The organism is Streptomyces sp. NPDC002104 (assembly GCF_053593795.1).
Genome location: NZ_JBSFDF010000003.1, coordinates 1 through 56,341, shown reverse-complemented (window position 1 = coordinate 56,341; position 56,341 = coordinate 1). Strand labels below are relative to the sequence as shown.

General features: G+C 72.3%; 48 protein-coding genes and 2 pseudogenes (1 of these 50 cut by a window edge). 21 read left to right on the top strand and 29 right to left on the bottom strand.

The window, feature by feature from the left end:
• From ACWCP2_RS03885 to ACWCP2_RS03865, 5 genes are all read right to left on the bottom strand, one after another.
• Positions 1-1,125, bottom strand: partial view of an MAB_1171c family putative transporter gene (locus tag ACWCP2_RS03885; protein ID WP_450906985.1) — the 5' portion only. Its footprint begins 57 nt before the window's first position; only the first 1,125 of its 1,182 coding nucleotides appear in the window; its start codon is at positions 1,123-1,125; the stop codon falls past the left edge of the window.
• Entirely contained in the window at positions 1,115-1,660 is a 546-nt protein-coding gene (locus ACWCP2_RS03880; RefSeq protein ID WP_450906984.1) for a hypothetical protein, read from the bottom strand. The genes ACWCP2_RS03885 and ACWCP2_RS03880 overlap by 11 nt, the downstream gene beginning before the upstream one ends.
• A 268-nt stretch (positions 1,661-1,928) precedes the next feature.
• A complete protein-coding gene (locus ACWCP2_RS03875; RefSeq protein WP_450906983.1) occupies positions 1,929-4,418 on the bottom strand; it encodes a Tex family protein in 2,490 nt (829 codons plus the stop codon).
• A gap of 135 nt (positions 4,419-4,553) precedes the next feature.
• On the bottom strand, positions 4,554-5,417 hold the full coding sequence (locus ACWCP2_RS03870) for an SCO6745 family protein (RefSeq protein WP_450906982.1): 864 nt from the start codon (positions 5,415-5,417) through the stop codon (positions 4,554-4,556).
• A gap of 190 nt (positions 5,418-5,607) precedes the next feature.
• The gene (locus ACWCP2_RS03865) at positions 5,608-6,180 is read right to left on the bottom strand and encodes an isochorismatase family protein (RefSeq protein WP_450906981.1); all 573 of its coding nucleotides are present in this window, start codon (positions 6,178-6,180) and stop codon (positions 5,608-5,610) included.
• A gap of 320 nt (positions 6,181-6,500) precedes the next feature.
• On the opposite strand from ACWCP2_RS03865, the gene ACWCP2_RS03860 reads away from it, so the two are divergent.
• The gene (locus tag ACWCP2_RS03860) at positions 6,501-8,027 is read left to right on the top strand and encodes a M1 family metallopeptidase (protein WP_450906980.1); all 1,527 of its coding nucleotides are present in this window, start codon (positions 6,501-6,503) and stop codon (positions 8,025-8,027) included.
• Between the two features lie 49 nt (positions 8,028-8,076).
• On the opposite strand, the gene ACWCP2_RS03855 is transcribed toward ACWCP2_RS03860, so the two are convergent.
• Positions 8,077-8,940, bottom strand: coding sequence for an oxygenase MpaB family protein (locus ACWCP2_RS03855; RefSeq protein ID WP_450906979.1), 864 nt, complete (start codon positions 8,938-8,940; stop codon positions 8,077-8,079).
• A 191-nt stretch (positions 8,941-9,131) separates the two neighbouring features.
• On the opposite strand from ACWCP2_RS03855, the gene sph reads away from it, so the two are divergent.
• Positions 9,132-10,124 carry a sphingomyelin phosphodiesterase gene (gene sph / locus ACWCP2_RS03850; protein ID WP_450906978.1) on the top strand — a complete coding sequence of 331 codons (993 nt, stop codon included), beginning with the start codon at positions 9,132-9,134 and terminating at the stop codon, positions 10,122-10,124.
• A gap of 100 nt (positions 10,125-10,224) precedes the next feature.
• On the opposite strand, the gene ACWCP2_RS03845 is transcribed toward sph, so the two are convergent.
• The 4 genes from ACWCP2_RS03845 to ACWCP2_RS03830 all read right to left on the bottom strand — a co-directional run bounded on the left by ACWCP2_RS03845 (position 10,225) and on the right by ACWCP2_RS03830 (position 17,385).
• The gene (locus ACWCP2_RS03845) at positions 10,225-11,883 is read right to left on the bottom strand and encodes a bifunctional aspartate transaminase/aspartate 4-decarboxylase (protein ID WP_450906977.1); all 1,659 of its coding nucleotides are present in this window, start codon (positions 11,881-11,883) and stop codon (positions 10,225-10,227) included.
• Positions 11,884-11,990: 107 nt separating this feature from the next.
• Complete coding sequence (aspT, locus tag ACWCP2_RS03840) at positions 11,991-13,694, bottom strand: aspartate-alanine antiporter (RefSeq protein ID WP_450906976.1); 1,704 nt, start codon at positions 13,692-13,694, stop codon at positions 11,991-11,993.
• A 24-nt stretch (positions 13,695-13,718) separates the two neighbouring features.
• Entirely contained in the window at positions 13,719-15,401 is a 1,683-nt protein-coding gene (gene aspT / locus ACWCP2_RS03835; RefSeq protein WP_450906975.1) for an aspartate-alanine antiporter, read from the bottom strand.
• Between the two features lie 121 nt (positions 15,402-15,522).
• Positions 15,523-17,385 carry an AMP-dependent synthetase/ligase gene (locus tag ACWCP2_RS03830; RefSeq protein ID WP_450906974.1) on the bottom strand — a complete coding sequence of 621 codons (1,863 nt, stop codon included), beginning with the start codon at positions 17,383-17,385 and terminating at the stop codon, positions 15,523-15,525.
• A 97-nt stretch (positions 17,386-17,482) separates the two neighbouring features.
• On the opposite strand from ACWCP2_RS03830, the gene ACWCP2_RS03825 reads away from it, so the two are divergent.
• Both ACWCP2_RS03825 and ACWCP2_RS03820 read left to right on the top strand, forming a co-directional pair.
• Entirely contained in the window at positions 17,483-18,259 is a 777-nt protein-coding gene (locus ACWCP2_RS03825) for a MerR family transcriptional regulator (RefSeq protein WP_450906973.1), read from the top strand.
• A complete protein-coding gene (locus tag ACWCP2_RS03820; RefSeq protein ID WP_450906972.1) occupies positions 18,222-18,953 on the top strand; it encodes a maltokinase N-terminal cap-like domain-containing protein in 732 nt (243 codons plus the stop codon). Before ACWCP2_RS03825 ends, ACWCP2_RS03820 begins: the two co-directional genes overlap by 38 nt.
• Positions 18,954-19,033: 80 nt before the next feature.
• Here ACWCP2_RS03820 and ACWCP2_RS03815 read toward each other — a convergent pair whose 3' ends face one another.
• The 6 genes and pseudogenes from ACWCP2_RS03815 to ACWCP2_RS03790 form a co-directional block, all read right to left on the bottom strand.
• On the bottom strand, positions 19,034-21,205 hold the full coding sequence (locus ACWCP2_RS03815) for a 3-hydroxyacyl-CoA dehydrogenase NAD-binding domain-containing protein (RefSeq protein WP_450906971.1): 2,172 nt from the start codon (positions 21,203-21,205) through the stop codon (positions 19,034-19,036).
• A gap of 54 nt (positions 21,206-21,259) precedes the next feature.
• Positions 21,260-22,474 (bottom strand): acetyl-CoA C-acetyltransferase, encoded by a 1,215-nt coding sequence (locus ACWCP2_RS03810; RefSeq protein WP_450906970.1) that lies wholly within the window; start codon positions 22,472-22,474, stop codon positions 21,260-21,262.
• Positions 22,475-22,521: 47 nt separating this feature from the next.
• Positions 22,522-23,664, bottom strand: a complete 1,143-nt coding sequence (locus tag ACWCP2_RS03805; protein ID WP_450906969.1) for an acyl-CoA dehydrogenase family protein — start codon at positions 23,662-23,664, stop codon at positions 22,522-22,524.
• 175 nt (positions 23,665-23,839) lie between these two features.
• Positions 23,840-24,862: pseudogene (locus ACWCP2_RS03800) on the bottom strand (LLM class F420-dependent oxidoreductase); the annotation flags it as partial.
• Positions 24,862-26,028: a CaiB/BaiF CoA transferase family protein gene (locus ACWCP2_RS03795; protein WP_450906968.1), complete on the bottom strand. Its 1,167-nt coding sequence runs from the start codon at positions 26,026-26,028 to the stop codon at positions 24,862-24,864. The gene ACWCP2_RS03795 and the pseudogene ACWCP2_RS03800, both read right to left, overlap by 1 nt.
• 182 nt (positions 26,029-26,210) lie before the next feature.
• Positions 26,211-26,588: pseudogene (locus ACWCP2_RS03790) on the bottom strand (MmcQ/YjbR family DNA-binding protein); the annotation flags it as partial.
• A gap of 240 nt (positions 26,589-26,828) precedes the next feature.
• On the opposite strand from ACWCP2_RS03790, the gene ACWCP2_RS03785 reads away from it, so the two are divergent.
• A complete protein-coding gene (locus ACWCP2_RS03785; RefSeq protein WP_450906967.1) occupies positions 26,829-28,034 on the top strand; it encodes a saccharopine dehydrogenase family protein in 1,206 nt (401 codons plus the stop codon).
• Between the two features lie 22 nt (positions 28,035-28,056).
• Here the strand turns inward: ACWCP2_RS03785 and ACWCP2_RS03780 are convergent, their stop codons facing one another.
• Entirely contained in the window at positions 28,057-28,737 is a 681-nt protein-coding gene (locus ACWCP2_RS03780) for an endonuclease V (RefSeq protein ID WP_450906966.1), read from the bottom strand.
• A 26-nt stretch (positions 28,738-28,763) separates the two neighbouring features.
• On the opposite strand from ACWCP2_RS03780, the gene ACWCP2_RS03775 reads away from it, so the two are divergent.
• The 3 genes from ACWCP2_RS03775 (at position 28,764) to ACWCP2_RS03765 (ending at position 31,705) form a co-directional block, all read left to right on the top strand.
• Positions 28,764-29,063 carry a YciI family protein gene (locus tag ACWCP2_RS03775; protein WP_450906965.1) on the top strand — a complete coding sequence of 100 codons (300 nt, stop codon included), beginning with the start codon at positions 28,764-28,766 and terminating at the stop codon, positions 29,061-29,063.
• 262 nt (positions 29,064-29,325) lie between these two features.
• Positions 29,326-29,742, top strand: a complete 417-nt coding sequence (locus ACWCP2_RS03770) for an SsgA family sporulation/cell division regulator (RefSeq protein ID WP_450906964.1) — start codon at positions 29,326-29,328, stop codon at positions 29,740-29,742.
• Between the two features lie 322 nt (positions 29,743-30,064).
• Entirely contained in the window at positions 30,065-31,705 is a 1,641-nt protein-coding gene (locus tag ACWCP2_RS03765) for an ABC-F family ATP-binding cassette domain-containing protein (protein WP_450906963.1), read from the top strand.
• A 23-nt stretch (positions 31,706-31,728) separates the two neighbouring features.
• Here ACWCP2_RS03765 and ACWCP2_RS03760 read toward each other — a convergent pair whose 3' ends face one another.
• Positions 31,729-32,196: an ATP-binding protein gene (locus ACWCP2_RS03760; RefSeq protein WP_450906962.1), complete on the bottom strand. Its 468-nt coding sequence runs from the start codon at positions 32,194-32,196 to the stop codon at positions 31,729-31,731.
• A gap of 212 nt (positions 32,197-32,408) precedes the next feature.
• Here ACWCP2_RS03760 and ACWCP2_RS03755 point away from each other — a divergent pair, with 212 nt between their 5' ends.
• The 6 genes from ACWCP2_RS03755 (at position 32,409) to ACWCP2_RS03730 (ending at position 37,077) form a co-directional block, all read left to right on the top strand.
• Positions 32,409-33,260 (top strand): helix-turn-helix domain-containing protein, encoded by an 852-nt coding sequence (locus ACWCP2_RS03755; RefSeq protein ID WP_450906961.1) that lies wholly within the window; start codon positions 32,409-32,411, stop codon positions 33,258-33,260.
• 67 nt (positions 33,261-33,327) lie between these two features.
• Positions 33,328-33,588 carry a hypothetical protein gene (locus tag ACWCP2_RS03750; protein ID WP_450906960.1) on the top strand — a complete coding sequence of 87 codons (261 nt, stop codon included), beginning with the start codon at positions 33,328-33,330 and terminating at the stop codon, positions 33,586-33,588.
• 166 nt (positions 33,589-33,754) lie between these two features.
• Positions 33,755-34,726, top strand: a complete 972-nt coding sequence (locus ACWCP2_RS03745) for an acyl-ACP desaturase (RefSeq protein WP_450906959.1) — start codon at positions 33,755-33,757, stop codon at positions 34,724-34,726.
• A 194-nt stretch (positions 34,727-34,920) separates the two neighbouring features.
• Positions 34,921-35,232 carry a hypothetical protein gene (locus ACWCP2_RS03740; protein ID WP_450906958.1) on the top strand — a complete coding sequence of 104 codons (312 nt, stop codon included), beginning with the start codon at positions 34,921-34,923 and terminating at the stop codon, positions 35,230-35,232.
• Entirely contained in the window at positions 35,225-36,394 is a 1,170-nt protein-coding gene (locus ACWCP2_RS03735; protein ID WP_450906957.1) for a hypothetical protein, read from the top strand. The genes ACWCP2_RS03740 and ACWCP2_RS03735 overlap by 8 nt, the downstream gene beginning before the upstream one ends.
• The gene (locus tag ACWCP2_RS03730) at positions 36,391-37,077 is read left to right on the top strand and encodes a hypothetical protein (RefSeq protein ID WP_450906956.1); all 687 of its coding nucleotides are present in this window, start codon (positions 36,391-36,393) and stop codon (positions 37,075-37,077) included. The genes ACWCP2_RS03735 and ACWCP2_RS03730 overlap by 4 nt, the downstream gene beginning before the upstream one ends.
• A gap of 115 nt (positions 37,078-37,192) precedes the next feature.
• Here the strand turns inward: ACWCP2_RS03730 and ACWCP2_RS03725 are convergent, their stop codons facing one another.
• Complete coding sequence (locus ACWCP2_RS03725; RefSeq protein WP_450906955.1) at positions 37,193-37,447, bottom strand: WhiB family transcriptional regulator; 255 nt, start codon at positions 37,445-37,447, stop codon at positions 37,193-37,195.
• A gap of 100 nt (positions 37,448-37,547) precedes the next feature.
• Between ACWCP2_RS03725 and ACWCP2_RS03720 the strand changes: the two genes are divergently transcribed.
• Positions 37,548-38,288 (top strand): TetR/AcrR family transcriptional regulator, encoded by a 741-nt coding sequence (locus ACWCP2_RS03720; protein WP_450906954.1) that lies wholly within the window; start codon positions 37,548-37,550, stop codon positions 38,286-38,288.
• Here the strand turns inward: ACWCP2_RS03720 and ACWCP2_RS03715 are convergent.
• The gene (locus tag ACWCP2_RS03715; protein ID WP_450906953.1) at positions 38,245-39,720 is read right to left on the bottom strand and encodes a DHA2 family efflux MFS transporter permease subunit; all 1,476 of its coding nucleotides are present in this window, start codon (positions 39,718-39,720) and stop codon (positions 38,245-38,247) included. The two genes, ACWCP2_RS03720 and ACWCP2_RS03715, sit on opposite strands and share 44 nt — an antisense overlap.
• Positions 39,717-40,607: an alpha/beta hydrolase gene (locus ACWCP2_RS03710; protein WP_450906952.1), complete on the bottom strand. Its 891-nt coding sequence runs from the start codon at positions 40,605-40,607 to the stop codon at positions 39,717-39,719. Before ACWCP2_RS03710 ends, ACWCP2_RS03715 begins: the two co-directional genes overlap by 4 nt.
• A gap of 424 nt (positions 40,608-41,031) precedes the next feature.
• Between ACWCP2_RS03710 and ACWCP2_RS03705 the strand changes: the two genes are divergently transcribed.
• The gene (locus ACWCP2_RS03705; protein ID WP_450906951.1) at positions 41,032-42,456 is read left to right on the top strand and encodes a S41 family peptidase; all 1,425 of its coding nucleotides are present in this window, start codon (positions 41,032-41,034) and stop codon (positions 42,454-42,456) included.
• A gap of 17 nt (positions 42,457-42,473) precedes the next feature.
• Here the strand turns inward: ACWCP2_RS03705 and ligD are convergent, their stop codons facing one another.
• Positions 42,474-43,493 carry a non-homologous end-joining DNA ligase gene (gene ligD / locus ACWCP2_RS03700; RefSeq protein ID WP_450906950.1) on the bottom strand — a complete coding sequence of 340 codons (1,020 nt, stop codon included), beginning with the start codon at positions 43,491-43,493 and terminating at the stop codon, positions 42,474-42,476.
• Between the two features lie 75 nt (positions 43,494-43,568).
• Here ligD and ACWCP2_RS03695 point away from each other — a divergent pair, with 75 nt between their 5' ends.
• Entirely contained in the window at positions 43,569-44,639 is a 1,071-nt protein-coding gene (locus tag ACWCP2_RS03695; RefSeq protein WP_450906949.1) for an ATP-dependent DNA ligase, read from the top strand.
• Positions 44,640-44,668: 29 nt separating this feature from the next.
• Here ACWCP2_RS03695 and ACWCP2_RS03690 read toward each other — a convergent pair whose 3' ends face one another.
• On the bottom strand, positions 44,669-46,066 hold the full coding sequence (locus tag ACWCP2_RS03690) for an NAD(P)/FAD-dependent oxidoreductase (RefSeq protein ID WP_450906948.1): 1,398 nt from the start codon (positions 46,064-46,066) through the stop codon (positions 44,669-44,671).
• A 207-nt stretch (positions 46,067-46,273) separates the two neighbouring features.
• On the opposite strand from ACWCP2_RS03690, the gene ACWCP2_RS03685 reads away from it, so the two are divergent.
• Positions 46,274-46,894 (top strand): NUDIX domain-containing protein, encoded by a 621-nt coding sequence (locus tag ACWCP2_RS03685; RefSeq protein ID WP_450906947.1) that lies wholly within the window; start codon positions 46,274-46,276, stop codon positions 46,892-46,894.
• 43 nt (positions 46,895-46,937) lie between these two features.
• Here ACWCP2_RS03685 and ACWCP2_RS03680 read toward each other — a convergent pair whose 3' ends face one another.
• The 4 genes from ACWCP2_RS03680 to ACWCP2_RS03665 form a co-directional block, all read right to left on the bottom strand.
• Positions 46,938-47,606 (bottom strand): GOLPH3/VPS74 family protein, encoded by a 669-nt coding sequence (locus tag ACWCP2_RS03680; RefSeq protein ID WP_450906946.1) that lies wholly within the window; start codon positions 47,604-47,606, stop codon positions 46,938-46,940.
• A gap of 95 nt (positions 47,607-47,701) precedes the next feature.
• Positions 47,702-49,834 (bottom strand): MDR family MFS transporter, encoded by a 2,133-nt coding sequence (locus ACWCP2_RS03675; RefSeq protein WP_450906945.1) that lies wholly within the window; start codon positions 49,832-49,834, stop codon positions 47,702-47,704.
• Between the two features lie 36 nt (positions 49,835-49,870).
• Positions 49,871-51,220: a 6-phospho-beta-glucosidase gene (locus ACWCP2_RS03670; protein ID WP_450906944.1), complete on the bottom strand. Its 1,350-nt coding sequence runs from the start codon at positions 51,218-51,220 to the stop codon at positions 49,871-49,873.
• Positions 51,221-51,292: 72 nt separating this feature from the next.
• A complete protein-coding gene (locus ACWCP2_RS03665) occupies positions 51,293-52,282 on the bottom strand; it encodes an MmyB family transcriptional regulator (RefSeq protein WP_450906943.1) in 990 nt (329 codons plus the stop codon).
• A gap of 224 nt (positions 52,283-52,506) precedes the next feature.
• Here ACWCP2_RS03665 and ACWCP2_RS03660 point away from each other — a divergent pair, with 224 nt between their 5' ends.
• From ACWCP2_RS03660 to ACWCP2_RS03650, 3 genes are all read left to right on the top strand, one after another.
• Positions 52,507-53,175 (top strand): helix-turn-helix domain-containing protein, encoded by a 669-nt coding sequence (locus ACWCP2_RS03660; protein ID WP_356514608.1) that lies wholly within the window; start codon positions 52,507-52,509, stop codon positions 53,173-53,175.
• A gap of 64 nt (positions 53,176-53,239) precedes the next feature.
• On the top strand, positions 53,240-53,797 hold the full coding sequence (locus ACWCP2_RS03655; RefSeq protein WP_450906942.1) for a toxin-antitoxin system, toxin component: 558 nt from the start codon (positions 53,240-53,242) through the stop codon (positions 53,795-53,797).
• A complete protein-coding gene (locus tag ACWCP2_RS03650) occupies positions 53,794-54,975 on the top strand; it encodes an MAB_1171c family putative transporter (RefSeq protein WP_450906941.1) in 1,182 nt (393 codons plus the stop codon). The genes ACWCP2_RS03655 and ACWCP2_RS03650 overlap by 4 nt, the downstream gene beginning before the upstream one ends.
• Positions 54,976-55,075: 100 nt before the next feature.
• On the opposite strand, the gene ACWCP2_RS03645 is transcribed toward ACWCP2_RS03650, so the two are convergent.
• Together ACWCP2_RS03645 and ACWCP2_RS03640 are read right to left on the bottom strand one after the other, a co-directional pair.
• Positions 55,076-55,852, bottom strand: coding sequence for a bestrophin-like domain (locus ACWCP2_RS03645; protein WP_450906940.1), 777 nt, complete (start codon positions 55,850-55,852; stop codon positions 55,076-55,078).
• A 54-nt stretch (positions 55,853-55,906) separates the two neighbouring features.
• On the bottom strand, positions 55,907-56,119 hold the full coding sequence (locus tag ACWCP2_RS03640; protein WP_450906939.1) for a hypothetical protein: 213 nt from the start codon (positions 56,117-56,119) through the stop codon (positions 55,907-55,909).
• Positions 56,120-56,341 lie beyond the last annotated feature (222 nt).

Here is a 56,341-nt window from a genome sequence, read left to right as displayed (position 1 = left end):
GAAGCGGGTCTCGCCCTCCAGGTCGCCTCCCTCGGCCGAGGTCTGGAGGGCCGCGGGCAGCTCCAAGGCGTTCCCGTCGGACCGCTGTTGCGGGATCCCGGCGAGCTTGGCCTGCCGCGCCTCCTTCAGTACGCAGGCCAGCGCGGCCGCGGAGAGCCGCTGTTCGGGGACTCCGCTGCCGGCCACGTGGCTGCGCGCGAGTTCCGGCACGCCCGGGGCCACGTACTCGCCGAGGATCAGGATGGCGTCGCGGGTCTCGATGACCTTGCGGTAGACGAGCAGATTGCGCGGGACCGGCGGCCACAGCAGTTCCAGCAGCCGGCCGGCGCGCGGCTCGTTGAGGGCGACGTGCGGGACGGCGTGGACCAGGTCGCGCCAGAGCGGCCACAGCCGCCAGGCGGTGGCCGTGTCGGCGGCCGTGCGGCGGAAGGTGAACAGCGTCGGGACGAGGATCGCGGCGGCGCGCAGCAGCCCGTGCACGTTCATGAGCAGCGGGTTCGCGGGCATCGCCCAGGTGAAGCCGAACAGGGCCTTGAGCAGGTACACGAACCAGAACACCCCGGCGAGCGCGGTGCCGAGGCCGAACAGCAGCAGTCCCGCGGCGAGGCCGCGGCTCTCGGCGCGGCGGCTGTAGCGCCAGCAGACCAGCACGCACACGGTGTTGGCGATCAGGTGGGCGGAGATCAGCACCAGCCAGTACGCGAGGGAGGGCACCGGGTCGCCGGCGGGCGGGATGGTGTGCGTGCCGTGTCCGGGCGCGGCCGCGTCCAGGGCGACGAGGACGGTCAGCCAGAGGACCGTGCCGGCGCCGGAGGCGAGCTGGAGCCGGCGGCCCCGCGTGGCGGCGGCCACGAAGTAGAGCACGGCGCCGGCCGAGAGGACGCCGATGAGGTTGCGCACCAGCCCGATGGTGTGGGCGTAGCCGGGGTCGCGGCCCATGGCGTAGGCGACGACGTCGGGGAGGTTCAGCGTCATCGCGGCCGCGGCGGTGGCGACGGCGAGCCACAGGCCCCGCTGGTGCGGGGCGCGCAGGGCGCCGGGTGCGCGGAGCAGGACGGCGATCCAGAGGCATACGACGCTGGGGACGGCGAGCGCGTCGCCGAAGGCGGTCAGATCAGATGCCACGGTGGACCGGCCCCCGCCCGCGCCGTTCGTAGCCCATCGCGGACTCCAGCCGGGCGAGCGTGTCCCGGCCCGCGGCGCCGTGGCCGAGGTGCGGGCCGCGGGTCCCGGTGCGGATGCGGATCATGCTGGCGAGCATCTCCGCCTCCCGCTCCTGGCGGGTGGTGTAGTTGGTGCGTCCGAGGACGGTGGGGACGGCTCCGTCCGCCAGGGCGGCGCCCGGGGGGTCCTCGGCGGGGGCTTCCAGCGAGTGGTGCCCGAAGAGGATGTGCCCGATCTCGTGGAGCACGATGTGCTCGCGGTGCAGCGGGGTGGTCTGGGCCTCGTAGAAGACGTAGTCCACGTCGGCGGTACCGACCCACAGTCCGCACACCCCGGACTCCGCGGCCTCCTTGGGCAGCGGGTGGAGCCGGATGGGGCGGCCCCGCTGCTCGGCTATCCGCTCGCACAGTCCGTCGAGCGAGAAGGGGTGCGTCAGTTCAAGACGGCCGAGAATCGCCTCGCACCGTTTGCGCAGACTGGGCTGAGGGTGGCGCATGTGTTCCCTCTTCGGACCCTTTCTCGGGCAACGATGGTATGCGTGCGTGGGCTGGGGCATGGCGTCCTTGGTCTTCAAGGCGACCTCGGGAGTGCGGTCCTGAGGGGGGAAAAACGGAAGCCCGCTCGCCGGAAGACGAACGGGCGTTCCGTCATGCCTACAGATCATGCGGAGGAGTTGGCAAGGTATGTCCCCATGTCGGGTGCCTATTCAGCCAACCCGGCACGCACTGCCACGAACGGCCAGCGCTCGCGGCTAGCGCTTGCGGCTAGCGCTTGCGGCCACCGCGCTCGTCGCCGCCGCTGAGCCCGGCGCGGCGCAGGGCGTCGGCCATCGCGCTGTTGGCGGGGGCCGGAGCGCCGCCGCCCTGCCGCTGGCCGCCGCCTCCCTGACCACCCTGACCGCCCTGGCGGCGGCCCTTGCCGCCGTCGCGGGAGCCGCCCTGACCGCCCTGACCTCCCTGGCCGCGCTCGCCGCCGCCCTGGCCGCCCGGGCCGCGCTGCTGCGGGGGCCGGCCGCCGCCGCGCCGCTCGCCCCGCTCCTCGCGCTGCCTCGGCGCACCCCCGTCGGCGCCGCCGCGCTCCGCCTCGTCCTCCAGCCGCAGGGTCAGGGAGATCCGCTTGCGCGGGATGTCGACGTCCATGACCTTGACCCGGACGATGTCGCCCGGCTTGACCACGTCCCGCGGGTCCTTGACGAAGGTCTTCGACAGCGCGGAGACGTGCGCGAGCCCGTCCTGGTGGACGCCGATGTCGATGAAGGCGCCGAAGGCGGCCACATTGGTGACCACGCCCTCCAGGATCATCCCGGGGGCCAGGTCGCCGATCTTCTCGACGCCCTCCTTGAAGGTGGCCGTCTTGAACGCGGGCCTCGGGTCCCGGCCCGGCTTCTCCAGCTCGCGCAGGATGTCCGTGACCGTCGGCAGGCCGAAGGCCTCGGTGACGAACTGCTCCGGCCGCAGCGAGCGCAGCACGCCGGTGTTGCCGATCAGGGCCGCCACCTCGCTGCCCGCCGTCTTGCCCATGGTGCGGACCACCGGGTAGGCCTCGGGGTGCACGCTGGAGGAGTCCAGCGGGTCGTCCCCGTCGCGGATCCGCAGGAAGCCCGCGCACTGCTCGTACGCCTTCGGGCCGAGGCGGGCCACGTCCTTGAGCCCCTTGCGGTTGCGGAAGGGGCCGTTGGCGTCGCGGTGGGCCACGATGTTCTCGGCGAGTCCGCCGCTGATGCCCGACACGCGCGAAAGCAGCGGCGCGGAGGCGGTGTTGACGTCGACACCGACGCCGTTCACACAGTCCTCGACGACGGCGTCGAGGGAGCGCGAGAGCTTCACCTCGGACAGGTCGTGCTGGTACTGGCCGACACCGATCGACTTCGGGTCGATCTTCACCAGTTCGGCGAGCGGGTCCTGGAGGCGCCGGGCGATGGAGACGGCGCCGCGCAACGACACGTCCATGTCCGGGAGTTCCTGCGAGGCGAAGGCCGAGGCCGAGTACACGGAGGCGCCGGCCTCCGAGACCATCACCTTGGTGAGCTTCAGCTCGGGGTGGCGGGCGATGAGGTCCGCGGCGAGCTTGTCGGTCTCCCGGGAGGCGGTGCCGTTGCCGATGGCGACGAGCTCGACCGCGTGCTCCTTGGCGAGGCGGGCCAGCTTGGCGAGGGCGTCGTCCCACTTGTTCGCGGGCACGTGCGGGTAGATCACCTCGGTGGCGACCACCTTGCCGGTGGCGTCCACCACCGCCACCTTCACGCCGGTGCGGAAGCCCGGGTCCAGGCCGAGGGTGGCGCGGGTGCCGGCGGGTGCGGCGAGCAGCAGATCGCGCAGGTTGGACGCGAAGACCCGTACCGCCTCGTCCTCGGCGGCCGCGCGCAGCCGGGAGCGCAGGTCGATCCCGAGGTGCACCTGGATCTTGGTGCGCCAGGCCCAGCGGACGGTGTCGGCGAGCCACTTGTCGCCGGGGCGGCCGCGGTCGTTGATGCCGAAGCGGCGGGCGACCATCCCCTCGTACGTGGACGGCCCGGGCGTCTCGCCCGGCTCTTCGGGCTCCAGGGTGAGGTCGAGCACGTCCTCCTTCTCCCCGCGGAGCATGGCGAGCACGCGGTGCGAGGGCAGGGCGGTGAAGGGCTCGGTGAAGTCGAAGTAGTCGGCGAACTTGGCGCCCGCCTCCTCCTTGCCCTCGCGGACCTTCGCGGCGAGCCGGCCGCGGCCCCACATGCGCTCGCGCAGTTCGCCGATCAGGTCGGCGTCCTCGCCGAACTTCTCGGTGAGGATGGCGCGGGCGCCCTCCAGGGCGGCGGCCGCGTCGGCCACGCCCTTGTCCGCGTCCACGAACGCGGCGGCCGCCACGGCCGGTTCCGCCGACGGGTCGGCCAGCAGCCCCTCGGCGAGCGGCGCGAGGCCGGCCTCGCGGGCGATCTGCGCCTTGGTGCGGCGCTTGGTCTTGAAGGGGAGGTAGATGTCCTCCAGCCGGGCCTTGGTGTCGGCCGCGTTGATCCGGGCCTCCAGCTCGGCGTCGAGCTTGCCCTGTTCCCGTACGGAGTCGAGGATCGCGGCGCGCCGGTCCTCCAGCTCGCGCAGGTAGCGCAGCCGCTCCTCCAGGGTGCGCAGCTGGGCGTCGTCGAGCATCTCGGTCGCTTCCTTGCGGTAGCGCGCGATGAACGGCACGGTCGAACCGCCGTCGAGCAGCTCGACGGCGGACTTGACCTGCCGCTCCCGTACGCCGAGCTCCTCGGCGATCCTGCCTTCGATGGACATCGTCACTGTGCGGTCCCGCCTGCCTTCGTATTGCGTGATGCTGGTGCGCGCTGCGTCCTGCGTGCCGCGTGCTGCGTCGGAAGGCTGCCAATTGTGGCAGGTGGCGGGCGCGGACGTCGGGAGCCGGGCCCGGTCCGGGTCTCAGCCCTTGCCCATGAGGTCCCCGGGGAAGGCTCCGGCGACGAAGGCCCGCACGGTGAACCCGCCGCCGATCTCCGCGAGCCGGGCGACTCCGGCCGCGCCGAGGTGCTCGTACGGAGCCTCGTCCAGGCGGTCGGTCTCCGTCTCCAGCGCTTCGCGCAGCGCCGCGCCCTCGGGGGTGAGCTCGGCCCCGGAGTCGAGCAGTCCGCGCTCGCGCAGGCGGTCCGCGGCGGCGTCGAGGTCGGACTGTTCCCAGCCGCGGAGGTGCTTGAGGTACTTCGGGGTCATCCCGTGGCCGCTGGCCGTGTGGCTGACCAGGGCCTCGACGGGGTCCAGGCCGACGGTGAGCAGGGCGGCCAGGTGCCCGTCGCCGCGGTGCTCGCGCAGCAGGGTGGTGGCGTGCCACAGCCTGAGGTGCGGCTCCTCGGGTACGGGGAGGTCCGCGTGGGCCGAGTAGAGCGTACGGGCGTGCCGGGTGCAGGCCTCGGTCGCGCGCATCGCCAGTGCGGCGGCCTCGGTCATCTCGGGGGACGCGAGGGTCTCCTCGCCGAGGAGCCGGCGCAGCGTGCTGTCCGCGGCCCGCAGCCGGGCGGCGAGGACCTGCCCGGGGGTGGCGGTGTCCCAGACGGCGGGCAGGTGCCGGGCTATGAGGTCGTGGCGGTAGTTGTAGAAGGTGGCCGTCACGGTGCCCGCGCCGACCGCGCCCATGGCGGCCGAGCGGGAGGCGAGGTTGACGGCGTTGCGGTCGGTGATGCCGAGGGCGGCGAACTCCTTGCCGAGGTCGGGCGAGAAGTAGACGGTCGAGTGGAGCGGGTTGATCGCCCCGTGCCAACAGCTGCGGGCGGCGTGCGCCGGAAGTGTCATGCGGGCAGGCTAACGACTGCTTGGTATGGAGTGAAGTGCGGAACTGCGGTACGCAGCGGTCCGCTTCCCCCCTCCGGCAAGGCTCCCCCGTGGCCTTGCCGGAGGGGGTGGTCCGGCCGGTGCTCCGGCAGGTTTCCGGGCCGGTGCTCCGGCGGGTTTCCCGGCGGGTGCTCCGGCGACTGGTCCGGCGCTACTTCAGCTCGGCTCCGGTGGCGACGACCACCCCGTAGAGCTCGGTGACCGTGGCGAGGGCCGCCTGGTGGATCTGCTGCGCCGCGAGGGCGCCGGCCGGGCTCTCCAGCGCCCGCGTGGCCGAGGCGTCGGCGACGACGGTCGGGGCGTAGCCGTGGAGGAAGGCGCCCTCGGTGGTGAAGAGGGTGCACATGTTGGTCATGAACCCGGCGATGATCAGGTTCTTGCGTCCGGTGGCTTCGATGATCTCGTGGAGATCGGTCCCGTGGAAGCCGTTCGGGACGGACTTGGTCACGACGGCCTCGCCCGCCCGGGGGGCGACGGAGGCGTGGAGGGTGCCCGGCTCGGTGTCGATGCCGTAGCCGCCGTCACGGACGTGGACGACGGGGGTGCCCGCCTCGCGGGCCCGGGCGAGCAGCTGGGCGGCGGAGGCCAGCGCCGGTTCCCAGCCGTCGAGTTCCATGACGCCGCCGGTGTAGGTGTTCTGGTAGTCGACCAGGACCAGGACCGCGTCCTCGAAGGTCGCGGGGGTCTCGTCGAAGCCGTTGAGCTGACGCAGGGTGGTGGTCATGGGAGTGCCGTTCTCACGAGGGTGGGGTGGGTGGGTGGGCTGCGCAGGGCCACGACGGCAACGCTAGGACCCCGCGAACGCGCGGGCAATGACGGCCGGGCCGCAGATCCGGACATCGGTCCGCGCGGCCGCCGGCGGCGCGCGCGAGGGGGCCGCCCCCCGGAGCGGAGTGTCTCCACCCCCCGGAGCGGCGTGTTCCGCACGGGTGTTTTTCAGACGCGTGGCGATCATGTGACAGGAGGGGCCATGGACATGACGTGGGGTCCCGGGCGTGAATACGGTCGAACGGAAGCCACTCCCCTACCCCTTTGGAGTTCAAGGTGCACCGCAAAGTCATCGCTCCGAGCGTGCTCGCCGCCTCCCTTCTGCTGGTGATCCCGGCGTCGGCGGCGAGTTCCGTTCCGGGCGCACCGGGTATCGGCGATCCCTACTACCCGGCCAGCGGCAACGGCGGGTACGAGGTCTCGCACTACGACCTGCGCCTCCAGTACCAGCCGAAGACGGACCTGCTGGAGGGCACCGCCACCCTGCTGACCACCGCCAAGCAGGACCTGTCCCGCTTCAACCTCGACTTCGGTCTGGACGTCAGCGAGATCCGGGTCAACGGGGTCAAGGCGAAGTTCGCCAAGTCCGGCGCCTCGGAGCTGGAGGTCACCCCGGCGACCCCGCTCGCGCGCGGCAAGCAGTCGAGCGTGGTCGTCAAGTACGCGGGCAAGCCCTCGGAGTTCAAGGTCGACGGCTGGTCGGCCTGGCAGCGCACCCCGGACGGCGGCATCGCCGCCCAGGAGCCCGATTCGGCCGTCTGGTGGTTCCCGAGCAACGACCACCCGCTCGACAAGGCCACCTTCGACGTGTCGGTGAACGTGCCCGACGGCACCCAGGCCATCAGCAACGGTGTGCTGCAGTCGCAGAGTTCGCGGCTGGGCTGGACCCGGTACAACTGGCGTTCGAACAAGCCGCAGGCCACGTACCTCGCCACCCTGGCCATCGGCAAGTTCGACATCACCACCGACAAGACGGCGAGCGGGCTGCCGATCCTGAACGCCTACAGCCAGGACCTCGGCGACAACGCGGGCGCGGCGCGCGCGAGCGTGGAGCGGACCGGTGAGGTCGCGGAGTGGCTGGAGGGGGTCTTCGGGCCGTACCCCTTCAACGCGCTCGGCGGCTACGTGCCGAACGTGCCCTCGGGCTTCGCGCTGGAGACGCAGACCCGGCCGTTCTACAGCCCCCGGCAGTTCGCGAACGGCGCGAACGTCTCCGTGGTCGTGCACGAGCTGGCCCACCAGTGGTACGGGGACAGCGTGTCGGTCGACGGCTGGAAGGACATCTGGGTCAACGAGGGCTTCGCCCGCTACAGCCAGTGGCTGTGGTCGGAGAAGGAGGGCGAGGGCACCGCTCAGGAGCTCGCCGACTGGGCGTACGCGCAGCGGCCGGCCGAGGACCCGTTCTGGCAGGTCAAGCCGGGTGACCCGGGTCCGGAGAACCAGTTCCACGGGGCGGTCTACGACCGCGGCGCGATCGCCATCCAGGCGCTGCGCAACAAGGTCGGCGACGAGAAGTTCTTCCAGATCCTGAAGGGCTGGCCGACCGAGCGGGCCTACGGCAACGCCAAGGTCGGCGACTTCGTCCGCTACGCGGAGAAGATCTCGAACCAGCCGCTCGCGCAGCTCTTCGAGACCTGGCTGTACACCCCGGGCAAGCCGGACGCCTCCGCGCTGAACACGACGAAGAAGCTGCCGGCCGCGGGGGGCACCCGTACCCTGCGCTCCCCGGCCGCCAAGCCCGCGGCAGAGCCGAAGTCCTGGAAGAAGATCGCCGCGACGAACACGGTGCACGACGCGCACTGACCCGCCGCCCCTGCCCAACGGCACGCCGGAGCTGCGCGCCGTCGCCCCTCTAGCGGGCGGCGGCGCGTACGCGCGCCCGGGCGGCGCGGGCGATCGGCAGGTAGCGCAGGCGCTCCGGCAGGAGCGGTACGAGCAGGCGCAGGGCCGTGCTGAAGCGGCGCAGGCGGCGTTCCTGGGCGGGGGTCCACTCCAGGCCGATGGCGGCGCGCGCCTCGGGCGGCATGTAGCCGGCGGTGACGAAAGCCCGGAAGTGCAGGAAGGCGGCCCGCAGGACGGGCCAGGTCAGGCGCAGCAGGAGCCGGACCGGCAGCGGGCCGCCGGCGGGGCGGGGCAGGGGCGCGTCGGTGGCGAGGAGTTCGCGGGCGACCTTGGTGGGCTCGATCTCCTCGGCCAGCATCCGGTGGTAGTACGGCCAGTACTCCTCGATGCTCTGCGGCATGTCCCGGTCGTGCAGACCGAGGATGCGGCCGACCTGGAGCCACTCGCGGTAGAGCTGGCGCTCCTGCGCCGGGGTGAAGGGGCGCAGCAGGTAGCGCCCGGCGTGGAGGTAGACGGGGAAGCCGGTGGCGTGCACCCAGGCGTAGCAGGCCGGGTCGAGGGAGTGGTAGCGGCGCCCCCGGGTGTCGGTGCCCTGGATCTCCTTGTGCAGGCGGCGCACCCGGCGCCCCTCGGCCGCGGCGTCGGCCCCGCCGTACACCCACAGCTGGACGGAGCGCAGGGACCGCTCGCCGCGGCCCCAGGGGTCGGTGCGGAAGACGGAGTGCTCGTCGACCCCGGCGCCGATGGCGGGGTGGGCGACCTGCATCGTGAAGGCGGCGGGCAGCATGAGGAGGGCGCGGACGTCTCCGGCGATGGTCCAGAGCACTCCCCCGGGCGGCGGGGGCTCCGGGTCGCTCCGCTGCGTCGTGCTCATCCGTGTGCCCCCAGGGTGTCGACCTGCCGTTTCTCCCAGTATGCCGGGGGTCGGGCGGCTTCCCCCGGGGACGGGAACACCGAAGAAGTAGGACTGCGTCCAGAAACTCGTGTCACAGGTGTTACCGCGAAGTAACCCTGGCTGCTTGGATGGCGGAGCCGATCTTCCCCCACAGGAACGAGGGAACCTCCATGCTCCGGATCCAGCCCCGCGGGGCCCGTACCGCCGCCGCGGCCGTCGCCGCGATCGCCGTCGGATCGCTCGCACTGACCACGGCCCCGGCCGCCACCGCCGCCGCCGACAGCGCCGCCGCGCCGCGGCTCAGCGTCCTGTCGTACAACACGTTCCTGATGAGCAAGAACCTGTACCCCAACTGGGGCCAGGACCACCGGGCGGCCGAGATCCCCAAGGCCTCCTGGTACCAGGGCCACGACGTGGTCGTCCTCCAGGAGGCCTTCGACAACGGGGCCTCCGACGCGCTGAAGGCCAACTCGGCCGCGCAGTACCCGTACCAGACCCCGGTCGTGGGCCGCAGCAAGAGCGGCTGGGACGCCACGGGCGGCGCCTACTCCTCCACCACCCCGGAGGACGGCGGCGTCACGATCCTCAGCAAGTGGCCGATCGTGCGCAAGGAGCAGGTGGTCTACAAGGACGCCTGCGGCGCGGACTGGTGGTCCAACAAGGGCTTCGCCTACGTCGTGCTGAACGTGAACGGCACCAGGGTCCATGTGGTCGGCACCCACGCCCAGTCCACCGACCCGGGCTGCGGCGCGGGCGAGGCGGCGCAGATGCGCGCCCGCCAGTTCCAGAACATCGACGCGTTCCTCGACGGCAAGAACATCCCGGCGGGCGAGCAGGTCATCGTGGCGGGCGACATGAACGTCGACTCGCGCACCCCGGAGCTCGCCGCCATGCTGGCCAACGCCGACCTGGCGCCCTCCGACACCCGCACGGGGCACACGTACTCCTTCGACACGGCGCTGAACTCGATAGCGAACTACCGCTACCCGACGGACCCGCGCGAGGACCTGGACTACGTGCTCTACCGCAAGGGCAACGCCCGCCCGGCGGGCTGGGAGAACAACGTGGTCCTGGAGCAGTCGGCGCCCTGGACGGTCTCCAGCTGGGGCACCTCCTACACCTACACCAACCTCTCCGACCACTACCCGCTGATCGGCCGCTGATCCGCACCGGCCGGGTGCCCGCCGCCACCGCGGGGCACCCGGCCGGTCCGGTTCCGGGCCGGTCCCGGCTCGGTCCCGGCTCAGCAGGGTCGGGCACGGCTCAGCCGGCGGCCTTCGACCGCTCCCACTCGCTCGCGTAGTCGTTGAAGATCTGCCGCAGGTGGTGGCCGATCTTCAGGTAGTCCAGGTCGTCGAGGTTGGCCAGCGAGACGCGCACCGACCACTGGGGGCCGTCGAAGCCGCCGCCGTTGAGGAGGACCACGGAGGTCTGCTCGGCGAGCCGGAACAGCGGGTCGACGGGCTCGTAGTTCTTCTCCAGGAAGTCCGCGAAGTCCTTGCCGTGGACCCGTTCCGCCTCGGCCAGCAGGTCGAGCTCGATGTAGTACCCGGCCCGCTTGTCGTCCTCGGAGATCTTCATCTGGGCTCCCTCCAGGAGGAGGTCGAGCCTGCGGTGGACGATCTGCCGGATCCGCTCCTTGTAGGCCTGGCCCTCGTCCAGCATGTCGAAGAGCGAGAAGAGCACCATCATCGTCTGCTGCGGCAGCGAGAGGCCGGCCGTGTGGTTGAGGGCCACCGAGCGGGAGTCCGCGACGAGCCGGTCGACGAAGCGGATCTTCTCCGGTTCCAGGCTGAGGGTGCCGTACCGCTTGGCCAGGCGGTCCTTCTGGTCCTGGGGGAAGGCCGCGATCATCGCGTCGATGACGTTGTCGTCGTGCAGCCCGATGACGCCGAGCCGCCAGCCGGTGCAGCCGTAGTGCTTGGAGTACGAGTACACGAGCAGGGTGTTGCGCGGGAGGTCGGCGGCGATCGAGCGGAAGCCGGGCACGAAGGTGCCGTACACGTCGTCCGTGACGATCAGCAGGTTCGGGTTGCTGGTGGCGACGATGTCCTTGATCTGGTTCGCCACCCGGTCGCTCAGCGCGAGCGAGGGCGGGTTGGACGGGTTGACCAGGCACACGAGCTTCACGGAGGGATCGGCCAGCTTGGCGACCTCCTCCTCCGGGTAACGCCACTGGCGCACGCCGGTCTCGGCGAAGAGGCTCGCGGAGACGTTGACCACCTCGAACTCGAAGGTGTCGAGCTCGGGGATCTCGATGTACGGGGTGAACACCGGGGTCATCAGGGCGATCTTGTCGCCCTTCTTCAGGATCCCGTTCTTCATCAGGGAGTCGAAGATGTAGCACATGGCGGCGGTGCCGCCCTCGGTCGCGAACAGCGACAGGTTGTTGCCCTCCGGCGGCTTCTTGCCGAACATCTCGTCGGCGACGTAACCGCGCACGATGTGCTCCGCGTGCGTCAGCATCCGGTCCGGGACCGGGTAGTTGTCGCCCGTGATGGAGTCGGTCAGCTCGTGCACGAAGGCGTCCTTGTCGAACGGCCAGCGCGTCAGGGCGTACTGGACGCAGGCGGACAGCATCTCCACGCCGGGCAGGTCCGGGTGGCGCCGGGTCCAGGACTCGAAGCGCTCCCCGATGCCCTTCTTCTCGGGCATCCCGCCGAGGTTGTCGGCGGTCCACACCCGGCGGGACTCGTCCAGGGCGAAGTAGCCCAGGGCGTAGAAGGCCTCGCGCGGCCCGGTGGCGATCCAGTTCGGGTTGCCGCGGCCCGCGTTGAGCATGGCGCGGGCGGTGGTGTCCTTCTGGCCCGGCTTGTCCTCCTGGGCGGCGGTGGCCAGCTGGATGAACTTGTCCTTCAGCTCGAAGGGGCTGAGCTGAGCGAAGGACTGGATCTCCTCGCGGCTGAAGGTGGTCTCCGGCACGGTGGTTCGCTCCTTGCGTCGGGGGCGTTCGGTTCGTTCGAGGGGGACGTTCACTGAGGGGGGACAGTCAGTGGTCGAGGAGGGCGATCAGTGGTCGGCGAGGACGATCAGTGGTTGAGGAGGACGATCACCGCGCCCCAGATCGTCAGCAGTACGTTGCTGACCGCGTAGGGGATCGTGTAACCGAGCGTCGGCACCTGGGATTTGGACTCCTCGTTCACCGCTCCGATCGCCGCCGTGGTGGTCTGGCCGCCGGCCAGGACACCCATGAGGATCGGGAAGCGGATCTTCTGGATGTGATGACCCACGAGGAAGCCCACCAACAGCGGGATCAGCGTGATGACCGCACCCCAGAGCAGCAGCCCCCAGCCGGCGGAGGCCAGCCCGCTGGTGAAGCTGGGCCCGGCGTTGAGGCCGACGACCGCGACGAAGAGGCACAGGCCGAGGGTGTCCATGAACCACTGGGCCCCGGGCGGGACGTTGCCGTACGTCGGGTACCTGCCGCGGATCCAGCCGAAGACCAGGCCCATGATCAGCGCGCCGCCCGAGGTGGACAGCGAGATCGGGACCCCGCCCGCGGTGAGCGCCGGGATGCCGATGCAGCCGCCGAGGAAGATGCCGAGGCCCACCCAGATCATGTCGGTGGCGAAGCTCGTCGGGACCGGCTTGCCGATGGCCCGCCCGGCGGGGTCCACCAGGCGCTTGGGGCCGGAGAGGATCAGGGTGTCGCCGCGCTCCAGCTGGGTGGAGAGCCGGTAGGGGAACTCCGCACCGGACCGGAAGACCTTCTCGATGTAGACGCCGACCATGAAGGGCTCGGCCCGCAGCTCCGCGATGGTCTTGCCCAGCTGGGCCTTCTCGGAGGCGACGACGTGCAGGTTCTCCGTCTGGTAGCCGAGGAGTTCGACGTCGTCGGCCTCGGGGCCGATGTGGGTGCGGGCGTCGAACTCGACGAGGGATCCGCGCAGGGCGCTGACGGCGACGACGTCGCCCTCCTTCAGCACGGTCTGCTGGGTGTGGTCGATGATCGCGCCGTCCCTGCGGATCCGGGTGAGGTAGATCCGCTGGCCCAGCTGCTTCTGCTGGTGCTCGAAGTCGTCGATGGTCCGGCCCACGAGGTCCGGCCGCTGGATGGTGTAGGCCCGCAGGACGACCTCGTAGTAGCCCTCGTGCAGGTCGGGGTTGTCGCTGGGCGCGTCGAGCTCCTTGGCGAGCTGGGCGCTCTCGGCGGCCAGGTTCCGGCGGTAGAGCCGGGGCAGCACGTTGGCCAGGAGCATCGCGCAGAGGATCGTGCCGAGCGGGTAGGTGACGGCGTAGCCGACCGCGACGAGGTTCTGCTGCTCGGTGACCTCTGACGGGCTGAGTCCGGGGAGGTTGCCGATCGCGTCCTGGGCGACGCCGATGACGGCGGACTGGGTGAGCGCGCCGCCCAGCAGACCGGCGCTGAGACCGGGGCCGTAGCCGAGCATCACGGCGAAGCCCCAGGAGACCAGCAGGCCGGTGACGCAGACGATCACCGCGTTGAGGACCTGGGGCAGGCCGTCCTTCTTCAGTCCCCGGAAGAACTGCGGGCCGACCTTGTAGCCGAGGGCGAACAGGAACATCGTGAAGAAGAGGTTCTTCACGGTCCCGTCGATGGTGATCTTGAACTGGGCGCCGAAGATCAGGCCCATGATGAGGCAGCCGGTGACGGCGCCCAGCCCGATGGCCTTCCACCGCAGCTTGCCGACGAGGAAGCCGAAGGCGACGGTGATGAAGACCAGGAGTTCGGGGTGGGGCTTGAAGATGTTCCGGACAAGGAAGTCGATCATGCTGGTAACCCGTCCTGGTGGGGGTCAGGCTCCGAGGATCCCGACGAGGATCGGTCCGGTGAGTGGGAGCAGGAAGTTGGACAGCGCGTAGGTGATCGTGTAGCCGAGCATCGGCACCGAGCTCCGCGCCACCTGCGTGACCGACGTGATGGCCGGGGTGGAGCACTGCTGTCCGGCGATGGCGCCGATCAGCAGCGGCTTCTCGATCTTCAGGAACTTGCGCCCGATGACCAGCGAGATCGTGGCCGGTACGAGGACCATGGCGATCCCGGCGAACGGGAGCAGGGCCCCGTACTCCTTGAGCAGCGGCCAGGCCTGCGGGCCCGAGGTCAGACCGGTGCAGGCGATGAAGACCGCGAGCCCCATGTCCTTGATGGTGGTGGCGGCTTGCGGCGGGAAGGCGCCGAAGGTCTGCCGGCGGGAGCGGAACCAGCCGAAGAGCAGACCCGAGATCAGGCAGCCGCCGCCGGTGCCGAGCGAGAGCGGGACCCCGCCGGCACGGACCACGATCTGCCCGATGAGCGAGCCGATCGCGATGCCCAGACCGAGGTAGATGAAGTCGGTGGCGTCGTTCTTGGCCACCGTGCCGATCTTCGCCACGATCCGGTTCAGGCCCGAGCGGGCGCCCACGAGGGTGATGACGTCACCGCGTTCGACGACGGTGTCCGGGTTGGCGGGCAGGTGCTGCTCACCGCGGAGCACGTCGGTCACGTACACGCCGCTGCGCCCGAACTCCGGGTGCGTCGAGCGGATCTGGTCCAGCGACTTGCCGGCGACCGACTTGTCGGTCATGGCGACCTGCCGGGTGGCCAGCGGGGCGTCGACCCCCGGGATGCCGGGGGTCTCCGGGCCGATGGCCCGGCCCGCCGCGATGGCCTCGGAGCGCCGGCCGACGACGAGGACGAGGTCGGAGAGCACGAGTTCGAGGTCCGGGGCGGGGGTGAGGTCCTTGGAGCCGCGCCGGACGGCCTCCACGGTGACCCCGCCGTCGAAGGCCGCTTCCAGGTCCCCGACGGTACGGCCGTCGGCGAGGGTGACCAGGTGGGTCCGCCCGACCAGCCCGGGCACCGCCTCGCGCTCGTCGCTCTCCAGGCCGCCGGAGCCGCCGCCGCGCATCTTCTCCCACAGTTCGCGCGAGGCGTCCGCGAGGTTGGTGCGCAGCAGCATCGGCATGATCTGGCTGGTGTAGATGACGATGGTGACCAGGCCGAAGAGGTAGCAGACCGTGTACGCGGTGGCCACGTGGCCCTGGTAGGTGGAGATCTGGTCCGCGGTCAGGTCGGGCAGTTTGCCGATCGCCTCGGTGGCGGTGCCGACCACGGCGGATTCGGTGGCCGCGCCGGCGAGGATGCCGGAGGCGGTGCCGACATCGAGGTCGAAGGCCTTGGCCAGCAGGTAGGCGAGGCCGAGCACGCTGACGAGCTCGATGAAGCAGAGCGCGAAGAAGCGCATGCTCTTGCGGTTGAGGTTGGCGAAGAACTGCGGTCCGGCCATGTAGCCGAGGGCGAAGATGAAGAGCGCGAAGAAGATCGTCTTCACATCCGCGTCGATCTCGATCTTGGCCCAGGCGCCGAGCAGCAGCGACACGATCAGCGTGCCGCAGATGCCGCCGAGGGTGATCGGGCCGACGCGCACCTTGCCCAGCAGGTAACCGGCCGCCAGGCAGAGGAACAGGGCGAGTTCGGGGTGGTCTTGCAGCACACCCATGGGCGATCAGCCGCCCTTGCCGGGCGGCGTGGCGAATTCAGGGCATATGCACATTCCCTCACCCTTGCCCGGCGAGCGATCTTCCGCTCACCGGGCAGGGCCATTCGTGTGACGGACCCTTCTACGGGGCCTCGTACGGCTCCTGCGCGTACGGCTCCGCGTACAGCCCCTCGATCAGCTCCGCGTACTTCTCCCGGACCACCCGGCGGCGCAGTTTCAGCGACGGGGTCAGCTCCCCCGACTCCGGGCCCCACTCCCCGGTCAGCAGCCGGTAGCGCTTGATCTGCTCGGTGCGGTTGAGCCGGGCGTTGGCGGCCGCGACGGCGCGGGCGACCTCTTCCCGTACGGCCGGGTGCGCGGCGAGCTCCGCGGGCGTGGCGGCCCCGGCGTGGATGCCCTGGGCCTGGGCCCAGGCCGGGCCGAGTTCGGGGTCCAGCACGAGGAGGGCGACGAGGTAGGAGCGTCCGTCGCCGTGCACCAGGGCCTGACCGATCAGCGGGTGTTCCTTGAGGGTGTTCTCCACCAGGGCGGGCGAGACGTTCTTCCCGTTCGAGGTGATGATCAGTTCCTTCTTGCGGTCGGTCAGCCAGAGGAAGCCCTCCTCGTCGAGCCGCCCGATGTCCCCCGTCGGGAACCAGCCCGCTTCGTCGCAGGCGCTCTCCACCGAGCCGTCCGGCAGGAGGTAGCCGCCGAAGACCGTCTCCCCGCGCGTGAAGATCTCCCCGTCCCCGGCGATCCGCAGCTCCAGCCCCTGGATCGGGCGGCCCACGGACCCCAGCCGGAAGGCGTCCGGGCTGTTGACCGTGCACACGCCGGAGGTCTCGGTCAGCCCCCACGCGTCCATGATGGTGATCCCCCAGCCCGCCCAGAAGCGGACCACGTCGATCGGCATCGGCGCGGTGGCGCTGGCCGTCCAGACCAGCCGGTCCAGCCCGGCCAGCGTCAGCAGCGGGTCCAGCACCTGCTCCTTGGCCCGGGCGTACGAGGCTTCGAGCGCGGCCGGGACCTCCTCGCCGCGCTCCCGGTGGCCGGCCCGCTCCCGCGCCAGGTCGTTGGCGGCTTCGATGGCGCGCCGCTGCTCCTCGGGCAGCCTGCCGAGGACGGCCCGTACGGAGGCGGCCAGCTTCTCCCACACCCGGGGCACCCCGAAGAACTGCACCGGGTGCAGCTCGCGCACCGCGACCGACACGGCGGCCGGGTCGGCGCACAGCCGGACGTGGGCGGCCCGCAGCAGCGGGAGGTAGATGCCGAGGATCCGCTCCGCGATGTGCGCGAAGGGCAGGTAGCAGAGGTGCTCGGCGTGTTCGGGCAGCTCGATGTGCCCGTCGAGGCGGACGGACTGGAGCAGGATGTTGCGGTGGGTCAGGCGCACCCCCTTGGGGTCGCCGGTGGTGCCCGAGGTGTAGACGACGGTCAGCGGGTCCCCGGAGCGGGACTCGCGCCAGCCCTTCTCGAAGGACTCGGAGCGGTGCAGATGGACGCCGCCGGCGTACACCGAGGCGTAGGTGGAGTGCGGGCCCGCCTCGGGGGCCTCGGCCACGACGAGCCGTTCCAGCGGGATTCCGGGGTCGGCCAGCAGCGGCTCCCACCGCACCAGCTCCCGGGCGCCCTCGACCACGGCGAGCCGGGCCCGGCTGTGGCGGGCTATGTGGGCGATCTGCTCGGGCGCGGAGGTCCCGTACACGGTGACGGGGACGGCGCCGAGGTGGACCAGGGCGAGATCGGTGAGCCAGTGCTCCGGCCGGTTGCCCATCATCAGCAGGACGTGCTCGCCGCGTTCGACGCCCAGGGAGGCGTAGCCGGCGGCGAGGACGGCCACCTTGCGGCGCACGTCCTTCCAGCTGAGGGTGGTCCAGGCCGTGCCGTCGGGGCCCTCGCGCCACGAGAGGGCGGGGAGGTCGCCGTGCTCGGCGGCGTTGCGCGCCAGCAGGGCGGGCAGGGTGAGCTCTTCCGGAGGTGCGGGCAGTGCCAGTTTCGTGGGCATGGGCAGCTCCTTGCCGTTTCACATCGTTGGTGCGACAGCAATACTGTTGAACACGAGCCGTGTCGACGCGCTGATCAGAGAGCAAGGCGGAGAGCCCATGACCACCCAGGCACCGGAGCCGGCGTCGCTGACCGTCGACGAACTGGCGGCCAGGGCGGGTGTGACCGTCCGCACCGTAAGGTTCTACAGCACCCGCGGGCTTTTGCCCCCTCCCGTGATCGGACCCCGTCGGGTGGGCCGCTACGGCCCGGAGCACCTGTCGCGCCTCGCGCTCATCGAGGAGTTGCAGCACCAGGGCATGACCCTCTCGGCCATCGAGCGCTATCTCGACGCCCTGCCCGACGACCTGAGCGCGCACGATCTCGCCATCCACCGCGCGCTGGTGGCGACCTGGGCCCCGGACGCGGCGCTGGACTCCTCGCGCGCGGAACTGGAGAAGCGGGCCGGCCGGACGCTGACCGAGACCGACATCCGGCGGCTGACCGCGATGAACGTGCTGGCGCCGGCCCCGGAGGGCTTCCGGGTGGACGTGGGACTGCTGCGGCTCGGGGTCGCGCTCCTCGACGTGCCGATCGCCCACGAGACGATCCTGGCCGCGCGCGAGGTGCTGCTCGGGCACGCGCGGACGGCGGCCCACCAGTTGACCGCGCTGTTCCGGGACGAGGTGTGGGGGCCGTTCACGGAGGGCGAGAGCGATCCGGAGCGGGTGGAGTCGATGAAGGCGCTGTCCGCGCACATGCAGCCGATGGTGGTGCAGGCCCTGGTGACCGCGTTCCAGCGCTCGCTGAAGGAGGAATTGCGGGCTGCCTTCGTCTCGGAGCCGATAGGTTCAGGCCATGGCGATGATCTACAAGACCACCATGAAGCCCGGTAAGACGGAGCTGCTCACTGCCTGGCTCCCGACGCGGCCGTGGTACGCGTCCACGGGACACGCCCCCGAGCTCGACCGCTCGGGCGGGTTCCGGCTCGATGACCCCGAGGGCGAGGTCGGCATCGAGTTCATGGTGCTCACCGACCGCTCGGGCGGCCGGGACACCTCCTACCTCGTGCCCCTCACCTACCGCGGCGCCCCGCTCGACGGCGTCGAGGCCGCTCTGGTGGGCACCTCCGAGCACGGGGTGCTCGGCACCCGCTGGATCTACGACGGCGCCCACGACCCGGTGCTCCTCGGCCAGTTGCTCGCGCTGATCCAGGGCCGCACGGTGGCGCAGGACCAGTGCGACAGCGGCGTGAGCGACCCCACGGTCACCGCCTGGTACGAGGGCCCCGAGCTCCCGGCGGACCTCTCGCGGGGGTGGCCGGAAGTCACCGACACCGCGCTGGGAACCGGCGTACGGCTGCCGGGCGGCCCCGAATCCAAGATGACGCTCGGCCTGACGCGCGTCCTGCGGCCCGGGCAGGCCGGACCGCAGGACACCGGACCGCGGAACACCGGAACGCAGGACACCGGACCGCAGGTCGGTCCCGGGGCCGTGGGCCGGCTCACCGCCGGCTGGACCGCGCCGGACGGCGTGTCGTACCGGGGCCCGTTCGCGGAGCTGCGTACCGCCGGGCACGCCGGCGCCTGAACCCCGGCGGCGTGCGGTCCCAGGGGTGCGGTCCCGGGGCGGGCTGCCCCGGAACCGCACGCGGGCCGTCACCGGGCCGCTCAGTCGGCGTACGTCTCCCCGCGCCCGGCCTTCTCCACCAGGGAGGCCGGCGGGGTGAAGCGCTCGCCGTACTTCCCGGCCAGCTCCCGGGCCCGGGCGACGAACCCGGCGAGGCCGCCCTCGTAGCCGTTGATGTACTGGATCACGCCGCCGGTCCAGGCGGGGAAGCCGATGCCCATGATGGAACCGATGTTGGCGTCGGCGTAGGAGGTCAGGACGCCCTCGTCGAAGCAGCGGACGGTGTCCAGCGCCTCGGAGAAGAGCATCCGCTCCTTCATGTCCTCGAACGGGATCCCGGCCCCGGCCTTGGTGAAGTGCTCCCGCAGCCCCGGCCAGATCCCGGCGCGCTTGCCCGCCTCGTCGTACGCGTAGAACCCGCCGCCGCCGCTGCGCCCGGGGCGCCCGAACTCGTCGACCATGCGGTCGATGACGGCGTCGGCCGGGTGCTCCGGCCAGTCCCGGCCCTCGGCCTCGAAGGCCTTGCGGGTCTCGTTGCGGATCTTGCGGGGCAGGGTCAGGGTCAGCTCGTCCATCAGGGAGAGCACCTTGGCCGGGTACCCGGCCTGGGCCGCGGCCTGCTCGATGGAGGCGGGCTCGATGCCCTCGCCGACCATCGCGACGCCCTCGTTGATGAACTGGCCGATGACCCGCGAGGTGAAGAACCCGCGCGAGTCGTTGACCACGATCGGGGTCTTGTTGATCTGCCGTACGAGGTCGAAGGCGCGGGCGATGGCCTCGTCGCCGGTGCGCTCGCCCTTGATGATCTCGACCAGCGGCATCTTGTCCACGGGCGAGAAGAAGTGCAGTCCGATGAAGTCCGCGGGCCGTGAAACCCCTTCCGCGAGGCCCGTGATGGGCAGCGTGGAGGTGTTGGAGCAGAGCAGCGCGTCGGGGGTCAGGTACTCCTGGATCTCCTGGAACACCTTGTGCTTGAGGGCGGTGTCCTCGAAGACGGCCTCGATGACGGCGTCGCAGCCCGCCACGTCGGCGGCCTCCGCGGTCGGGGTGATCCGGGCGAGCAGCTCGGCGCGCTTGGCCTCGGTGGTACGGCCCCGGGACAGGGCCTTGTCGAGCAGCTTCTCGGAATACGCCTTGCCCTTGGCGGCGGCCTCGGTCGTGACGTCCTTCAGCACCACCTCGATGCCCGCGCGGGCGCAGGAGTAGGCGATGCCCGCGCCCATCATGCCGGCGCCGAGCACGGCCACCTTGGCGACCTTGCGGGGGGCCACGCCCTGCGGGCGGCTGCGGCCCGCGTTGACGGCCTGGAGGTCGAAGAAGAAGGCCTGGATCATGTTCTTCGCGGTCTGCCCGGTGACCAGCTCGGTGAAGTAGCGGGCCTCGATGGTCAGCGCGGTCTCGAAGTCCACCTGGGCGCCTTCGACGGCGCAGGCCAGGATGTTGCGCGGGGCCGGGTACGGGGCCCCGTTCAGCTGCTTCTTCAAGTTCGCGGGGAAGGCCGGGAGGTTGGCGGCGAACCGCGGGTTGGACGGCGTACCGCCCGGGATCTTGTAGCCGGGGACGTCCCAGGGCTGCTTCGATTCGGGGTTCGCGTCGATGAAGGCGCGCGCCTTGGCGAGCATCTCCTCGGGCGAGGAGGCCAGTTCGTGCACCAGACCGTTGTCCAGCGCGCGCTGCGGGGTGTACTGGGTCCCCTGCAGCAGCACCTTGAGGAGCGCGTCGGCGATGCCCATCAGCCGTACGGTCCGGGTGACGCCGCCGCCGGCCGGGAGCAGGCCGAGGGTGACCTCGGGCAGGCCGATCCTGGAACCGGGGGCGTCGAGGGCCACGCGGTGGTGGGAGGCCAGACAGATCTCGTAACCGCCGCCGAGGGCGGCGCCGTTGATGGCCGCGACGACGGGCTTGCCGAGGGTTTCGATGCGGCGCAGCGAGGCCTTGATGGCGGTGCCGGTGTCGAAGGCCAGCTGTGCGTGCTCGGGGCGCAGCCGGACCATGTCCTTGAGGTCGCCGCCCGCGAAGAAGGTCTTCTTGGCGGAGGTGAAGATGATGCCGCGGATGGAGTCCTTCTCGGCCTCGGCGCGCTCCGCGATCGCGGCGATCGAGTCCTTGAAGGCCTGGTTCATCGTGTTGGCGGACTGGTTCGGGTCGTCGAGGACCAGGGTGACGACGCCGGTCTCGTCCTGTTCCCAGCGGATCGTGGTGGACTCGCTCATGGTTCGCAACTTCCGTGTCGGGGGTGGGATCAGGGATCGGGGATCAGGACGGGTTCAGAGGCGTTCGACGATGGTGGCGACGCCCATGCCGCCGCCGACGCAGAGGGTGACGAGGCCGTAGCGCTTGTCCTGGCGCTCCAGTTCGTCGACGAGGGTGCCGAGGATCATCGCGCCGGTGGCGCCGAGCGGGTGGCCGAGGGCGATGGCGCCGCCGTTGACGTTGACCTTGTCCAGGGAGACGCCCATGTCCTTGACGAAGCGGAGCACGACACCGGCGAAGGCCTCGTTGATCTCGATCAGGTCGATGTCGTCGATGGTCAGGCCGGCCTTGGCGAGGGCCTTGCGGGTGGCCGGGGCGGGGCCGGTGAGCATGATGGTGGGCTCGGAGCCGGAGACGGCGGCCGAGACGATCCGGGCGCGGGGCGTCAGACCGCCCCGCTCACCCGCCTCGCGGGAGCCGATCGCGACGAGGGAGGCGCCGTCGACGATGCCGGAGGAGTTGCCCGCGTGGTGGACGTGGTCGATCTTCTCGACCCAGTGGTACTTCTGCAGGGCGACGGCGTCGAAGCCGCCGAGTTCGCCGATGTCCGCGAAGGAGGGCTTCAGCCGGGCGAGGGTGTCGGCGGTGGTGCCGGGGCGGACGAACTCGTCGTGGTCCAGGACCACGAGGCCGTTGCGGTCGGTGACCGGGACGACCGACTTGGCGAAGCGGCCGTCCTTGATGGCGGCGGCGGCCCGCTCCTGCGACAGGGAGGCGTACTCGTCCACGTCGCGGCGGGAGAATCCCTCGATCGTGGCGATCAGGTCGGCGCCGATGCCCTGCGGGACGAAGTCGGTGTTCCAGCCGGTCATCGGGTCGTTGAACCAGGCTCCGCCGTCCGAGGCCATCGGGACCCGGGACATCGACTCCACGCCGCCCGCGAGGACCAGGTCCTCCCAGCCGGAACGGACCTTCGCGGCGGCCATGTTGACGGCTTCGAGGCCCGAGGCGCAGAAGCGGTTCTCCTGGACGCCGGCGACGGTGTCCGGCAGCCCGGCGGCGATCGCCGCGATCCGGGCGATGTCGGATCCCTGATCGCCGACCGGGCTGACGACGCCGAGCACGATGTCGTCGATGGTGGCGGGGTCCAGGCCGGGGTTGCGCTCGCGCAGGGCGTGGATCAGGCCGACGACCAGGTCGATCGGCTTGGTGCCGTGCAGGGAGCCGTTGGCCTTGCCACGGCCGCGCGGCGTGCGGATCGCGTCGTATACGTACGCTTCGGTGCTCACTGGTCAAGCCTTTCGGGGGTGCGGAGACGGTGGGAGGTCGTGAGGGGTCAGCCCAGCAGGGAACGGCCGATGATCTCCTTCATGATCTCGGTCGTGCCGCCGTAGATGGTCTGGATGCGGCCGTCGGTGAAGGCCCGGGCGACCCGGTACTCGGTCATGTAGCCGTATCCGCCGTGCAGTTGCAGACAGCGGTCGGCGACCCGCTTCTGGAGTTCGGTGGCCCACCACTTGGCCATCGAGGCGTGGACGTGGTCCAGCTCCCCGTTGGAGTGGTCGGTGATGCAGCGGTCGAGGAAGGTACGGGTGACCGCGCACTCGGTGGCCATCTCGGCGATCTCGAAGCGGACGTGCTGGAGCTTGGAGAGCGGCCGCCCGAAGGCCTCGCGCTCCTTGACGTAAGTCGAGGTGATCTCCAGCAGGTACTCGGCGGCGGCGATGCCGGCCATCGCGATGCCCATCCGCTCCTGCGCGAGGTTGGTCATCAGGTGGACGAAGGCGCCGTTCAGCTCGCCGAGCAGGTTCTCCTTGGGGACGCGCAAGTCGTGGAAGAACAGCTCGGCGGTGTCCTGCGCCTTCTGGCCGATCTTGTCGAGGTTGCGGCCGCGCTCGAAGCCCTCCGTACCGCGCTCCACGACCAGCAGGGACATCCCGTGGGCCCCGCCCTCGGGGGTGGTCTTCGCGACCACGATCACCAGGTCGGCGAGGATGCCGTTGGAGATGAAGGTCTTGGAGCCGTTGAGCACCCAGTGGTCGCCCGCGTCCTCGGCGGTGGTCCGGATGCCCTGGAGGTCGGAGCCCGCGCCCGGTTCGGTCATCGCGATGGCGGTGATGATCTCGCCGGAGCAGAAGCCCGGCAGCCAGCGGCGCTTCTGCTCCTCGGTGGCCAGCGAGGTCAGGTAGGGCCCGATGATGTCGTTGTGCAGGCCGATCGCGAGCCCGGCGGCGCCCGCCCGGGTGAACTCCTCGGCGATCACCGCCGCGTACCGGAAGTCGGTGTTCCCGCCGCCCCCGTACTCCTCCGGGACGGCGAGGCCGAGCAGCCCCTGGCGGCCGGCGGCCCGCCAGGCCTCACGGCTGACGATCCCGTCCTTCTCCCACTGCTCGTAGTGCGGCAGCACCTCCTTGGTGAGGAAGGTGCGGACGGTCTCGCGGAACGCCTCGTGGTCGGCGTCGAAGAGCCGGCGTTTCATGGAAGGGGCCTCCTAGGGGGTGTCTTGCCGGTCGGGCCGGATCGGGGAGCGGTGTCTGACGCGTGCGCTCGCAAGGCGGAGGAGGGAGTCGATGCGGAGCATCGGCAAGTGACGACAACGCGGCGAGCGTGCGTGGCAGGCGCCGCGAGCCCGGCCTGATCGGCAAGACACCCCCTAGCCAGTTCTTGACGGTTTCGATGAGCCGGGCCGGTTCGGGCCCGACGGGGGTGACGTTGAGCATGGTCACTCCGGCGGCCCGGAAGGCCTCGACGCGTTCGCGCACGTACCCCTCGGGCCCGCACAGCGTGGTGAGTTCGCACAGCTCGTCCGGTACGGCGGCGGCCGCGTCGCGCCTCCGCCCGGAGAGGTAGAGCTCCTGGATCGTGCGGGCCGCCTCCCCGTACCCGTAGGCGACGGCCAGGTCGTTGTAGAAGTTCTTGCCGACCGCGCCCATGCCGCCGACGTACAGGGCGATCTGCGGGCGCGCGAGCTCGCGCAGGGCCGCCGCGTCCTCGCCGATGGCGAGCAGTCCGCCGGCCGTGACCTGGAGCGGGCCCAGCTCGGGTGCGCGCAGGGCCGCGCCATCGGCGAGGGCGCTCCCCCACACCGCGCCGGCCTTCTCCGGCACGAACAGGGTGGGCAGCCAGCCGTCGGCGATCTCGGCCGTCATGCGCACGTTGGCCGGTCCCAGCGAGGCCACGTGGACGGGGATGTCCGCGCGGACCGGGCGGGTCAGCATCCTGAGCGGCTTGCCGTGCCGGCCGCCCTTCTCGGGCGGGAGCGGCATGTCGGTGATGCCGTGGTGGTCGATGGTCTCGCGGCGCCAGATGCGCCGGCACAGCTCGACGGTCTCCCGGGTCCGGCCGATCGGCTTGTCGTACGGCTTCCCGTGCCAGCCCTCGACCACCTGCGGGCCCGACGCCCCGAGGCCGAGCATGGCCCGGCCGCCGGACAGGGCGTCCAGGCCCGCCGCGGTCTGGGCGATGAGGGCGGGGGTGCGCGAGTAGACGTTGAGGATGGCCGAGCCGATCTTCATCCGCTCGGTCCGGGCGGCCAGGTACCCCATGATCGTCGGGGCGTCGAAGCCCCAGGCCTCGGCCACCCACACGGCGTCGAGACCGGCCGGCTCCAGCTCCGCCGCCGCGTCGGCGGCGCGCCGCGGGTCCGCGGCGTAGTCGAGCATCATCGAGAGTTCCATCAGGCGCCGGGCTCCTTGCCCAGGAGCCCCGGAACGCCCCAGTCGGCCGCGACCGACTCCGTGTGCGCGCCCGGCAGCGCGGGTCCGCCCACGGTGGTGGCCGGGGTCGCGGAGAAGCGGGGCGCGGGGGCCGGCTGGGTGATGCCGGCGGCCTCGACGAAGGTGCCCCGGGCGGCCAGGTGCGGGTGGTGCGGGGCCTCGCGCAGGGAGAGCACGGGCGCCACGCAGGCGTCGGTGCCCTCGAAGACGGCCGTCCACTCCTCGCGGGTACGGGACTTGAAGCGCGCGGCGACGGCCTCGCGGAGCTCGCCCCAGCGGGCCAGGTCCTTGCGGGCGGGGGCCCGGTCCTTGATGCCGAGGAGCTCGACGAAGCTGTCGTAGAACTGCTGCTCCAGCGCGCCGACGGCCATGTATCCGCCGTCGGAGGTCTCGTAGGTGCCGTAGAAGGGGCAGCCGCCGTCGAGGAGGTTGGCCCCGCGCCGGTCCTGCCAGCCGCCGGCCGCCATCATCCCGTGGATCATGGCGGTGAGGTGGGCGGTCCCGTCGACGATGGCCGCGTCGACGACCTGGCCGGTGCCGCCGGGGGTGCGGGCGTGCTGGAGGGCGGCGAGGACGCCGATGACGAGGTAGAGCGAGCCGCCCGCGTAGTCGCCGACCAGGTTGGCGGGGACGGCCGGGGGTTCGCCCGGGTTGCCGATCATGCCCAGGGCGCCGGTGACCGCGATGTACGCGATGTCGTGCCCGGCGGTGTGGGCGAGCGGCCCGTCCTGGCCCCAGCCGGTCATCCGGCCGTAGACGAGCCGGGGATTGCGGGCGTGGCAGTCGGCCGGGCCCACGCCGAGCCGTTCGGCGACCCCGGGGCGGAAGCCCTCGATGAGCACGTCGGCACGCTCGACCAGGTCCAGCACGCGGGCCGGGCCGTCGGCGGACTTCAGGTCGACGACGACGGAGCGCTTGTTGCGGTTGGTGATGTCGTAGGCCGGGTTCACGGCCAGTCCACCGCCGCCGGGCCGGTCCACCCGCACCACGTCGGCGCCCAGGTCGGCGAGGAGCATGGCGGCGAACGGCCCCGGCCCGATGCCCGCGAGCTCGACGACGCGCACGCCCGCGAGCGGGCCCCCGCCGCTTGCGGGCACGTTCCCCGACACGTTCCCTGTCACTGCCATCGAGCCCCCAGCATCCGGTGGCACCACTGCCGCCACTGTGTGACACAACTGATGTAACACCAGTGATGCTAGGAACCTGGTCCACTGAGCACAAGAGCAAGCGCTTAGCCGGTTGGCGTGTTTCCCGTCGCGCCCGGTCCGGTGGCGGGTCCGGTGTCACGCCCGGCGCCCGGCGCGGCGGCCCGTGCGTCGAGCTCCTTGAGGTCCCGCTTGAGCGCGACGGTCCGGTAGCTCTCCTCCACCCACTCGCACAGCACCTCGGCGGAGGGCGACCCCTTCTCCCCCAGCGGCACCGAGACCCAGCCGGCCTTCCCGAGCCCGTATCCGGTCGGCTCCGCGCCGGGCGCAGTCATGGCGTGACCGTGCAGCGCCTCGTCCTTGAGCTTCACGGAGATCCCGGGCGACGGACCGTCGGTGTTGCCGAGGAAGAGGAAGATCTTCTTGTTGACCTTCACCACGCAGTCCTCCGGACCCCACGGGAACTCCTCCCGCGCCTGCGGCAGTCCGAGGGCGAACTCCCGTACCGCCTCCCACTTGCGCACCCCAGCCTTCACGCGCACCTCCGCTCGCCGCGGGCCGCACCCGATCGCACGGCCCGTCCTTGCTCCTCACGCTATGCCGTCCGCGGGCGGCGGGGCCGCAGGAGCCGGACGAGGCGGACGACGGCGTCCGACCGGCGCACGCGCTCCCGCCGGCCGGTCCACGCGCACCGTGCGAGCCGAGCCGGGGCACCCGCCCGGCCCCGTACGGCGGCCACCCGCTAGCCTCAGCGACCACCGACACCGTCTGGGAGGCTCCCGATGAACGCAGCTGGCCGGCACGAACCGCGCACCGCGGAAAGGGAGTACGACCTCGTGCTCTTCGGCGCGACCGGGTTCGTGGGGGCGCTGACCGCCGAGTACCTCGCGGCGCACGCCCCCGCGGACTGCCGCTGGGCCCTCGCGGGCCGCGACCTCGCGAAGCTGGAGCGGCTGCGCGAGCGGCTGACCGCCCTCGACCCGCGGTGCGCGGAGCTGCCGCTGCTGCGCGCCGACGCCCAGGACGCGGCGGCGACGCGCGAACTGGCCGCCTCCACCCGGGTGCTGGCCACGACCGTGGGGCCGTACGTCCTGTACGGGGCCCCGCTGGTGGCCGCCTGCGCCGCGGCGGGCACCGACTACCTGGACCTGACCGGCGAGCCGGAGTTCGTGGACCGGATGTACGTCGAGCACGACGCCCGGGCCCGCGAGAGCGGCGCCCGGATCGTGCACGCCTGCGGTTTCGACTCCGTCCCGGCCGACCTCGGGGCGTACTTCACGGTCGGACAGCTGCCGGCCGGGGTCCCGCTGACCGTGGACGCGTTCGTCCGCTCCAACGCCCTGTTCTCGGGCGGCACCTTCACCACGGTGCTCACCGCGCTGGGCCGCGGACGGCAGAACCTGGCCGCCGCCCGCGCCCGCCGGATCCACGAGCCCCGGCTGCTGGGCCGGCGGGTACGGGTGCCCGTGGGCGCGCCCCGATTCAGCCGGGAGACCGGCACCTGGGCGCTGCCGCTGCCCGTCCTGGACGTCCAGGTCGTGGCCCGGTCGGCGGCCGCGTTGGAGCGGTACGGCCCGGACTTCCGCTACCGGCACTACGCCTCCGTACGGCACCTGCCCGTCGCCGTGGGCGGTACGGCGGCGGTCGGCGGGGTGGCCGCCCTCGCGCAGATCCCGCCGGTGCGCCAGTGGCTCGCAGGCCGCTGGGAGCCGGGCCAGGGCCCGGACGCGGAGCGGCGGGCGCGCAGCTGGTTCAGCGTGCGGTTCGTGGGCGAGGGCGGCGGCCGCCGGGTGTTCACCGAGGTCTCGGGCGGCGACCCGGGGTACGGGGAGACCGCGAAGATGTTCGCGGAGTCCGCGCTCTGCCTCGCCCACGACGCCCTGCCCGAGCTCTCCGGCCAGCTGACCACCGCCGTGGCGATGGGCGACGCCCTGCTGGACCGGCTCCGGAAGGCGGGCATCCGCTTCCGGGTCGCCTCCGCCGGCTGAGGCACGGCCGGGGGCGGGCCGGCTACGCCGTGGCCTCGCGCAGGGCCCGCCGGCACAGGGAGTCGGCGTGCCGGGTGGTCTCCGGGATCCGGAAGCGGGGGCTGAGGGCCAGGGCGTGCGCGCAGGCGTTGTCGAGGGACACCCGGTGGCCCACCGACACGTACACGGGCTTGATCCCGTCCTGCGTGCGCAGCGCCCGCCCGACGACCTCCCCGTCGGGTGCGCGGAGCGGGGAGAGGTCGCCGCGCCGGGCGCCCGGTTCCCCGTAGGTGAAGGTGAACGGGTTCTTCGCGACGCCGATGGCGGGCAGCCCGGTGACCACCCCGAGGTGGCAGGCGAGCCCGAAGCGGCGCGGGTGGGCCAGTCCGTAGCCGTCGCAGACCACCAGACCGGGCGTGACGGTCAGTGCCTCCAGCGCGGCGAGCACGGTCGGCAGCTCACGGAAGGCCAGCAGTCCGGGTACGTAGGGGAAGCTGACGCGGCCGACGGAGGTGGCCTCCTCCACGACGCGCAGGGTGGCGGCGTCGAGGACGACCGCGGCGGCGGCCACCAGGTCGCGCTCGTCGTCGTAGGCCACGTCCACCCCGGCGATCAGCCCCGCTCCGGGCGGGGGTCCGGTTTCGGTCAGCACGACCCGGCCGCGCAGTTCGTCCTGTATCGCCTTGGCCTCGGCCTCGTCGGCGGGAGTCTTCGCACTCGTCATAGTGGTGCGAGAGTAGCCTGGCGATCATGTTCGTCATGGAGCTCACCTACACCGCGCCCCTCGAAGCAGTCGAAGAGGAGATGGACGCGCACATCGCCTGGCTGGACGGCTACTACGCGGCCGGCATCTTCCTCGCCTCGGGCCGCAAGGTCCCGCGCGACGGGGGCATGATCCTGGCCGGCGGGGTCTCCCGCCGGGAGATCGAGAGGATCGCGGCCGGGGACCCCTTCACGGTGGCGGGCGTCTGCTCCTACCGCATCACCGAGTTCCTCGCGACGAAGACCTCGGCGGACCTGGCGACGGTGCGGGAGAGCCCGGAGGTCTGACCCGAACAGATGGTCCGGAGCCCGCTTTGGGCCTGTGGAGTGAGCGGGAACCGGCCGAACTGGAACGCCTCCGGGGCCCGCCTGCAGCTCCCGGATCCCTCTGCCGCCCCTCACCCTGTGCGATCACACAGGCGTGTTCAGGCCATTCGGTGACACAGCTCACTCCGGTTCGCGTGCGCGGATTCGCCGCGTCACGCGTCTATCCCGTTGCCGGACCCCCACCCCGCGGTCCGGCACGAGATCCGCCGCAAGGGAGCGAGCCTTGATCACTGTCATCGAGCAGGCCGTGCAGGCCCGACTGATCGCCACCGCGCCGAAGGTCGACACCGTACCCGTCACGCTCTGCTACGACCGGTCGGATCCCTTCGCCGTCCGGATGGCCTTCCCCGCGCCCGCGACCCTGGAGGGCGTCGAGGTCTCGTGGACCTTCTCGCGGGAGCTGCTGGAGTCCGGGCTGGACCGCCCGTCCGGCTGCGGGGACGTGCGGGTGCGCCCGTACGACGCGGACCGGACGACCGTGGAGTTCCACGCCCCCGAGGGGGTCGCGATCGTGCTGATGGTGACGGCCGAGCTGCACCGCTTCCTGGAGCGGGCCTCGACGATCGTGCCGCCCGGCCTGGAGCACCTGTACCTCGACATGGACCAGAGCCTCGCCGAGCTGATGCGCGGCTCCTGCTGAGGCGTGGCTGCTCGATGCGCGGCTGCTCGGTGCGTGGCTGCCTGATGCGCGCCTGCTCGATGCCCGGCTGCTCGATGCCCGGCTGCTCGATGCCCGGCTGCTCGATGCCCGGCTGCTCGATGCGCGGTTCCCGTCGGCGCCGCGGTTAATTCGTTTGCCGCCGGCTCCGGCCGCACCGTAGCTTCGTAGACGCCCCATCGCCGTCGAAACGGAGCAGGACGTTGCTCTTCTGAGGTCCGAGACACCGACTCACCGCCTTCTGCCGCGGTCCGCTGTGTCTCCCCCGCGTTGCACTCACCACTCACGCAACCTGGAGGCCTCCATGAGTCCTGCTCCCTCTTTCATCACCTGCTCCGACCTGTCCTTCGCCTGGCCGGACGGAACGCCCGTCTTCGACGGTTTCCAGCTCACCGTCGGCCCCGGCCGCACCGGCCTGATCGGGCGCAACGGCTGCGGGAAGTCCACCCTGCTGAAACTCATCGCCGGGGAACTGACCCCGGGTGAAGGCCAGTTGGCCGTGTCCGGCACCGTCGGACAGCTGCCGCAGACCGTCACCTTCGACACCGCCCTGCGGGTGGACGAAGCGCTGGGCGTCCACACGACCCGGGCCGCCCTGCACGCCATCGAGGCGGGCGAGGCGACCGAGGCCAACTTCACCGCGGTCGGCGACGACTGGGACGTGGAGGAACGGGCCCTCGCCACCCTCGACCAGCTCGGGCTCGGCCGGATCGGCCTGGACCGCACCACCGGCGAACTCTCCGGCGGGGAGTGCGTCCTGCTCCGGCTGGCCGCTCTGCTGCTGAGCCGTCCGGACGTCCTGCTGCTGGACGAGCCCACCAACAACCTCGACCTGCGGGCCCGGCGCCGGCTGTACGCGGCCGTCGAGTCCTGGTCCGGGGTGATGCTCCTGGTCAGCCACGACCGGGAACTGCTGGACCGGGTCGACCAGATCGCAGACCTCCGCGACGGTGAAATCCGCTGGTACGGCGGCAACTTCACGGACTACGAGGAGATGCTCGCGGCCGAGCAGGAGGCGGCCGAGCGGATGGTCCGCGTCGCGGAGGGCGACGTACAGCGCCAGAAGCGCGAACTGGCGCAGGCGCACGCCAAATTGGCCCGGCGCAAGCGGTACGGCCAGAAGATGTTCGAGAACAAGCGCGAGCCGAAGATCGTCATGGGTGCCCGCAAGCGCGCGGCGCAGGAGTCGGCGGGCAAGCACCGCATCATGCACACCGAGAAGCTGGCGGAGGCCGAGGAGCGCCTCGACCAGGCGGAGCTGGCGGTGCGCGACGACGCCGAGATCCGGATCAAACTGCCCGCCACCCAGGTCCCGCCGGGGCGTCGCGTGCTCACCCTGAGCGGGTTGCACCCGGCGCACGGCTCCGCGATCGCGGGCGAGTGGGAGCTGCGCGGTCCGGAGCGGATCGCACTGGTCGGGGCCAACGGCTCGGGCAAGACCACGCTGCTGCGCACGATCGCGGGTCAACTGGCCCCGCTCGCGGGCGAGTCGGTGACCCATGTCCCGGCCCGGTTCCTGCCGCAGCGGCTCGACGTACTGGACGACGAGCGCTCGGTCGTGGAGAACGTGGCGCGGTTCGCCCCGCACGCGAGCAACAACCTGATCCGGGCGCGGCTCGCGCACTTCCTGTTCCGGGGTGCGCGGGCGGACCGGCCTGCGGGCACGCTGTCGGGCGGCGAGCGGTTCCGGGCGACGCTGGCGGCGCTGCTGCTCGCGGAGCCGGCCCCGCAGCTGCTCATGCTGGACGAGCCGACGAACAACCTGGACCTGGGATCCGTAAGGCAGTTGACCGACGCCCTGGACTCCTACGAAGGGGCTCTCGTGGTCGCCAGCCATGACGTGCCGTTCCTGGAGTCGATCGGCATCACGCGCTGGCTGCTGCTCGACGACGGGCTGCGGCCGACGACGGCCGAGGAGGTCCACCGGTCGCTGTGGCAGGGGTGACCCGCACCGGCGGGTGGCCCGCGCTAACGCGGCAAGGGCAGTAAAGCCCAGGACTTGGTGCCGCCCATCGGGGTGAGCACGGGGGTCAGCCCCCAGTCACCGCCGCAGGACTCCACCACGGCCGACAGCAGCCACATCCCGCGGCTGCGCCGGCGCCGGCACTCCTCGCTCGCCTCGGGCGAGGAGTGCGCGGGGTGCTGGTCGAAGACGACGATCCGCAGCGCGTCGAACTGCCAGCGGACTTTGAGCACCATCTCCTTGTCGGGAGTGAACCGGTAGGCACAGGCGACGAGTTCGGAGGCGGCCAGGGCCGCGTTGTCGCACAGGTCGGGCAGTCCGTGCCGGTCGAGCAGGGAGCGCAGGGCGCCCCGGGCGCTGCCCGCACAGTGGGCGCCGCCCGGCAGACCTATGGAATAGCTCAGTTTCTCCGCCCCTGGCGGGGCCTGCCGGAACTCGTGGACCGACCGCAGGCCACGGAGAGTGCCCGTCATCGTGCTGCTCCAAGGTTCTGAGGTGCCGAAATGCGCTGATCGCCGTGTGGTCATACAAGAGCTGGAGGTCGCCCCGTGTGAGACTTGCGCTACCGACCGTAGCGCAACGTGGTGCACAGTGCTACTACTTGTACGACGACTTGCTGTTTTCTCATGTCATTTCCGGACTCGTGAGGCACTCCCGCATGCCCCCGGCCGGAGGAGGGGGACCCGTGCCACCGAGGAGTACGCCGACCGCACGCCAGCAGCGCCTGGGCGCCGAGCTGCGCAAACTCCGCGAGCAGTCGGGCATGTCGGTGCAGCAGGCCGCGGCGCTCTTGGGGGTGGACCGCACCAGGATCCCCAACATCGAATCCGGCCGGATCGCGATCGGCGCCGAGCGTGTCCGCACCCTCGCCTTCAACTACGACTGCCCCGACACCGGGCTGGTCGACCTGCTCGCCTCGATGGCCCGGGAACGCGAGAAGGGGTGGTGGGAGCAGCACCGGGGAATGCTGCCTCCCGCACTCCTGGACATCTGCGAACTGGAACACCACTCCGTCGCGTTGCACACCGCGGTGACCACGCACATACCCGGCCTGCTGCAGACCGAGGCGCACGCGCGGGCCGTCTTCGACACCGCCGACCCGCCGCTGCCCGAGCCCGACCTGCAGGCGCGGCTCGCCCTGCGGATGCACCGCCAGCAGGTGTTCGCGCGCGAGGCACCGCCGTTGTACGAGGCGGTCGTGCACGAGGCGGCGCTGCGCATGCAGTTCGGCGGTCCGAAGGTGGCGCGGGCGCAGCTCGAACACGTACTGGAGCAGTCGGAGCGGGCGTGCACGACCGTGCGCGTGATTCCGTTCACCGCCGGCGGGTTCCCCGGCGCCGGCCAGTCCTTCACGTACGCGGCCGCCAGCATCCGCGAGCTGGACACCGTGCAACTGGACAGTTCGCACGGATCGATGTTGCTGGATTCGCAGATGAAGCTGCTCCGCTACCGGGGCCTGCTGGAGCGGCTGCGCTCCCTGGCACTGCCGGCCCCCGCGTCCCGCGATTTCATCCGCGCCATCGCACAGACCCTCTGACCGGGCCGTGCGGCCTCCCGGCTGACTGACCACCTGACCGGATCCGACGAGGAGAAGAGAGAACGACATGGGCACGAAGACCCCGACCCCGACCACGACGACCACCCCGGCGCGCCCCTCTGCGACCCCGTCGGCGACGGCGGGCATCGCCTGGGACGAGGCGTTCTGCAGCGAGGGGGCCAACTGTTTCCGCTTCGGGCGGGACGCCGAGGGGAAGGCGTACATCGGAACCACCGGGTCCGCCGCCTACGTCACCGACTCGATCGATGCGCTCCGTGAGCTGATCTCGGCCGTCAAGGCGGGAGCGGCGGACCACCTGCTCGCGTGACTTTGGTCCCTTCAGGCCACCGGATACCCCCCTCACACTGCATAGATAACGGGACGTAACCGGGCATAGGTCCCCTTGGGGCTTGGCTGGTCTTGATGCCGGGCTTAACCTACGACTCCGTAGGCTACGGAACCGTAGGTAAGTCTCTTTGCACTCAGGAGTACCCGTGACGATCACCTCTCCCCACCTCGGCAGCTCGGAGGCGTGGACGGACGCCAAGCTGCTGTTCGCGCTGGAAGAGGTGGTCGAGAAGGAACTCAACCGCCATCTGAAGGTCACCAAGGACTGGATGCCCCACGAGTACGTCCCGTGGAGCGACGGCCGCAACTTCCCCGGTTTCTTCGAGGACGGCGAAGCCTGGGACCCGCAGCAGTCCAAGGTCACCGAGATCGGCAAGATCGCCCTCGTCGTGAACCTGCTGACGGAGGACAACCTCCCCAGCTACCACCACGAGATCGCCTCCCTTTTCGGCCGCAACGGCGCCTGGGGCACCTGGGTGCACCGCTGGACCGCCGAGGAGGGCCGCCACGGCATCGTGATGCGCGACTACCTGCTGGCCTCGCGCGCCGTGGACCCGGACAAGCTCGAAGCATTCCGGATGCAGCACATGTCGGAGGGGTTCGAGTCCGACAACCGCCACTCGATGCTCCACTCCGTGGCGTACGTGGCCTTCCAGGAGCTCGCGACCCGCATCTCGCACCGCAACACCGGCCACCAGTCCGGTGACCCGGTGTGCGACCGCATGCTGGCCCGCATCGCGCAGGACGAGAACCTGCACATGGTCTTCTACCGCAACCTGCTGGGCGCCGCCTTCGAGCTCGCCCCGGACCTGACGATGAAGGCCGTACGGGACGTCGTGGTCGACTTCCGGATGCCCGGACACGGGATGCCCGGCTTCGAGCGGATGGCCGCCCAGATGGCGATCGGCGGGGTCTACAACCTGCGGATCCACCACGACGACGTGCTGAGCCCCGTGATCCGCTTCCTGAAGATCATGGACATCGACGGCCTCGGCCCCGACGGGCAGAAGGCCCAGGAGGAGCTCGGCCTCTTCATGAACGGCCTGGACTCCGAGGCCCGCAAGTTCGACGAGCGGCTCGCCGCCCGCGCGGCGCGCATCGCGGCCCGCAAGGCCTGATCGCGGCGCCGACCGCAGCGCCTGACGGCAGCGCCAGCAGCGCCGAACGGCCGTACCTGACCGCAGCGCCTGACCGCGGCGCCCGGTCGCAGCGCTTGATCGCCGCACGCCCGCCGACCTGACCGGTTTCCGCTCGCTCGGGCGGGTGACGGCGATTGCCCTGGCAGAGCCCCGCTCTGCCAGGGTTTCGCGTCATGACCGCCATGACGCCGCTCCAGGTCGAGATCGACCAGCTGGCCCGCCTCACCACCGCCCTGGACACCTCGCTGGCCTCCCTGCGCGAGGCCCGGCGGGAGCTGGAGCACGTACGGGCCGACCAACTGGGCACGGCCGACCTCGACGCGGCGTGCGACGGCTTCCAGAGGAGATGGGGCCACGGCACCAAGGAGCTCGCCGGGCGGATCAAGACCGTGCGCGAGGGCGTGCGGCGCAGCGCCGCCGAGTACGCGGAGCTCGAGGAGGCCATCCGCGCGGCCTTCCGGCAGGCGGCGGCCACCCGTGGCTGACTCCCCTGCGGCCGGCTCCCCCGCCGCCGGCACCCTCGATCACACCGCACTCGGCTTCGACCCGGCTCCGGGAAGCCCGGACGCGGTACGGGCCCTGGCGAAGAAGCTCCGCTCCTCGGCGGACTCCCTCGCGGAGACCTCCCGCGTCGTCGACGCCCTGGTCTCCCACAGCTCGGCCTGGCAGGGCGAGGCCGCCACCGCGTTCCGCGCCTCCCTGTCGCGGGAACTGCCCCGCCACCTCCACGCGGCCCACACCTCCCTGGCGGAGGCGGCGCGCCGGCTGAGCGGCTGGCACGACACGCTGACCGCCCACCGCACCCTGGCCGACCGGTACGCGTCCGAGGCCGCCGCGGCCACCACCGAGGAGGCCCGCACCGACGTCCGCCGCCTCGCCCGCGAGCTGGCCTCGGAGCATGCGGCGGCGGCCCGCCGGGTGGCGGACACGCTGACCGCCACGGCGGAGCGGCTGGCGCCGAAGGAGCCCGGGGTGCTGGAGTCCGTCTGGAACAAGATCGTCAGTGATCCGGCGGACGCCCTGTCGAACGCGGCGGCCATTCTGGGAGCCGCCGGCGCCGCCGTCGCCCTCTTCTTCCCGCCGGCCGGGATGGCCGTCATGCTCGTCGCGGGCGGGCTCTCGCTGGCCGCCCTGACCGCGCACCTCGCGGACCCCGGCTTCCGCAAGCCGCTGACCGAGGGGCTGACCCGGGGCAAGTTCGACGCCGCGTTCTGGAAGAACGGCGTCACCCTGCTCGGCGACGGCCTCGGCGCCGTCCCGGGCGTGGCCGCCGTCGCCTCGGGCGCGAGGGCCGGTACGGTCGCCGCCCGCGCGGCCATGGCGGTCCCGGAGGCCGGGGCCCTGGCGGGGGTCTCACCGGGCGCGGGTGCGTTCGCCCGCACGGCGTGGCACACGGCGGACGAGCTGCGCAAGGTGGAGAGCCCGCTCGCCGCCTGGGCGCTGCGGTCGTCGACGCCCGAGGTCAGGGAGCGGGTCGCGGTGGGCGTGGCCGCCACCGGAGCCGCCACGGCCGCCGCCGACTACACCGGGGACGACGAGTCCGTGGACCGCGGCTCCACGGCGGTGGACGGTACCCGTCTCGTCGTGGAGGACGGCCCGGGCACGGCCGCGAAGACGGCCCGGCTGTGGACGCTGGTGCAGCCGTGACGCACCCGCCCGTCCCACCCGTCTGGTTCCGGCTGCCTCCCGGTTTCCACGACATCGGCCCCGGGGACCGGGGCGCCCTGGAGGAGATGGCCGCGGCGCTGGAGGAGGCCGCGGGAGGCGGGCCGGCCGCGGGAGCCGAAGCGGGAGCCGGGGCCGGAGCCGGAGCCGGGTCACAGCTCGCCCGGCTGATGGACCGCCTCGACGAACTCGCCGCCCAGCCCGGCCTGCACCTGCTGCACAGCGCGGTCGGCCTCCACCCCGAGGGCCCGGAGACGGTCTCCACCTCCCTGTTCACCCTCGCCGTCCGGGCCGCCGAAGAGGCCGGAGCCGCGGCCGCCGTGGCACGGACGGCCCTGGCGCTCGCCCGGTCCGCCCCCGCGAGCGGCTCGGCGCGCAGCTTCCTCGACCTGGCCTCGGGGCTCCCGTGCGCCCTCGTCTGCGGAGTGCTCCCCGGACCCGCCGCCGGACGGGGGCTGTTCCAGGCCAGGGCGGTCACGGCACATCCGGACGGACGCCACCTGCTCCTGCTCGACCTCACCAGTGCGGCCACCGGGCACGCCGGTGCGTACGCCGAGATCCTGGAGGCGGTCGCGCACACGATCTCCTTCACCGATCCGGGCCCCCGGCCGCCCGGGCCGACGGGCGGCGGCGGGACCTCGCGGATCCTGGAACTGCTGGGGTGACGCGCCGGTCAGGCCCGGCAGCCGGTCGGAGCCTGGCAGTCGGTCAGAGCAGGGCAATCGGTCAGAGCGGCGCAGTCGGTCAGGACGGGGCCGCCGGTCAGGACGGGGCCGCCGGTCAGGGCCGGCCGCGCAGGGCCTGGCGCTCGGATTCGGACAGGCCGCCCCAGACGCCGAAGCGCTCGTCGTTGGCCAGCGCGTAGTCCAGGCAGGCCTTGCGGCCCTCGCAGGCCCCGCAGAGTCTCTTGGCGTCGCGCAGCGAGGATCCGGGCTCCGGGAAGAAGAAGCCCGGGCCCGTCTGGGCGCAGAGGGCCAGCTCGTACCAGGCCGGGGCGGCGGTGGCGGTGTGGGTATCGGTGGTGTTCATCGACATGCCGCAGAGCCTGTCCGCCGGTGATGGACGTCCGATCAACGCCTGATCAACAGCACAGAGTGAACGACCGTGCGTGCGATGACTTCGGTACCATGGCCGCATGGCAGACGGACGCGTGGAGCGCGGGAACCAGACGCGGCGGACCGTCCTGGAACGGACGATGGGCATCGCCTCGGTGGACGGCCTGGAAGGGCTGTCCCTGGGGAGGATCGCGACCGATCTGGGGCTGAGCAAGAGCGGCGTGTTCGCCCTCTTCGGCTCGAAGGAGGAGCTGCAGCTCGCCACCGTGCAGGCCGCCCGGGCGGTCTTCGTCGAGCAGGTCGTACGGCCCGTACGGGACGAGCCCGCCGGACTCGCCAAGGTGTGGCGGCTGTGCGAGAGCTGGCTCGCCTACTCCGGCCACCGGGTCTTCCCCGGCGGCTGCTTCTTCTACTCCGCCGCCGCCGAGTTCGATTCGCGGCCGGGGCCCGTGCACGACGAGATCGCCAGGATCAACGGCGACTGGACGCGGTACATCGAGCGGCTGCTCGACGAGGCCCGGCTGGCGGGCGGGTTCAGCGAGTCGGCCCGGGCCGACGCCGAGGCCGTCGAGCAGCTCGCCTTCGAGATCACGGCGATGATGGAGCTGGCCAACGCGCATTCCGTGCTGCACGCGCAGACCACGGCCTACGACCGGGCCGCGCGGGGCATCCTCGCCCGGCTGCGTGCGGCGACGGCCGCCCCGGAGGAACTCCCGGAGCGGCCGCCCGTACTCGCCTTCCCGGTCGTCGGCTTCTCCGCCGACGACGCCCCGGCCGTCAGCCTCCCGGCCGCGACGGGGCCGGCCGCGCCCGGCCGCTGAGCCGCATCGCGACGCCCACGAGCGCCGCCGCGAGCGCGGACAGCGCGATCAGCAGGAAGATCCCGCGCCAGTGGTCGCCGGGGCCGCCCCCCGTCAGCAGGGCCGCCGTGCCGGCGACTCCGAGCGCCCCGCCGAGCTGGCGGGCCGTCATCAGCAGGCCGGTACCGGCCGCGAAGCGCTGCGGCGGGAGTCCGGCCGAGGCCGTCGTCGAGAGCGCGGTCAGCACCGATCCGATGCCGAGACCGCCGAGGAGTGCGGCGGGCAGGAAGATCTGGGCGTACGAGCTGGACTCCCCGACCCAGCCCCACAGCAGCAGGGCATTGGCGGCGAAGAGCAGCGATCCGACGGTGACGGCGGCCCATTGGAGGCGCTGGGGGACCCGGCGGCCCACGAAGAGCGCGCCGGCCATGGCGAGGACGGCGCCCGGGGTGACTCCGAGGCCGGCTTGCAGGACGGAGTAGTCCCAGTGCTCGACGAGGTAGGACGGGCCCATCAGCAGCCAGGCGTACATGGCGACGCCGAAGAGCAGGGCGCCGACGTTGGCGCGGGCGAACAGCGGTTCGCGCCACAGGTCCCGGTCGACGGCCGGGGCGGGATGACTGCGCGAGCGGCGCAGCGCGAGCGTGCCCGCCAGGGCGCCGCCGATGACCAGGACGAGCACCTTCGGATCGGTCCAGCCCCACTCCGTGCCCTGGGAGAGCCCGGCCACCACGCCCGCGATGCCGAGGGCGAGTGCCGTCGTACCGACGGGGTCGGGGAGCCGGCGTCCGGTGCGGGGTTCCCGGGGGACGACCCGTGCGGCGGCCCAGGCGACGGCCAGGCCGAGCGGGACGTTGATGAGGAAGATCGCGCGCCAGCCCCACCACTCGACGAGCAGTCCGCCGATGCCCGGACCGACGGCTCCGGCGAGTCCGCCCGCCGCCGACCAGGCGCCGAGGGCGGCGGCCCGGCGTGCGGGCGGGGTGTGGGTCAGTACGAGGCCCAGCGCGGCGGGGATCATCCCCGCGGCGGCCGCCCCCTGGAGGGCGCGGGCCGCGATGAGCAGGTCGGCGGTGGGGGCCGCGCTGGCGGCGAGCGATGTCAGGGTGAAGGCGAGGGTCGAGCCGAGGAAGAGGGTCCGGCGGCCCAGGGTGTCCGCGAGCCGGCCGGCCGCGGCGAGCAGGGCGGCGAACAGGACGGCGTAGGCACTGACGACCCAGGTCAGGCGGGCCGGCGACACCTCGGGGAAGGCCCGGCGCAGGTCGGGGAAGGCGACGTTGACGACGGTGGCGTCGAGGAAGGCGAGGAAGGTCACGGCACTGGCCAGCCCGAGCACCCGCCCGCCCCCGGGGCCTTGCCCTTCGGCCCCTTGTCCCCCGGTACGGGGAGTGGACGCGGAGGCCGGAGCGGACGCGGGCGCGGACGCGGTGGGCTCGGGGCGGGTGGAGGTCATCGGGTCGCTCCCGCGGTTTCGGCCGGGCTCGCCGCACGGGCGCGGGAGGGGGCCCCGGTGAGGAACGCGACGGTGGTCGCGATGACTTCGGGATCGAGGAGGATCCGGCGGTGGCCGAGTCCGCTCGTCTCGATGAGGCGGGCCCGCTCGCCGTAGGCCGCCGCGAGGGCGCGGGACTGGCCGGGGGCGGCGGTGTCGTCGTCCACGTCGTGCACGAGCAGGATCTCCGAGGGGATCTCCTCGGGGTTGCGCCGCGCGTCGAAGCGCGCCCAGACGCCGGGCTCGGCCGGAAAGAGCCGGCGCTGGACGTGGCGCCGCATGGCGTCCTCGACGGCCTGGTTCACACCCAGCAGCGCGCGGAACCGGGCGGCCAGGAAGTCGAATTCGGCGATGGCTCCGATACCGGCGATCCGGTCGGCCCGGATCCCGTCCCGCAGCGCGAAGAAGGTGGACACCACTCCGAAGGAGTGGGCCAGGACGGCCGAGAACTCCCCGTGCTGGGCGTGCAGTCGGCGGATGATCTCGCGCTGGCGGAGGATGGTGGTGGCCCGGCCGCCGGAGGCACCGTGGCCGGGCGCGTCGAAGGAGACCACGGTCCGGCCCTCGGCCAGCAGCGCCTCGACGAACCCGGCGAAGCGCGAGGCGCGCGAGGTCCAGCCGTGCACGACGAGCACCGGCCGGCCGCCGTCGCCCCAGCGGTACGTGGTCACGGGTATCCCGTCCACGACGAGCCGTCCGGTCACGGCCCGGGCCATGATCTCCGCCTCGCCCGGTTTCACCTTCGGCCGGCCGAGCGGCCGTACGAACAGCGCGAACGCCACCCGCCCGACCGGGCCCGGGGCGACCCGGGCGGTGATGTTGAGGGTCGTGCTCAGGAGTGAAGCCATGGGGTGCATGCCCGGTTCTCCGGATCTCCTCAGGGTGGCCGGCGCAGCGCCGGCTGGTCAGGATGATGGCAAAATATTAGCACGATCGTTCGTGTTGTTATGGATGGACCGCACGAGCAGGCTTCCGGGCAGGGCCGCCCCCGCCAACGAAGGTAGACGACGCCGATCCGCAAACCAGGACGAACTGCCTCCCGTATCAGGGAATGTGATGACCACCCACGCCGACCGGGCCGACCGCGTCCGGGGGGTAGCCCCACCCGCGGCGGGTGGGCCGCCGGATGTCACCGGCCCCCGGCCGCCCCGGATCCTGGTGCGAGTCAGGGAGACGTCGGCGAACGGGGACAGCACGATGACCGGTACGGGCACCAGCACAGGCACGGGAACTGGCGCGGGGACAGGCACGGCCACTCGCTCCCGCACGGCCATGCGGCACCGGCGCGCGGCCGTGGCGGCGGCGCTCCTCGGCCTCGCGGTCGCCACCGCGGGCCCCGCCGCGGCGGCCACCGCCGCCTCGGGCCGCCCGTCCCCCGGACCGGTCGCACCGGTCGCACCGGTCGCACCGGTCGGGATCTGGCGGCTCGACGGCTACGGCACCGTGCTCCGCGTGGAGTCCGGACGGCTCCAGGAGTACCAGGTCACCGCCATCAGCTGCCTGCCCGGCGCGAGCGCCCGGCGGGTACCGGGCAGCGGCGGCTCCGCGGCCTTCCGCTACGCCACCGGGGACGGCGAGGTGCTCACCGTGCGCCCCGGATCGGTGCACGTGGAAGGCTCGGTCGGCGACCGCGCGACCCGGCGTCTCGCCTCCCTGCCCGAACGCTGCCGCGAGGCCCCGGAGCCCGGCCCCGGCGCGGACCCGGTCGCCAGCTTCGACGTGTTCTGGCAGACCTTCGCGGAGAACTACCCCTTCTTCGCCGCCAAGGGCGTCGACTGGAACGCGGTACGCGCGAGCCACCGCCCCCGCGTGCACGCCGGCACCACCGAGGAGGAACTCTTCGCCGTCTTCCGGGAGATGCTCGCCCCGCTGCACGACGCACACGTCCACCTCTCCGACGGCGGCGACCGGTTCTTCGGCGAGGTCCGCCCGGGCACCGTGATGCCGACCCTCGCACTGGAAACCCGCGTCAAGGCGTACATCCAGGAGGCGGACCTCGGCGGGCGGGCCCCGCGGGAGTTCGCCCAGGGACGGATCTCCTACGCCGACCTCCCCGACGGCCGCGGCTACCTGCGCCTCTCCGGCTTCGGCGGCTACACCGCCCGCGGCGACTTCGCCTCCGAGAGCGCGGAACTCGACCGCGTCCTGGCGAGCGTCTTCACCGCCGAGCGCACCGCCCGGCTGCGCGGGCTGGTTATCGACCTGCGCATCAACGGCGGCGGCTCCGACGAGCTCGGCCTGCGCCTGGCGGCCCGGCTCACGGACCGCCCGTACTTCGCCTACGCCAAGCGGGTGCGCAACGACCCTGCCGACGCTAGCCGGTTCACCCGCCCGCAGCCCCTGTACGTCCAGCCCGCGCGGGGCCCCCGGTACACCGGACCGGTCGCCGTGCTCACCGGCGGTTCCACCGTGAGCGCGGGCGAGACCTTCACCCAGGCCCTGCTGGAGCGTCCCGGCCGGACGGAGCGCATCGGCGAGCCGACCCAGGGCGTCTTCTCCGACGTCCTCGGCCGCACCCTGCCCAACGGCTGGGAACTCGGCCTGCCCAACGAGCAGTTCCTGACCCGCACCGGCAAGACCTTCGACGGCCCGGGCATCCCGGTCGACGTACCCACCCCGGTCTTCACCGAGGAGGAGTTCGCCACCCGCCACGACTCGGCCTTCACCGCCGCCCTGCGCCGCCTCCCCCGGGCCTAGGGAAGACGGCCTGGCCGTCAGTCCTCGTGCTTCGCGCGGCTCGGCTGTACCCGCTTGGGCTCGCCCGGCATCTTCGGGTAGTCCGGGGGATACGGCATGTCGCCCAGGCCGTGGTCGTGCTCGTGCCGGTCGGCCAGTTCGAGCGCGGCGTCCAGTGCGAAGGCGTGCTCGTCCATGTCCGCGTGCAGATCGCCCAGTTCCGCGAACCGGGCCGGCATCGTCACGATGTCGAAGTCGCGCGGCTCCGCCTCGTCCAGCTCGTCCCAGCGCAGCGGCGCGGAGACCGGGGCGTGCGGGCGCGGCCGGATGGAGTAGGCCGAGGCGATGGTGCGGTCGCGCGCCGTCTGGTTGTAGTCGACGAAGATCCGCTCGCCGCGCTCCTCCTTCCACCAGGCGGTGGTGACCTTCCCCGGCATCCGGCGCTCCAGGTCCCGGCCGATCGCGATGGCGCACCTGCGGACCTCCGTGAAGGTCCAGCGCGGAGCGATCGGCACGAACACGTGCAGGCCGCGGCCGCCCGAGGTCTTGGGCCAGCCGCGCAGGCCCAGCTCCTCCAGGAGCCCGCGCAGTTCGTGGGCGACGGCGACCGCGTGGTGATAGTCGGTGCCCGGCTGCGGGTCCAGGTCGATGCGCAGCTCGTCGGGGTGGTCGGTGTCGTCCCGCCGGACCGGCCAGGGGTGGAAGGTGAGGCAGCCCAGGTTGGCGGCCCACAGGACGGCGGCCGGCTCGGTCGGGCAGATCTCGTCGGCGGTGCGACCGCTGGGGAAGGCGATGTGGGCGGTGGGGATCCAGTCGGGCAGGTTCTTCGGGGCCCGCTTCTGGAAGAAGGACTCGCCCTCCACCCCGTCGGGGAACCGCTCCAGGGTCGTGGGCCGGTTGCGCAGGGCCCGGGTGATCCCGTCCGCCACCGCGACGTAATAGGCGGCCACGTCCCCCTTGGTGAGGCCGCGCTCGGGGAAGTACACCTTGTCCGGGCTGGACAGCCGGACGGCCCGGCCACCCACCTCCAGCTCGATCGCTTTGCCCGCTGCACCCATGTGCGCCACGGTAGGCGGACCCGCGCGGCCCCGCACACCGAGCGGTCCCGGGCGCGGCGCCCCAGAATCGGAACCATGGATCTGCCGGTCATGCCACCCGTGAAGCCGATGCTCGCCAAATCCGTGTCCGCGATCCCGCCGGGCATGCAGTACGAGGCCAAATGGGACGGCTTCCGTGCGATCGTCCACCGGGACGGGGACGAGATCGAGCTCGGCAGCCGCACCGGCAAGAGCCTGACCAGGTACTTCCCCGAGCTGGTGACGGCGCTGAAGGCCAATCTGCCCGACCGCTGCGTCGTCGACGGGGAGATCGTCGTCATCCAGGGCCGGCGGCTCGATTTCGACCGGCTGAGCGAGCGGATCCATCCCGCCGCCTCCCGGGTGAAACTGCTCGCCGAGACGACCCCGGCCTCCTTCGTGGCCTTCGATCTGCTCGCGCTGGGCGACGAGGCCCTCCTCGACGCACCGCTCGCGGACCGCCGCGCCGCCCTGACCCGCATGCTCTCCACCGCTCGGCCCCCCGTCCACCTCGCGCCCGCGACCACCGACCCCGCGCTCGCACGGGAGTGGTTCGAACGATTCGAGGGCGCCGGGCTCGACGGGGTCGTCGCCAAACCCCTCGATCTCCCCTACCGGCCCGATGCCCGCCTCATGTTCAAGATCAAGCACGAGCGTACGGCCGACGTCGTGATCGCGGGTTTCCGTTTCCACAAGAGCGGTCCGATTGTCGGATCGCTGCTCCTGGGACTGCACGACGCCCACGGCACGCTCCAGCACGTGGGCGTCTGCGCCGCCTTCCCGATGAAGCGCCGCGCCGAGCTGATCGACGAGCTCGAACCGCTCCGGATGCCCGATCCCACGGGCCACCCGTGGGCCGCCTGGGCCGAGGAGTCCGCCCACGAGAGCGCCCGGCTGCCCGGAGCGCAGAGCCGCTGGACCGGAAAGAAGGACCTGTCCTGGGTCCCTTTGCGCCCCGAGTGGGTCTGCGAGGTGGCGTACGACCACATGGAGGGCGACCGGTTCCGGCACACCGCGCAGTTCCGCCGCATGCGGCCGGACCGGGAGCCGCGGAGCTGTACGTACGCCCAACTGGAGGAGGTCGTCGGCTACGACCTCGCCGAGGTCCTGAGCGCGCGGGCGACGTGAGGTCCGGGGAACCCGGCAGGACCCGGCCGTCAGCGCGCGGTCAGCTCCTCCCACTCCGCCCGGCTCGGGCCGGCGGTGTTCGGCGCGTAGTCGGGGTGCGCCTCCAGCCAGTGCGCCACCCGTGCCCGGAGCTCCGGGTCGGCGTACGTCCGCTCCGGCGGGTCGGCGAGGTGGCGGACCCTCGCGCGGGCCCGCATCACCTCCGGGTCCTCCAGCGCGCAGTCGAACAGCGCGGCGACCTCGCGGGCCGTCCCCGCACGCGCGGCGCGGGTCGCGAACCGCTCCCCGACGGCCCCGTCCGCGACCACCTGGAAGTCGAACCACGGCTTGAGGGTGCGCACCGCCCACGCGTGGTACTCGGCGGCGAACCGGGCCGATCCCGGGTCCTGGTGGGCCGTACGGGCCACCCTGCGCGCGGCCCACAGGGTCAGCGAAGTGCCCTGCGCGAGCGTGGGGTTGGTGTGGGTGACGGCGTCCCCGACCGGGACGAACCCGCTCACCACGGGCCCCCGCCCGTCGGCCGGGGCGCTCCAGCGGTTGTCCAGGCCGGCCGTGGCCAGTACCCCGGACAGCGGTTCGGCGCCCAGTCCCAGCCAGGCCGCGCCGGGCGGGAAGGTCCGCGCGGCGGCCTCGAACACGGCCGGATCGCGCAGCGCCGCGCGTGTGGCGTCGCTCGTGTGCACGAACAGCGTCACCGCGAACAGCCGGTTGTCCGCCGGGAAGACCGCGCACCCCGCGAAGCTGCCGCCCGTCACCGCCCAGGGCCGCCGGGGCCCCTCCTCGCAGCCTTCCGGCAGCCGGTACCAGCGGCAGAAGTAGACGAGGCCCGTGCGGTGCCGTTCCACGACGCCCGGCCGGCAGCCGATCGCCGCGAGCCACCGTTCGGAGCCGCCGCGCCGGCCGCCCGCGTCCACGACGAGGTCTCCCCCGTACGTCCCCGCCTGCGTGGTCACTCCCGTCACCCGGACCTCGGCAGGGTCCGGGTCCCCGGCCGCGGTCAGCCCGCTCACGGGTTCCCCGTACCGTGCGACCACTCCCGGCTCGTCCCGTACCGCCGTGGCGAGCGCGCTCTCCAGCACGATCCGCCGTGCCTGGAGCATCACCAGGTCCTCGTCGCCGGGCCGCGCGGGCGGGCGTACCTCGAACCAGTCCAGCTCGTGCCGCTCCCGGGCTCCGAGCCGGAGCATCTCGGCGTGCACGTCGGGCAGTTCCTCGCGCAGCACCCTGCGGGCGGCGCCGAGCAGCACGTGCGGCTGGTTCGCCTGGGGCACCGCCGTCCGGTGCCAGCCGAAGAAGTCCCGGTCGAGGGCCGTGCCGGGGGCCCTCGTATCGCGTTCGAAGAGCTCGGCGGTGTGTCCGTGGCGCGCCGCGAGCAGCGCGGTGGCCAGCCCTCCTATGCCCCCGCCGACGACCAGTACGTGTGCCATGGAGCCCCCCTGGACCCGGTCGGCCCTCTGAGACGGCCGGCCGGCGAGTCGACGAACCGATGCGCCGTACGACGATCGGACCGCGAGAAGCCTGCGCGGGCGGCGCCGGGCCGAAACCCGCACGGCCGCTCCGGACGTAGGGTCACAGCCGGGCCGCACCGCGCGCGGCCCGGGCACACCGATCCACCAATCCACCGAAGGACACTCATGAGCACAGAACCCGGCGGGCCGGGCGGATCCACCGGACGCGCCGTCCCGCGCGCCCACGGCGTCATCGGAGTCGGCGTGATCGTGGTCGGCCACGACGGCCGGGTGCTGCTCGGCCAGGCGCACGACGGGCGTTGGGAACTGCCCGGCGGCAAGGTCGACCCCGGGGAGGGGTTCGAGCAGGCCGCCGCCCGCGAACTGGCCGAGGAGACCGCGCTGCGGGTCGCCCCCGAGGAGGTCCGGATCGTGTCGATCATGCTCGCCGGCGACACCGGCGCCGCCACCGACCCCGCCACCGACTCCGGCTCCGGCTCCGCCACCAGCACCGGCCCCGGCCCGACCCGGCTGACGGCCGCGGCCGTCACCTCCGCCGCCGAGGGCACCGCCACGGTCACCGAACCCCACAAGATCGCCCGCTGGTCCTGGTTCGCCCCGGCGGAGATCCCGGCGGCCCTCTACGCCCCGTCGGCGGCGGCCCTGCGCGCGTGGCGGCCCGACCTGGCGGAGCACTTGCCCCACGTACCGTCGTACGACTATCCGACCACCGCGGCGCTGGGCCCGGCAGCCCCGAAGGACCCGACGGACCCCACGAACCCCACGAACGGCCCGGAACCGCGCTGAGGGCCGGCCCTCGCGCCGGTGTCCCCCGGCGCGGCAGCGGGTCTCAGACCGCGGTCACCGCCGCCGTCGTCGTGGCCACCGTGACGGCGACCATCGCCAGCTGCATGTCGCGCAGGGCGGTGCGGATGCTCTCGGCCGCCCACTGCCCGTCGGCTATCTCCGCCGTGCGCGCGGAGACCTCCTTGCGCGGCACTCCGGGGAAGGCCAAGCCGTGCAGGCGGACCGCGTGGATCACCGCGATGAGGCCCGCGGTGCGCTCGTCCGGCTCCGCGCCCTCGGGGAGCGCCGAGGCGAGCCGCTCGCGCAGTTCGCGCTCGACCTCGCCGTCGGCCTCCGGATAGCGGCGTACCGGGAACAATCCCAGGGCCTTGCGCCGCTCCTCCACGACCACCCCGCGCCCGCACAGCCGCTCCACGACCGGGCCGACGGCCTTGGCCTGGTCCTTCGTCAGCCATTCGGTCACCCGGCGCCTGGTGCGGCCGCTCATCCAGGTCCGTATCGACTCGATCCGGCCGTCGAGCAGTTCCTCCCCCGTGGGCGAGGCATCCACCAGCTCCAGGTACGTGCCCGAGACCCGCACCCGCTCCGCGAGGACCAGTTCGAGCAGCAGGGCGCCCGCCACGGCCCAGCCCACCGACTGCCGCTGCTTGACCGACCCGGACTCGTCGTCCAGCGACAGCAGCATGATCTCTTCCGCCAGTGTGATCCGCATCCCGGCACCCCCGCACCCGTAGAACCAGGTCGACTCGCCGATCGAGTCGACCCCTTTCCCCACCAGACGTCCGCGCCCGCCGGAGAGTTCCCCGCCTAGGGCCGCCCCGCCATCGCGCGCGGGGCGAAGTTTCCGTCGCCCAGGTCCTCCGCGAGCAGGCGCTTCGCGATCGCGTCGGCCGCGGCCCTCAGTTCCGCGCTGCGCGGCCGGCCCCGGTCCTTCTCCAGCTGGTCGCCGAGCCATTGGGCCCACGCGGCCGAGATGACGCCCGCTTCCCGCTCCCCCGCCGGGGTCTGCGTGTAGAAACCGTTCTGCCGCGTCATGTAGCCCTCGTCCACCATCCGTTCGAAGACCGGCAGCAGGACCTCCGGGGGCAGGTGCCGGCGCGAGGCGATGAGTCCCAGGCTCGCGTAGCCGACGGTGCGGGTCATCAGGTCCACCTGCATGACCGCCCACGCGCCCGCCATGTCCAGCCGGGTGTCGGAGGAGTTCACGATCCCGCGCGCCGTCTCCGGCCCCATGCCGCGCACCAGCTTGCCGACCGCCAGTTCCAGCAGCTTCGCCGAGTCCCCCGAGGCCGTGGCGGGCGAGCCGAAGCCGTCGCCCATGTCCGTGGAAGCGGCCCGGGCGCTGTCGCGCAGCTTGACCTGCTTGAGGAACAGCGCGACGACGAACCCGACCACCGCCACCGGCACGGTCCACAGGAACACCGTGTGCAGGGTGTCGGCGTACGCGTTGATGACCGGCCCGGCGGCCGCCGTGTCCAGCCCGTGCACGCCCTGCGGGCTCTGCGCGGCGACCGCCAGCTGCTGCGGGTCCTGTCCGGTGGCGCGGGCTGCCTGCGCCACGCCCTTCGCGAGGGCGGGCTTCAGGGTGTTGGCGTAGATGGTGCCGAAGACCGCGGTCCCGAAGGCGCTGCCGAGCGTACGGAAGAAGGTGACGCCGGAGGTCGCGGTGCCGAGGTCGGCGTAGTCCACGGTGTTCTGCACGGCGATGGTCAGCACCTGCATGCACAGGCCGATGCCGGTGCCGAGGACGAACATGTAGAGGGATTCCAGCCAGGCGCCGGACTGCGGTCCCATGCGGGAGAGGAGGTAGAGGCCGAGGCCCATCACCGCGCAGCCGACGATCGGGAAGATCCGGTAGTGCCCGGTCTTGCTGGTGACGTTGCCGCTGAAGACCGAGGCGATCAGCAGGCCGATGACCAGCGGCAGCGTCCGTACGCCCGAGACGGTGGCGGAGTCCCCGTCGACGTACTGCAGGTAGGTCGGCAGGAAGGTCATCGCGCCGAGCATCGCGAAGCCGACGACGAAACTGAGCACGGAGCAGACGGAGAAGACGGGGTTGCGGAAGAGCCTCATCGGCAGCATCGGCTGTGCGGCACGCATCTCGACCAGGCAGAACAGGGCCAGTGCCAGGGCGCCGCCCGCGAAGAGCCCGACGATGAGCGGGGAGCTCCAGGCGTACTCGTTGCCGCCCAGGCTCGTGGCCAGGATCAGCGCGCTCGCGCCGATCGCGACCATCGCGATGCCCAGGTAGTCGATGACCGGTTTGCCGGCGGCGCGTACGGAGGGGATCGTCTTCGCGGCCGCCACCACGACCAGGATCGCGATCGGCACGTTGACGTAGAACGCCCAGCGCCAGGTCAGGTGGTCGGTGAAGAGTCCGCCGAGCAGCGGCCCGATCACCGTGGCGACGCCGAAGACGGCGCCGATCGCTCCCTGGTACTTGCCGCGTTCGCGCAGGGGGACCACATCGGCGATGAGTGCCATCGCGGTGACCATCAGGCCGCCGGCGCCGATGCCCTGGATGCCCCGCCAGACGATGAGCAGGGTCATGTTGCTCGCGAGGCCGCACAGGAACGAGCCGGTGATGAAGACGATGGCGGAGATCTGGAAGACCAGTTTGCGGCCGAAGAGGTCGCCGAACTTGCCGACGAGGACGGTCGCGACCGTCTCGGTGAGCAGGTAGGAGGTCACGACCCACGACATGTGGTCGCCGCCGCCGAGGTCCGCCACGATCGTGGGCAGCGCCGTACCCACGATCGTCTGGTCCAGGGCCGCGAGCAGCACGCCGAGCATGATCGTGCCGAACACGATGTTGCGCGAGCGCCGGTCGAGCACCGGCGGCGGCGCGGCGGATATGGCGGGGCCCGCACCTTCGGCTGTGGCTGCACCTTCGGCTGTGGTCACACCTCGCACTCTCACAGCGCGCCCGCCCCGGCGCATGCGGCGCTAGCCCATCCGGGCGGCCCGCCGGGGCCCTCAGCGCAGGTGGCCCAGTCCCGGGTGTTCCGCCGCGTATCCGGCCACCAGCCGCCGGGCCACCGCAACCGAGTCGACCAGCGGATGCAGTGCGAAGGCCTTGACCGCGTCCGCCCGCGATCCGCTCGCCGCCGCGGCGAGGACCTCGCGCTCGGCGGCCTTGACCGAGGTCACCAGGCCCACCGCGTGCAGCGGCAGCGGGTCCACGGCGACCGGGTGTGCCCCGTTGGCGTCGACCAGGCAGGGCACCTCGATGACGGCCTCGGCGTCGAGCACGGACAGGGTCCCGCGGTTGCGGACGTTCAGGATCAGGGTGGCGCGCTCGTCGCGGGCGATGGCGCGCATCAGGGCGAGGGCCACCTTCTCGTACCCGCCCGACTCCAGGTCGCTCTCCTCGCGCTCGCCGACGCCCGCGACCTCGCGGTTCTCGGCCATGTACGTGGCTTCGCGCTCGGCCCTGGTGCGGTCCCAGGCGGCCAGCGCCGCGCCGGGCGCCGGATCCGGCAGGCCGGCCTCGGCGTAGAAACCCCGCTGCTGGTCGCGCAGGAACGCCCCGCGCGTCTGCTTGACCTCCTGGTAGGCCCGTACCGTGTCACGGTTGAAGTAGTAGTAGTGCAGGTACTCGTTCGGGATCGCCCCGAGCGAGCGCAGCCACTCGGCCCCGAACAGCCGGCCCTCCTCGAAGGACTCCAGCGCCGCGGAGTCCGCCAGCAGCCGTGGCAGTTCGTCGCGCCCGCCGATCCGCAGCCCGCGCACCCAGCCCAGGTGGTTGAGGCCGACGTAGTCGATCCAGGCCTCCCCGGGCCGGGCGCCGAGCAGCCGGGCGATCCGCCGGCCGAGCCCGACCGGGGAATCGCAGATGCCGATGACCCGGTCCCCGAGCTCCTCGGCCATGGCCTCGGTGACCACCCCGGCCGGGTTGGTGAAGTTGATGACCCATGCGTCGGGGGCGGTACGGGCCACCCTGCGCGCGATCTCCCGGGCCACGGGAACCGTCCGCAGGCCGTAGGCGATCCCGCCCGCGCCCACCGTCTCCTGGCCCAGCACTCCTTCGGCCAGGGCGATCCGCTCGTCGGCGGCGCGTCCTTCGAGTCCTCCGACGCGAATGGCCGAAAACACGAAGTCGGCGCCGCGCAGGGCCTCGTCGAGATCGGTGGTGGCGGTGACGGCCGGGGCGTCCGCGATGCCCGCGGCCTGGTCCGCGAGCACCCGGGCCATGGCACGGAGCCGGCCGGGGTCCTCGTCGTACAGGGTCACGTGCGACACCCTGCCCTCGGCGTGGTCGCCGAGCAGGGCTCCGTAGACGAGCGGTACCCGGAATCCGCCCCCGCCGAGGATCGTCAGCCGCACGCCCTTACCGCCTTCCGCAGTGCTCCGGTGCCCCCGTGCCGGGGTGTCCTGGCACCAGTCTCCCCCGAAGGATCACTCCGCCGGGGTCGGCACGGCCCTCAGCCGCGGCGGCTGGTGCTGCTGCGCCCCCGGGCCGCCCGGGAGCGGACCGGCCGGCAGGCCCTGCGGCGCGGAGAGGACCAGGGTCATCCGGGTCAGCCCCATGCCGTCGAGCATCGGGCCGGATTCCGCCACCATCCGGCAGCGCACCAGGCCCCAGCCCGGGTCCGGGTGGCGCACGGTGCGCACGGCGCCGTCCTGTTCGGCGGCCTCGGCCCCGTGGGTCGTCAGCCAGTGCGGCACCCCGTACCGGTAGGCGGCCTCCATGAACGGGTCACGGGCCACCTCCTGACGGATGCTGCGCAGCCCCTCGTCGTCGGGGGCGGCGGCCAGCGCCGTCGCGAACCGGGCCAGCAGCGGTACGCACCAGGCCGGTTCGTGGTCCTCCAGCACGGCCGCGGCGTCCGGGTGGAAGAGCACGAAGCGCAGGAAGTTGTCGTCGGGCAGGGCGGTCGGATGCGGGCGCACGGACTGGAAGAGCCGGTCGAACGCCGAGTTGGTCAGGGCCACGTCCCAGCGGTGGTCCACGAGGAAACTCGGGTACGGCACGGCCTCCATGAGGGCCGCGTAGTCGCACAGGTAGTCGCGCTGGGCCGGGTCGTCGGGCAGCCGGTTGTCCTCGGCCGCGCGCCAGGTGGGCGGCGGGTCGCGGTCGACCATGATCCGGAAGAGCCAGAAGCACTGCCGCTCGCTCATTTCCAGGGCCTCGGCCAGGGCGAGCAGCTTGCGGTCCGTCCACTCCTTGACCAGGCCGCGCTCCCAGTTTCCGTACGCGCGCACGCTGATGCGCAGGCGCGCGGCCAGGTCTTCCTGGCTGAGCCCCAGCTCCTCCCGGCGCTGGCGCAAAATCTCCTTGCGTCGCTCCGACCGCACGGCGCCGCGTGCGGACTCCTCGCCCGCGAGGCGCTCCCCACCGATGTGGGCGAGGCCATCGGACGGGCCCACCGCTGCGAGATGTGGCACCGAGAGCTCCCCCCTCTTCCTTACGGTCTGGATCTTCATTTCCGTGTGGCGATCCTGCTACCGACTTCATTCGAGTGTCAACTATTGTGGCAATTCCAGCCTCTTGGCAGCTCGTTCCCGCCACAGATGTGGCACGTTCTAGCCGTACGGACCGAGACCGGATAGATTCCAGAGGCCGACCACGTGCCCGTACCCCGACCTCGCGCGATCTAGGAGAACCACTGGTGACAGACGGCTTCCCGGCTCCCGTCGCGGTGGCCAACACGCTCCTGGCAGCCACCGTCACGCGCGTCGCAGAACTCGCGGGCAAGCTGGGCCGCGACCTGAACCAGGTCTTCGACCTGCGCCGCCTCTCCGAGGCTTCGGGCGTACCCGCCGACGTGGTGCGGAGCCTGCTGGACGGCCGGCCCGCCGGCGAGCCCGATCTCCAGACCCGGTTCCTCCAGCGCCTCGACCTCCTGCGGCGCACCCGTGTGAAGCCCAACGGCCGCCGCTACACGCAGCAGGAGATCGCCGACGGCGCCGCCATGTCGCGCCAGCAGGCCGGGGCCCTCATCAACGGCGACCGGCGGCCGACCATGGAACACTGTGACGCGATCCAGCGCTTCTTCGGAGTGCACGCGGGATTCCTCACGGCCCATGACGCGGACGCGCTCACCGACGCCCTCCAGCGCACCGAGCAACAGCTGCTCCAGGACTTCGCGGGGCGCGCCCGGGAAACCGCACCCGCTCCGGCCGCTTCGACGGGCGATCCGCTGGCAAGACTTCTCCAGAACCACGGCGTACGGGGCATCGCCTGGAGAGCCGCCCAACTGCCCAGCGACAAGCACCGGGACAAGGTGACCGAATGGCTGGACATGCTCCTCGAAAGCGTCAAACCGAACGAATCCTGACCCAGTCGAAAGTCTGGGTCTGATCCTTGAGTCCTGATCCGGATCCGCGCCGACGGGGAGAACGGTGAGCATAGGCAGAGAGCAGCGGCGGTTGTGCGGGGAGCTGGTGGCAGGCATCAACCTGACCGCGCCCGTGGAACCCGTGGACCTCTACGCCGCCCTCTGCGAGGGCATGAGCAAGCACCGCGGCCGCCGGGTGGATTTCCGGATGGCCTCGTTCCCGCCGGGAACGGCCAGCGGCCTGTGGCTCGACATGGCGGACCGCGATCTGGTGGTCATCGAGGAACGCACCGCGCCCGACCACCAGCTGGTGATCCTCGGGCACGAACTGTGGCACATGAAGGCCGGCCACTGCAGCCACCACGTCGACGGCGCCGCCGTCGCCGCCCGGCTGCTGTCGGACGAGGCCGACATCGGCGAGACCGTGCGCCGCGTCGCCGCGCGCACCCGCGCCGACGTCCAGGAGGAGACCGAAGCGGAAACCTTCGGTTTACTGCTGGGCAGCCGGTGCAGGACCTGGCTCGCCGGATCGGCGAGCCACCGCGCACCGGCGCAGCGTGATCAACTGGCGGGCCGCATCGAGGCCTCGCTCGGATACCGGGGGCACAGGAACGACCGTTGAACGGCAAGGACTACTACATTCCGGCCGCGGCCCTGGCGATCGCACTCGCCTTCAAGCTGCCGGCCCTACGGCACAACTGGCGTGAGCCGCTGCTGCGATCGGTGTGCGCCCTGCTCACGCTGGCCGGCGCCGTCTTCACCTTCGCCGCTCCGCCGACCATCGAGGCGGTCAACCGCTGGACCGGGATCACCAACTTCTCGGCGCCGCTCGTCTACTGCCTGATCAGCGCCTTCAGCGCGTCGTGCCTGGTCCTCATCGTCAACTGGCGGGGCGGCCCGCCCGAGCAGACCCGGCGGATCTCCCGCCGGTGGATCGTGGGCTACGGCACCGTGATCGTGGCCCTGATGACGCTCTTCGTCCTCGGCGACGCACCGGTCGAGCGGCTGCGCGACTTCGACACCTTCTACGCCAACACCCCGTACATGGGGCAGATGATCGGCCTCTACCTGCTCGCGCACAACGTGGCCGCCTTCGTCATGGTCGCGATGTGCTGGCGCTGGTCCCTCCAGGTGCGCGGCTGGCTCCGCACCGGCCTGGTGATCATCGTCGTCGGTTACATCCTGAACCTCAGCTACGACGCCGCCAAGATGAGCGCCGTCGTCGGACGCTGGGCCGGCCTCGGCCCCCGGCTGGACGACCTGAGCACCTTCGTCGCCCCGCCGCTCGCCGCCGTGGGCGCCCTCATCAGCGCGATCGGCTTCGTGCTGCCCCTGCTGTGCCAGCGCCTCTCGGACAGCTGGCAGCACTGGTCCACGTACCGCCGGCTCGGCCCGCTGTGGCACGAGGTCCGGATCTCCGCGCCCGAGGCCCCGGCCGGGGTCCAGATGTCCTGGTGGTCCGCCGCCGACATCCGTGTCATCCAGCGCGAGTCGGACATCCACGACGGCTTCCTGCACCTCGGACCGTACTTCGACCAGGAGTACCGGGACACGGCCCTGGCCCGGGCCGTCGCCGCGGGCGCCGACGAGGAGACCGCCCGGGCCGTCGCCGACGCCGCCATGGTCACGGCCGCCGTGCGCGCCCGGGCCGCCGACCCCGAGGGCCGGGTCATCGGGGCCAGCGACGAGGGCGCACCGCCCGCCGACGGTCCCCGCGACCTCGTACGGATCTCGCACGCGCTGCGCAACTCCCGGGTGGTGGCCGAGTGCCGGCGGCAGTGGTCCCTGTCCGGAGGCTGAGCCCCGGCGGCGGGGGGCTGAGCCCCGGCCCCCGCCGTGGTCGGCGCCCGTCGACGCCCCGTCGGTGCCCCGGCGGTGCCCCGTGATCGCCGCCCCGTGATCAGCGCCCGGCGGCCAGGGCCAGCGACGGGAACAGGTCCTGGAACGGCGCCGCGGAGTCGATGCCGTCCCGGCCGAAGGGCGCGTCGAAGCTCCACACCATGAAGAGCAGGAACACGATCAGCGCGCTGAACAGCCCCGCGAGGAGCAGTTCCCGGCCGGACCGCCGGATCTGCAGGGTGAAGATCAGCCCGACGGTGACCAGCCCGCCCGCGACCAGTCCCAGCCAGACCACCCCCGGCAGCGTGGACTCGTCGCTCTGCGTCCGCTCGTGGCGGGCGTCGTCGGCGGCCGCGATGTGGTCCAGCAGCGGCTGGTAGGCCTGCGCCTGGAGCTCGTTGCCCGGGCTCTGGTGGGTGACGTCGGTGCGCAGCTTGCCGAGCAGTTCGCCGCCCTCCGGCGACACCGGGGCACCGGAGGTCAGGCGCGGCCAGTCCACGGCCACGGTGTGGGACACGTACGCGTCGACCTCGCCGCGGATCCGGTCGCGCACGGCGGCCGGATAGACGTCGGCCCGCTGGGTGACCTCGTAGAGGGACTGCGCCTCGCGGCGCACGCTGTCCTCGGCGGCGCCGCGCGCCTCCCAGACGCCCGCGATGGCCAGGCCGAGCACGATCGCGTAGACCACGCCGACCATCATCACCATGTATTCGAGGACGTCGGGGGTTTCGCTGGTGTCCTCGTCGGCGGCGACCCGGCGGTGCCGGATCGCGGTGAAGGCGAGGACGAGGGCGCAGACGAGCGCCATGGCGATGGCCAGGACCAGCCATTCGGACACGAGGGTTCTCCGTAGGTCGAGACGGGCGGACTGAACGTGGAGGGGCGGGCGGTCTCAGCCGCGGCTCCTGGAACGGGGCCGCAGCGCGACGGCCGCGAGCACCGCCGGGGTGGTGACGACGACCATGAGCATCAGCGTGGACATGCCGTCCGGGCCGCGTCGCGCCAGGGCCGCCGAGTGGTACGGGCGCACGTGGAAGCGCCCCGCAGCCGCCGCCACCGCTGCGGCCCGCGGCGGAGCCACCGCCGCGCCCGGAGCCGCCTGCACGGCCCCGGGGAGCTCCGGCGCGGCCGTCCGCGGCTGCGCCGCCGGGGGCCCTGCCTGCGCCGTCGGCCCGGGGCCGGGCTCCGCCGCCGCGCCGGGCGGCGCGGGGGCCAGCGGTCCCCGCCCCGGGTGGCCGGGCTCGACCAGCTGGGCGTCACCAAGGACGTGACCCTGGTGTCGCACTCCCAGGCCGGCGAGATCGCGAACTACTTCGCCCAGGCCCAC

Excerpts from the sequence above, each read along its gene's own strand:
- ACWCP2_RS03880 (WP_450906984.1), bottom strand. The coding sequence starts at position 1,660 with ATGCGCCACCCTCAGCCCAGTCTGCGCAAACGGTGCGAGGCGATTCTC.
- ACWCP2_RS03870 (WP_450906982.1), bottom strand. The coding sequence starts at position 5,417 with ATGACACTTCCGGCGCACGCCGCCCGCAGCTGTTGGCACGGGGCGATC.
- ACWCP2_RS03865 (WP_450906981.1), bottom strand. The coding sequence starts at position 6,180 with ATGACCACCACCCTGCGTCAGCTCAACGGCTTCGACGAGACCCCCGCG.
- ACWCP2_RS03855 (WP_450906979.1), bottom strand. The coding sequence starts at position 8,940 with ATGAGCACGACGCAGCGGAGCGACCCGGAGCCCCCGCCGCCCGGGGGA.
- sph (WP_450906978.1), top strand. The coding sequence starts at position 9,132 with ATGCTCCGGATCCAGCCCCGCGGGGCCCGTACCGCCGCCGCGGCCGTC.
- aspT (WP_450906976.1), bottom strand. The coding sequence starts at position 13,694 with ATGATCGACTTCCTTGTCCGGAACATCTTCAAGCCCCACCCCGAACTC.
- aspT (WP_450906975.1), bottom strand. The coding sequence starts at position 15,401 with ATGGGTGTGCTGCAAGACCACCCCGAACTCGCCCTGTTCCTCTGCCTG.
- ACWCP2_RS03830 (WP_450906974.1), bottom strand. The coding sequence starts at position 17,385 with ATGCCCACGAAACTGGCACTGCCCGCACCTCCGGAAGAGCTCACCCTG.
- ACWCP2_RS03825 (WP_450906973.1), top strand. The coding sequence starts at position 17,483 with ATGACCACCCAGGCACCGGAGCCGGCGTCGCTGACCGTCGACGAACTG.
- ACWCP2_RS03820 (WP_450906972.1), top strand. The coding sequence starts at position 18,222 with ATGGCGATGATCTACAAGACCACCATGAAGCCCGGTAAGACGGAGCTG.
- ACWCP2_RS03815 (WP_450906971.1), bottom strand. The coding sequence starts at position 21,205 with ATGAGCGAGTCCACCACGATCCGCTGGGAACAGGACGAGACCGGCGTC.
- ACWCP2_RS03805 (WP_450906969.1), bottom strand. The coding sequence starts at position 23,664 with ATGAAACGCCGGCTCTTCGACGCCGACCACGAGGCGTTCCGCGAGACC.
- ACWCP2_RS03795 (WP_450906968.1), bottom strand. The coding sequence starts at position 26,028 with ATGGCAGTGACAGGGAACGTGTCGGGGAACGTGCCCGCAAGCGGCGGG.
- ACWCP2_RS03785 (WP_450906967.1), top strand. The coding sequence starts at position 26,829 with ATGAACGCAGCTGGCCGGCACGAACCGCGCACCGCGGAAAGGGAGTAC.
- ACWCP2_RS03780 (WP_450906966.1), bottom strand. The coding sequence starts at position 28,737 with ATGACGAGTGCGAAGACTCCCGCCGACGAGGCCGAGGCCAAGGCGATA.
- ACWCP2_RS03775 (WP_450906965.1), top strand. The coding sequence starts at position 28,764 with ATGTTCGTCATGGAGCTCACCTACACCGCGCCCCTCGAAGCAGTCGAA.
- ACWCP2_RS03765 (WP_450906963.1), top strand. The coding sequence starts at position 30,065 with ATGAGTCCTGCTCCCTCTTTCATCACCTGCTCCGACCTGTCCTTCGCC.
- ACWCP2_RS03760 (WP_450906962.1), bottom strand. The coding sequence starts at position 32,196 with ATGACGGGCACTCTCCGTGGCCTGCGGTCGGTCCACGAGTTCCGGCAG.
- ACWCP2_RS03750 (WP_450906960.1), top strand. The coding sequence starts at position 33,328 with ATGGGCACGAAGACCCCGACCCCGACCACGACGACCACCCCGGCGCGC.
- ACWCP2_RS03740 (WP_450906958.1), top strand. The coding sequence starts at position 34,921 with ATGACCGCCATGACGCCGCTCCAGGTCGAGATCGACCAGCTGGCCCGC.
- ACWCP2_RS03725 (WP_450906955.1), bottom strand. The coding sequence starts at position 37,447 with ATGTCGATGAACACCACCGATACCCACACCGCCACCGCCGCCCCGGCC.
- ACWCP2_RS03720 (WP_450906954.1), top strand. The coding sequence starts at position 37,548 with ATGGCAGACGGACGCGTGGAGCGCGGGAACCAGACGCGGCGGACCGTC.
- ACWCP2_RS03715 (WP_450906953.1), bottom strand. The coding sequence starts at position 39,720 with ATGACCTCCACCCGCCCCGAGCCCACCGCGTCCGCGCCCGCGTCCGCT.
- ACWCP2_RS03710 (WP_450906952.1), bottom strand. The coding sequence starts at position 40,607 with ATGGCTTCACTCCTGAGCACGACCCTCAACATCACCGCCCGGGTCGCC.
- ACWCP2_RS03705 (WP_450906951.1), top strand. The coding sequence starts at position 41,032 with ATGCGGCACCGGCGCGCGGCCGTGGCGGCGGCGCTCCTCGGCCTCGCG.
- ligD (WP_450906950.1), bottom strand. The coding sequence starts at position 43,493 with ATGGGTGCAGCGGGCAAAGCGATCGAGCTGGAGGTGGGTGGCCGGGCC.
- ACWCP2_RS03695 (WP_450906949.1), top strand. The coding sequence starts at position 43,569 with ATGGATCTGCCGGTCATGCCACCCGTGAAGCCGATGCTCGCCAAATCC.
- ACWCP2_RS03690 (WP_450906948.1), bottom strand. The coding sequence starts at position 46,066 with ATGGCACACGTACTGGTCGTCGGCGGGGGCATAGGAGGGCTGGCCACC.
- ACWCP2_RS03685 (WP_450906947.1), top strand. The coding sequence starts at position 46,274 with ATGAGCACAGAACCCGGCGGGCCGGGCGGATCCACCGGACGCGCCGTC.
- ACWCP2_RS03680 (WP_450906946.1), bottom strand. The coding sequence starts at position 47,606 with ATGCGGATCACACTGGCGGAAGAGATCATGCTGCTGTCGCTGGACGAC.
- ACWCP2_RS03675 (WP_450906945.1), bottom strand. The coding sequence starts at position 49,834 with ATGCGCCGGGGCGGGCGCGCTGTGAGAGTGCGAGGTGTGACCACAGCC.